Origin of the sequence: Mycolicibacterium mageritense, from assembly GCF_010727475.1 — a bacterium.
Classification (GTDB): Bacteria; Actinomycetota; Actinomycetes; order Mycobacteriales; family Mycobacteriaceae; genus Mycobacterium; species Mycobacterium mageritense.
The window spans coordinates 2,453,144-2,510,814 of sequence record NZ_AP022567.1; the positions used below are offsets into that span (position 1 = coordinate 2,453,144).

Consider the following 57,671-nt stretch of genomic DNA (forward strand, 5'->3'; position numbering starts at 1 on the left):
ACTGCGACCCGATCCAGTCGAGCAGCGAGCGCAGTCCGTCGTCGAGGTTCCACTTCGGTCGCCAGTCGAGTTCACGCTGGGCCAAGCCGATGTCGCAGCTCGCCGCGCGCACGTCACCGTCGCGGAATTTCCCGACGACCACCGGCTCAGGTGCATCGAACACGGCGGCGATCTTCTGCGCCAACTCATGCACCGTGATGCCGTGACCCGAGCCGATATCCACGCACCGCGACTCGGCCGCAGGCTTGACCACGGCCGCGAACAACGCGTCGATCACATCGTCGATGTAGACCAGATCGCGGACGATCCGCCCGTCCTCGTAGACTTCGGACGCCCGCAGCTCGCGGGACAACCGCGCGAAGAACGGGACCACACCCGTGTACGGGTTGCTCAACGACTGGCCCGGCCCGTAGGCGTTCTGCAGCCGCAGGATGCTCAGGCCCGTGTCGTGCGCGGAGGTCCACGCTGTCAACAGGTTCTCCTGCGCAAGCTTCGTGGCCCCGTACACGTTTGTGGGCCGCGCCTCCGTCTGGTCCGCGCGGCTCGGTAGCGGCACCGCTGGGTCACCCGTCGGCCCCTGTGGATCCCAGATCCCGGCCACCAGCTGCGCGTGGCTGCGCGGCCGTGGATAGAACGTCTGGGAACCGCTCTGCCAGGCCCCTTCGCCGTAGACGGCCCTCGACGACGCCACCACGATCTGTTCGGGAACCAGGCCCGCTCGGCTGAGCGCATCGAGCAGCTGCGTCGTGCCGACCACGTTGACCGCGCCGTGGCGCGTCGCCTGGGACAACGACTGGGCGGTACCTGTCTCGGCGGCCAGATGGATGACCTGGTCAGGGCGGAACAGCCCGAGTACCGCGTCCCAGTCGGGTGCGTGCGTCACGTCTCCGGTGAACAACCGCACTGCCGGTGAAAGCTTGAACATCTGCCCGCCCGCGTGCACCTGCGGGAGGAAGACGTCCATGACCGCGACGTCGTAGCCGGCCTCCACCAGGCGGCGTGAGAGCGCGGCACCGATGAATCCCGCTCCACCGGAGATGAGTACGGATCTGGACAAGAGCTGACGCCTTCCGTTCGGCAGTGATTGGTCTCGAGGATGTACCGGAATTACCTGGCCCGCATGACGAACCCGGCCTGGTCGCCGCGCCCCTGCCGGTTGAGCGCCACCGAGCGCCGTTCCCAGCTCAACATCTTCCGCAATCCGAAGTTCTTGAAAATGGCGCCCAGCCCGGCCAGTTCAGGAAGGGGTATCCCCCGTCGATAGGCTTCGCTGCCGAAGAACTGCGACGAGTTGGAGTCGTCGATCGTCTTCTCCACCCGCAGCCCGACCGCTTCGGCTGCGAGCTCCATACCGCGCCGGGACGGGATGACGGTGTGCCGCGGTGCGTCGATCAGGCACCAGTCCTTGCCGTAGGTAGTCCAGGCCTCCGACGACGTCGTCGGTAGCCGCGCCAGGATGACCCCACCGGGCGCGAGCCGCTCCTGTGCGGCCTTGAGGGTCTCCACCGGATCGGGTACATGCTCGAGAGAATGGTTGAACATGATGACGTCGTATTCGCCGCTGACCTCGTTCATGAACCGCTTCACCAGCGGGACGCCCAGCGGCGTCACACCGTCCTCCTCGATGAACGGATCAGCACCGGCGAGTTGTGTGAATCCGGCCCGCGCCAACCGATCCAGCAGCATCCCACCACCGCAGCCGACGTCGAGTATGCGTGCATCGCGTCGGAGATTGAGGTCACCGAGCATCTTGACGACATCTCCGCTGGCATCTGGCGTGCCGATCAACGAACGAACACCCGGCGGCAGTGCCGAGATGAGTGCACCGATGAACTGGCGACCCTCGTGAAGCTCGAATCGGTCTCGCTGCGTCGTCATCCATTGGAAGAAGCCGGGCTGCGCCGCGACGGTGTACGAGTAGTACTTGCGCGGGTAGTGCCGCGCAAGTTCCTCCCCCTCAAGAACATTCACGATCTGCAACGTCCCGCATTCTGCGCAGACGTAGTAATCGAACAGCTCACGGGTGCCGTAATACATCTCGCGAACCGTGATGGTCTCGTGAGGACCAGTCGAGCCGCACACGCGGCACTCTTTGGTGACCTCGCTCATCTTCCCCTCCTGGTGAAGCTTTCGTTTTGAACAGCGCCGATCAAGCCATGCTCCGCAACCGGGCGAAGTCCTCGACGACATCCGCTGCGCGGTGGTTGCTTTCGGCGGGCCTGGTCATCTTGGTAGCCAGGCTACGTGCCCGCGCGACATAGTCCGGCGCGAGAATCTGCCGCAGATCGGCCACCAGCGAGTCTTGCGTGGTTGCCGAAAAGCGGCGTGTGGTACCGATTTTCAACCGTTTGAGCTGTGCGCCCCACAGCGTCTGGTTGGCGTCCATGGACAGGATCAGAGTCGGCACCCCGGCACGCATACTCGCCGCGGTCGTACCCGATCCGCCGTGGTGCACGACTGCGCGGCAGGCCGGGAAGATCGCCGCGTAGTTGACTGCGCCGACCACCTTGACGTGATCGAACCGGGGCACGTCGCTGAAGTCGCTGTAGCCGGCACAGACCAGTGCCCGTTCGCCCAGTGCGGCGCTGGCCGCGGCGATCATCCTGATGGTGTCGGCGGGGGACTCCACCGGCATGCTGCCGAAGCCGAAGCAGATCGGCGGTGTGCCCGCGGCAATCCACGACGCGACCTCGTCATCGACGTTGGTCGGAAGCTCCATCGTGAGCGTGCCCACGAACGGCCGCTGCCCGTCCCACTTCGCCCATTCCGCGGCCAGCCCGGGGAAGCACACGTCGTCGTAGGCCTGAACCTCCAGTGATCCGCGGCGAGCGATCCGCTGCGCTGCGGGGCTGGTGGCCTTCGGCAACCCGAGTTCGCGACGTTGGGTGTCGTCGACCTTCTTGTTGAGCAGCCACGTGAACCAGTCGAAAAGGGTCATCGCCGCACGGCCCAGCGCCGGGGGCAGGATCGTCACGAGCCTGCCGTTGGGCCGGACCGGGACATGGTGCAACGTGATCAGCGGAATGCCGTAATACTCAGCGACATTGGCCGCAGGCTCTTGATAGGCCTGTCCGGCGATCAACACGTCGGCATCCTCGGCCGCCGACCGCAGCGTGGCGTTGATGTGGGCCCAGCACTGATCGCTCAGCGTCCACATCTCACGCCACAGCTGCCGCAGCTCCCGGATCCTCCAGAACGACCGGAACAACGTCGTCCAGAAGTTGCGATAGACGTCGAGCCAGGTGCGGGTGTCGAGCCCGAACGCAACCGCCGGAAGACCGGCGGCCTCGACGAAACCGACCGAATCGGGCGCGACGGCCAAGCACACGTCGTGCCCCCTGCGGGCCAGCTCACGTGCCACCACGAGGGATGGCTCGATGTCGCCGCGGGTTCCGTAACTCGCCAACACAAATTTCATCGCAGTTCGAAGCCTCTCAATAATCCCCGTGACGGCCCGTCGCAGCCGGGCCCGCCGGAGCGGGCGCGGCACGGACGGACAGTGTGCGAGCGGCCGTCACTGCTTGCGCCAGAGCACCCCGGTGCCGTCGATCTCGACGATCTCCTCGGTGATCCCATGCTTCGTGCGGTAGTCCGTGACAGCCTTCCGGCAGCCCTCGATCGCGTGATAGTCGTCGATGATGCAGAAGCCGCCCGGCGACAGCCGCGAGTACAGGCCGTCCAGCGCTTGGATCGTGGATTCGTACAGGTCTCCGTCGAGCCTGAGCACCGCGATCTTCTCGATCGGCGCATCGGCCAGCGTGTCCTTGAACCACCCGGGCAGGAACCGCACCCTGTCGTCCAAGAGCCCGTAACGCTCGAAATTCGCCCTGACGTCCTTTTCCTTCACCGCCAGAATCGGGGCCGCGAGATGCAGTTTGTCCCCCTTGTCGGCCGCATAGTTCGCGGCGTCCGGCGGCGGCACGCCCGCGAAGGAGTCGGCGAGCCAGACCTGTCGGGTCTCGTCTCCGTACGCGCCGAGGACGGCACGCATGAGAATCGAAGCACCGCCACGCCACACCCCACACTCGACGAGATCGCCGGGAACGTCGTCCGTGAGCACGGTCTCGACGCATTCCTGCAAACTCGTGAGCCGCTTCATGCCGATCATCGTCAGTGCATCGGCAGGCCAGTCCAACCCCAGGTCGCGCTTGCGCCGATCGAACGGTCGCTTACGGACGAGCATGAGGTTGCCAATCTTGAGAATGGGTCGGTGCAGTAAGCCCCACCCCACGGGCACCAACTCATCGACCCCATACCTGGTGAGATCCTGCCGGAGCAGGTCCAGATAAGCGGATCGAGTGCCACGGTCGGTCACGGTCAAAAAAGTGCCCCTATCTCCTCAATCGGTGCTGCTGGTGATGAGCCTAACCTGGCGGACAGGCAGTCAGAACATTTCTGTGGCGACTGTAGATCCTTGCGCCCGAGAGGTTTTCGGGGAAATTCGGTGATCTTGACGCCGAGTTGCAAAACAGGCGAACGCCGTTGGCTTGCGCGGCGAATCGACGATGTGGGTCAATGCCAGATCTGCGCGGTCATGGCAAACAATCGCCGATCATTGCCAGACCATCGGTGGCTCACCGGAAAGCCGCGCGGGCCAGGCGCTTCGGCTCTTCGGCTTTGTGCACCACAACCACCGAGTCGAACACTTCGATGCGGTCGATGATGGTTGCCGCGAGCGGCACCTCCATCTCCCGTCGGCGCTTCGGATGGCCCTCCTGGAACTCGAACACCGAGGACATCTGCATGTAGGGCGCATGCATCGCATCCATCAGCCACTTGGTGAAATCGATGAACGACTCGGATCGATCCCGGTAGCCCGTCCAGTAGTTGGCGCAAACATCCTCGACCGCATACACCCCGCCGGGTGCCAGCCGCGGAAACAGATACTGGAACGATCCGATCATCTGGCTGGGTTGATGTCCGCCGTCGTCGAGGATGGTGTCGAACGGACCGAACTCGTCGAGGACGCGGCCGAGGAACGCGACGTCGGTCTGATCACCGATGCGCACATGGATGTCGTCGTCCGGCGCGTCATACTGGGCGGCCTTCGGATTGAAGTCGATCCCGACGATCTTCGCCTCGGGGAGGTACTTCCGCCACATCCGCAACGAGCCGCCTCGGTCCACGCCGATCTCGAGCATGCGCTCGGTGCCCTGCAATACGGACTCGTAGATCGGCAGATAGTGGCGGAGTTTGTGAATGTTGTCGGAGCCGTTAAATATTCGCCCCATCGGGGTGTCTGCGGGCGGGCGGTCGTCGGCGCCCATCACCACGGGCCGCGCCAGGTCCGGCCCAAGCGCGGCGAGCATGCGTCCACGCGCCTTGTACGGATAGCGACGAAAAATGAAAGGAGGCTTGGGCAGCAATGCCAGCCTGAACATGGCCATAGTCACGAGATCCTATGGACACTCGATACGGCAACGGCACATATCGCGAGAATGCTTGTAAAACACAGAGATAGCTTATCGTCGCAGCAGCACCACAAATCACCGTGAGCCGATGCCGGCGCGACCCGCGGCGTGCCCGGCAAACTCATTGCCGGTCCGCTTCGGGGCCCGGGACAGGCACACGCGGCCGGAACATCGGATGGAGCAACATGCGGTGACGGACAAACCAGTTGCGGTAGGAAAGATTTGAGGCGGGCAGTTCAGAAGCTGCCTATCCCCCTGAGAACGGCCGACACCCCGATCACCAGGAAGATGACGGCGACGATCTGCTGACGTCGTGCCAGGGCCCAGCCGCGCAGGCGGCGCAGCACGGCTTCGGTGCGCTCCGGAGCGACGATATGGCTGATGAGCACGATCTCGACGACGCCGAGCACCCCGACGATGTAGAGGACAGCCGTGGTCAGCTGCGTGGTGATCGCTGCCCCCGAGGTCAGGATCGTGGCGAGCACCAACAGCACGATCTCGGGCGCCGGGCCCATCGCGAGACCGATGACGAAAGCCACCCACAGCGATCCGTTGTCCCAGGCATTGCGGGCACGCGTGATGAGCCGCCGGACAGCGGATCCTAGCCTCGAGACGTCGTCACGAGAGGCGCCGTCCCCGGATGCATTCGGATCGAGGACCATGATCAACTTGCTTCCCGACGCGGGAACGTCCGCGTTCTGCCTCAGCCGTAACCGCGCAGTGAGTGCAGCCGCGATCACCAGGGCGAACACACCGATACCGATCTGAATCTGCGCTGAGTTGGAACCCGTTGTCGGAGTGGCCAAATCATCTGTCCACGGCCGAAGCGCCGGCGTGAAGTGCAGCACGATCAGGGGCGCCAGGATGGATACCGCGCTCGCCAGCAGGCAACCGGCCCAGAAGATGAGGATGTTCTGGGCAGGCCGCTGGCGAGATATCAGCAGCAGGGTCACACCAAGCCGCACCGGGTTGAGCGCACCCATGAGCGCCAGCCCCAGCACCGAGCTCCACACCGCCGTCACGCTACCGCGTCGGTTCGCCGCGTTGGCATTTTTCAATGCGCTCAGCAATGGACTCTCGCGAGCTGTCGCGCGCAGGTTACGCGAACTGTCGCGCGAATTTTATTGATGGCGCGCCGCTCGTTACATTCGTCGCCTATTCTGTCGATGCCGGTTTCGCCGGTGCACCAACGACATTCATGACGACAGGTGCATTTTTGGTGAAGTGCCCCTGTCGCCGAGTTCGAAGGGTTACCACCACTTTCCGCTTGAACCGTAATTGCTGGCAAATCGAGCCCCGATTGTCGGGGCCGTCATGGAATCGGGGAGACGATGATTCGCAGCGCGCGCTCGTCCAGGTGCCGCCTGGCCACCTGCCACGCTCATGTTCCGCACACCGCGACCGATGACAGGGGGATGCGCGCATGAGCACGCCTACCCCGCACGACCAGACGTCGAAGCGCCCGACCATCCTGTTCGTCCTCGGCATGGGGCGATCCGGAACATCTGCGCTCACCCGGGTGCTTTCCCTGTGCGGCGCAGCCCTGCCGACCGGGATGATGGGCGCCGACAACGGCAATCCGCGGGGCTATTGGGAGCCGCGTGCTGCGCTCTTCATCAACAGAGCGATCCTGGACCGCCATGACAGCGCCTGGTGGGATCCCTCGTTGCGACTGCTGGAGGACGGCGAGTTCACGCCCGAGGAGACTGCCGCGGGCATTGCCCAGATCGGCGCGTTCCTCAACCGGCTGCCCGCGGCACCCGTCGTCGTCATCAAGGAACTGACCATCGGTGTCCTCGCCGACATGTGGTTCGAAGCCGCGCGCCGCGCAGGTTACGACATCTCGGCAGTGATCGCCGTCCGGCACCCACAGGAAGTCGTGGCCTCGCTGGCAGCGGCCGTCAAGGCTTCCCCGGAACTCACCACCGCCCTGTGGCTCAAAGGCAATCTGCTGGCGGAGCGGCAGACTCGGGGGCTGCCCCGCGCCGTCGTCGAATACGCCAATCTGCTGGAAGACTGGCGACGCGAAATGGCCCGCATCTCCGCGGCGCTGTCGATCGAACTGACACCGACGGATGAAGGCGCGATCGACGAGTTCCTGGCACCGGAGCTGCACCGACAGCGCAACAACACCGCGGTCCCGGATCACTTCGGCTCCGACTGGGTTTCGAGTGTCTACCGCGTGATGCACGAGGCCGCACGCGCCGACACGGTCGACACCTCGGCCCTGGATCGCGTCTTCGACGCGTACCAGGCCAGTGAACACGACTTCCGCACGGCGTTCGAGAATTCCCGTACCTACCAGGACGGCGTCCTCAACAAGCTCATCCGGCCGTCGATCGCGAAGCCGTTCCTCGAACTTCGTGCGATAGCCCACCGGCGTAAGGGAACCTGGGTCTAGAGCGGCAGGTGGTGCGCATGAGCTGAAATCTGAAGATGTTTCACCGCAGCCTGATTCACCCTGGTCCAGGTTGTGCGCGACACCGCGCAGGATAGGGTGGCAGTATGTTGCGCCGCGATGGCCTCGAAATCGCGTTGGCCGGCGCCGAACTCGACATCAATAAGGGAAAACATGCGTGGCATCATTCTCGCCGGCGGCTCTGGCACCCGACTGCATCCGATCACGATGGGTATGAGCAAGCAGTTGCTGCCGGTGTACGACAAACCGCTCATCTACTACCCCTTGTCGACGCTGATCATGGCCGGCATCCGCGACATCCTGGTGATCACCACACCGCCCGACGCACCGGCATTCGAGCGGCTGCTCGGCGACGGCTCGGCATTCGGCGTCAACCTGCGTTACGCGGTACAGCCAGAGCCGGAAGGGCTCGCGCAGGCCTTCGTGATCGGCGCCGACCACATCGGGACCGACAGCGTCGCACTTGCGTTGGGTGACAACATCTTCTACGGCCCGGGCCTCGGCACGGGATTGCGCCGATTCGAAACAGTCAGCGGCGGGGCTATTTTCGCGTACTGGGTGGCCAACCCGTCGGCGTACGGCGTGGTGGAGTTCAGCGCCGACGGCACGGCGTTGTCGCTGGAGGAGAAACCGCAGACGCCGAAATCCCACTACGCGGTTCCCGGTTTGTACTTCTACGACAACAACGTCATCGAGATCGCCAAGTCGCTGCGGAAATCGGCTCGCGGCGAATACGAGATCACGGAGGTGAACCAGATCTACCTGAACCGCGGGCAGCTGTCGGTCGAAGTGCTCGCCCGCGGTACCGCGTGGCTCGACACCGGTACGTTCGACTCGCTGCTGGACGCGAGCGACTTCGTGCGCACCATCGAACGCCGTCAGGGGCTCAAAGTCAGCGTGCCCGAAGAGATCGCCTGGCGCGCGGGATTCATCGACGACGCCCAGCTCGCGGCCCGCGGCCGGGAGCTGCGCAAGTCGGGTTATGGCGACTACCTGCTGAGCCTGCTGGACCAGTAGCCACAGGCGCCCCGCTCGCGGCGCGGCAACCTTGGCAATGACTCGGCCCGGGCTGCGTTCGGCGGTAGTTCAGGAAAAAGCGCGTTATTGTGCCCGTTCAGCAAATTCGCATTAATTCAATTCAGCACACCCGTGAAGTTACCGAGTAACAGAATGAAACTGCGGGTAGATATAGCCGATAGTGATGTAGTCCGAGCCCAAGTTCCGCGATCGCCATTACAGTTGGAGCAGACAGAGCAAGGAGGGGATTCATGATCAAATTGTCGTTGGCAAAAATTTCTGTCGCACTCGGAGGTGCGGCCCTGTGCTTGACCGCCGGAGCCGGTCTGGCCTCGGCAGAGCCGGATATCGGTCCGATGGTGAACACGACCTGTACGTATGAGCAGGCCATGGCCGCGGTTCATGCCGAGAATCCGATGGCTGCGCAGTATCTCGACCAGTCGCCGCCCAACCTGCAATTCCTGCGCGTCTTCCTCAGTTCATCACCGGACCAACGCGTAAATCTGCTCAACCAGATCAAGAACAACCCCGGCGCCAATCAGGCGCTGCCGGTTTTCCAGCAGATGATGACGAGCTGCACCAAGTACTGAACAGCAAACTCGATCACATCACCAATATTGCGTACAGCGCACTGATCGCGCGCAGCGCCAGGTGTGAGTGAACACCGCGCGACATGCGAACGAAACGGGCTCCGGTTTTCCGGAGCCCGTTCTGTTTCGCTCGGCGAATGCCGGCGGGTCAGCCGGCCGGCGGCCGCGGTATCGGTGCCGTGGCCGCGTCGTCGGGGCCGCGTTGTACGTCGCCGTCCAGCAGCGCCCGCACGAGCGGGCGCGGGCCGTAGGGCCTGAGCAGGACACTCGCGGGGCGGGGCCGCACCCGCTGCGGCCACCAGAACCAGCGGCCGAGGAGTGCCGCGATCGCCGGTGTCAGGAACGCCCGCACGATCAAGGTGTCGAACATCAGACCCAGGCCGATGGTGGTGCCGATCTGGCCGATGATGCGCAGGTCGCTGACCACCATCGAGGCCATCGTCGCCGCGAACACCAGCCCCGCCGTCGTGACGACCTTGCCGGTGCCGCCCATGGCCCGGATGATGCCCGTGTTGATGCCTGCGCCTATCTCCTCTTTCATGCGCGATACGAGCAGCAGGTTGTAGTCGGATCCCACGGCCAGCAGGATGATCACCGACATCGCCAGCACCATCCAGTGCAACTGAATCCCCAGTACGTATTGCCAGAGCAATACCGACATCCCAAACGACGCCCCCAGTGACAGGGCGACCGTGCCCACGATCACCAGCGCCGCGATGAAGCTCCGCGTGATGATGAGCATGATGATGAAGATCAGGCACAGCGCCGCGATGCCCGCGATCAACAGGTCGTAGGTCGACCCGTCCTTCCAGTCCTTGGCCGTCGCCGCGGTACCGGCCAGGGAGATCTGGCTGTTGACCAGTGGGGTGCCCTTGAGGGATTCCTCGGCCGCCGTCTTGATCTGCTCGGTGCGGGCAATACCTTCCTCGGTCGCGGGATCTCCGTTGTGAGAAATGATGAACCGAACGGCTTTCCCGTCCGGGGACAGGAACGAATTCATCGCACGCTGGAAGTCCGGATTCTGAAAGACCTCGGGCGGGAGGAAGAAGGAGTCGTCGCTCTTGGCCGCATCGAAGGCCTGCCCCATGACGGCCGCGTCCTTGCTGGTCTCGTCCATCTGACCGAGCAGACCGGACATCGTGGTGTGCATCGTCAGGGACATGGTCCGCATGGTCTCCATGATGGAGATCATCTGGGGGAACTGCACGAGCATCTCGGGCATGATCGCGTCCAGGTGATCCAGGTTGTCTACCATGACCGCAAGCTTGTCGTCGATCTCGTCAACGGTGTCCAGAGCGTCGAACACCGACCGCAGCGACCAACAGATCGGGATGTCGAAACAGTGCGGCTCCCAGTAGAAGTAGCTGCGGATGGGCCGCAGGAAGTCGTCGAAGAGCGCGAGACTGCCTCGCAGTTCGAACGCGATGTCTTTCAGCTCATGCGTTTTGCCGACCATGCTGTGCGTCGTTTCCTGCATCTGCTTCATGAGCTCGTACATGCGCTTCATCACGGCGATCATGGTGGCCATGTCGTCGGCTTGCTTGAGCATGTCGTCGACGCGCTGCCGCTGAAAGTGCAGGGCCTGCGTCTGGCCGGCGTTCTGCAGGCTGAGCAGGAACGGTATCGACGTGTGCTCGATCGGGGTGCCCTCGGGTCGGGTGATGCCCTGGACCCGCGAGACACCGCGAACCTTGAAGACTGCCTTGGCCACCCGGTTCAGCACCAGGAAGTCCGCGGGATTGCGCAGATCGTGGTCGGACTCGATCAGCAGCACCTCGGGCTGCATCCGCGCCTGGGAGAAATGGCGCTCGGCGGCCGCGAAGCCCATGTTGGCGGGGATGTCACCGGAGATGTAGGCCCGGTCGTTGTAGCTGGTCTTGTAGCCCGGCAGCGCCAACAGGCCGACCAGCGCCGCGGCCAGGGAGGCCGCCAGCACCGGACCCGGCCAGCGCACGATCGCGGTACCGATCCCACGCCAACGACGTACGCGCATCTTGCGTTTCGGGTCCAGCAGCCCGAATCGGCTGGCCAACGCGATTCCCGCGGGCACCAACGTGACCGCAACCGCAACCGCGGCGAGCATGCCGATGGCACAGGGGATGCCCATGGTGTGGAAATAGGGCAGCCGCGTGAAACTCAGGCAGAAGATGGCGCCCGCGATCGTCATGCCGGATGCCAGGACCACGGGCGTCACGCCGCGATACATGCTGTAGTACGCGGTTTCCCGGTCCTCACCCGCCTGCCGCGCCTCTTGATAGCGGCCGAAGAAGAAGATGCCGTAGTCGGTTCCGGCCGCGATGCTGAGGAAGACCAGCATGTTGACGGCAAACGTCGATAGCACGAACACTTCGTGATGGCCAAGAAACGCGACAATGCCTCGGGCAGCTGCCAATTCGATGCCGACCATGGTCAGCAGCAGAATCACCGTCACGATCGAGCGGTACACCATGAGCAGCAGCGAAAAGATGATCACGACCGTCACCGCTGTGATCTTCAGGATCGACTTGTTGCCGCTGTGCTGCATGTCCGAAGCCAGCGGCGCCGCACCGGTCACGTAGACGTGCACGCCCTCGGGGGGCGCATTCTCATCCACGAGTTTGCGTACCGCCGCGACAGATTCGTCACCCAGAGGCGTGCCCTGGTTGCCCGCCAGGTTCAGCTGGACATAGGTCGCCTTGCCGTCGGGACTCTGCACGCTCGACGACGTGAGCCGGTCGCCCCACAGATCCTGCACGTGCTCAACGTGTTTCGGATCGGCCCGCAGATCGCTGATGAGTCTGGAGTAGTACTCACGCGTGTCGTCGCCGAGCGGTTCCTGGCCCTCGATCACGATCATCGCGGAGCTGTCCGAATCGGACTCCTGGAACACCTGGCCCATGCGCTTCATGGCCTGGGCCGACGGCGCATCCTTGGGCATCAGCGACACTGAGTTCTTCTCGCCGACCTTCTCCAGCGCGGGAATGGCCGACTTCCAGTCGCCGTCAACGGATCCCAGCGTCGTCACCAGGATCACCGCGATCCACGCCAAGATCACCAGGGGCGACAGGTTGCGGATCGCGCGTGCGACGAACGGCCGCCGCTTCTGCTCGGTTTGGTTACTGCTCATGCGGACTTCGCTAGTCCCTCAACAGCAGTGAACGCACCAGCGGACGGGGCCCGACCGGCCGGAGCATGGTGCTCGCCGGACGTGGCCGCACTCGCTGCGGCCACCAGAACCAGCGTCCCAGCAGCGCGGCGATGGACGGCGTCATGAAGGCGCGCACCACCAACGTGTCGAACAACAAACCGAGACCGATCGTGGTTCCCACCTGGCCGATGGTCAGCAGGTCGCTGACTATCATCGAGCCCATGGTCGCCGCGAACACCAAACCGGCGGCCGTCACGACCTTTCCGGTGCCGCCCATGGCCCTGATGAGGCCCGTGTTGAGGCCCGCGTGGATCTCTTCCTTCATCCGCGACACGAGCAGCAGGTTGTAGTCGGAGCCGACGGCCAGCAGGACGATGACCGACATCGCCAGCACGACCCAGTTGATCTGGATCCCGAGAATGTGTTGCCAGACAAGGACGGACAACCCGAACGAGGCGCCCAGCGACATCGCCACCGTTCCGACGATGACCAGAGCCGCGACCAGGCTCCGCGTCATGATCACCATGATGATGAAGATGAGGCACAGCGCGGCGACGCCTGCGATCAAGAGGTCGATCTTGGATCCGTCGACCAGATCTTTCACGCCGGCGGCCGTACCCGCCAGATAGATCCGGGAGTTCTCCAGCGGTGTGCCCTTGAGTGCCTCCTCGGCCGCGGTCTGGATCGGCTCCACCCGCGAGATGCCTTCGGGTGTCGCGGGATCACTGCGCTGGTTGATGAGCAGGCGCGCGGCCTTCCCGTCCGGGGACAGGAAGATGTCCATGACCCGCTTGAAGTCCTCGTTCTCCAGCACCTCGGGAGGCAGATAGAACGAGTCGTCGTTGTTCGCGGCGTCGAAGGCCTTGCCCATGGCCGTCGCATTCTCGGCCGAATCGTCCATCTGATCGAAAATGCCCGACATCGTGCTGTGCATCGTCAGCATCATCGTGCGGGTGCTTTCCATGGTGGCGATCATCTGCGGGAACTGCAGGAGCAGCTGCGGCATGAGCGCATCCATCTGGTCGAGATCTTTGACCAGCCCCTGCATCTTGTCCGTCATCCGATCGACGCCGTCAAGCGCATCGAATATGGATCTGACCGACCAGCAGAGCGGAATGTCGAAACAGTGCGGTTCCCAGTAGAGATAGTTTCGGATGGGCCGCCAGAAGTCGTCGAAATCCGCGACGTGGTCGCGCAATTCTTTCAGGCTGTCTTCCAATTCGTGTGTGGTGCCGACCGTACGGTGCATCGTGGCCACGAGATCTTGCATGATCTCGTACATGCGCTGCATGAGATTGATCGTGGTCGTCATCTCGTCTGCCTGCTTCAGCAGGTCTTCCATGCGCGCTTTCTGAAATGGCAGACTCAATTGTTGGCTGGCATTGGACATGCTCAGCATGAATGGGATCGACGTATGGTCGATCTGAGTTCCCTCGGGCCGGGTAACCGACTGCACGCTCGCAATTCCGGGAACTGCGAACACCGCCTTGGCCAGCTTGTTGAGCACCAGCAGATCAGCCGGATTTCGCATGTCATGATCCGCCTCGACCAACAACAGGTCAGGCGTCGTCATCTTCGACTCAGGGAAATGCCGTGCCGCAGCCGCGAAACCCTGATTGGCGGGGATGTCCTGCGGAATGTATTTCTGATCGCTGTAGCTGGGGCTGTAGCCGGGCAATGTCAGAAGACCGATGAGGGCGATGGCGATCGTCGCCACCAGGATCGGCGCGGGCCATCTGACGATCGCGGTACCGACCCGCCGCCACCGGCGCGTGATGACCATGCGCTTGGGATCGAAGATCCCGAACCGACTGCCTGCCGCGATGGCCGCGGGCACCAGCGTGAGCGCGACCGCGACCGCAACCAGGATGCCCACCGCGCCGGGGATGCCCAGCGGCTGGAAGTAGGGCAACCGGGTGAAGCTCAGACACGCGATCGCACCGGCGATCGTGACGCCTGACGCCAGAACCACCTTGGCGACGCTGCGGTAAGCCGTGTAGTACGCCGATTCGCGGTCCTCGCCGGACTGCCGGGCCTCCTGATATCGCCCGGTGAAGAAGATTCCGTAGTCGGTTCCGGCCGCGATACCGACAGAGACCAGCAAGTTGACGACGAAGGTCGTGAGGCCGACGAGCCCGTGCATGCCGAGGAATGCCACCAGCCCACGCGCCACCTGCAATTCGATGGCGACGGTGAACAACAGGATGATCACGACGAGCAGCGAGCGGTACAGCAGGAGCAGCATCACGAAGATCACCCCTACGGTGACCAGCGTGATCAACAGGATGGTCCGGTTGCCGCTCTCCCCCATGTCGGCGACGATGGCCGCCGGGCCGGTGACATAGACCTGGACCCCCGGAGGCGCCGGCGTGCCGTTGACCACATCCTGGACGGCCTTGACCGACTCGTTCGACAGTGCCTGGCCGAATTTGCCGACGAGATTCAACTGGACGTAAGCGGCTTTACCGTCGCCGCTTTGTGCGGCGCCGGCCGTGAGCGGATCGCCCCAGAAATCCTGGACGTGCTGCACGTGCGCCGGATCGTTCTTGAGTTGGCTGACGATTGTGTCGTAATACCGGTGGGCGTCGTCACCGAGAGGCTCTTGGCCCTCGAGAACGATGACCGCGACGCTCTCGGAGTTGGATTCCTGGAATAGCTCGCCCATGCGGGTCATGGCTTTGACAGACGGCGCATCGGGCGGGCTCAGCGAAACCGAATGGTCTCTTTCGACGACCTCGAGCGGTGGCACGGCGACCGTCAAGAGAACGGTGATGGCCACCCACACCAAGATGATCGGCACCGAGAACTTGCGGATCACCCACGCCACGCGCGACCGGTGCGGTTGGGCTTCGGCGGTGGTCTTGTTGTCGGTCATGCGGCCTTCAGAAGGCAGGAGGCGAAGGCGTTCACCTGATTGGAGACCTTTTCGGCCTTGACTTCGTTGTCCACTGTGATTCGGCAGCCGATATTGTCGCTGTCACCCTGCGCCATGATGCTTCCCACTGCGGTGGCCTTGCTGATCTCGAATTGCAATGTCCACGGCAGGCTGACTTTCTGAATGAATTGCGGTTCGGCGTCGACGTCGAAATAGCTGATATCCGCTACCGTGCCGGCCGGACCAAAAACTTCATAAGTCAATTTCTTGGGGTCGAATGGCTTGCTTTCATTTACCTTGGTGTCGGCATAGGTAGGGCGCTTTTCGGAGCCGAATATGGTGTGCAGACGCGACACGGTAAATCCCCCGGCACCGACCACTGCCAGCACAAGTAGCGGAATCCATAGCCGCCGCAAAAGCCCGAAAATGGTAGGTCTCCTCCCTTATCTCCACACCGGCACCATGCTGCGATATCCCCGACACGATCGCAAACGCACGGAGCCTCGGAGGGGCCCAACTTGGTCGATGAAGAGTAAACCATGGCGCCTCGCGCCAGATACGCCCGTTCCCAACGCGATACGCGATCGGAACGCCCGCTCCATGCATTTGTTCCGGCGACCGGATTCCGCTCCAGAATTCAGCAAATTCCAGCTTTCGCGCAGAAATAGCCCTGTCCCTGCAACAAATCACGCGAGCATGCGATGGTGGCGAAAGTCCACGCGATAGCTCGGCGGGCGCCTGTGGAAGCGCTGAGGAAATCGTTTCGAGACCCGGTTCTGCCCAGGTGCGCAACAGGTTTGGAGGTACGCGGCTCCTGCTGTCAGCAACGTCAATTTGATAGCTGGTGCTCCCCCGCCGGCGAACAGGATCCGCTGAGCGGGAGGCATCCATCGCAACACATGTCCGCAGCGGCGGCAGCGAGGCGCGCTGGGAGAGAATTCGTGGAAAGCCGGGATACGACACAGGGCCCCGGAAGACCGGGGCCCTGTGATCACCATGGTGGGCGAAGGGGGACTTGAACCCCCACGTCCCGAAGGACACTGGCACCTGAAGCCAGCGCGTCTGCCATTCCGCCACTCGCCCGAATGACCGAGGCAGCGTATCACTGCGCGCGCGTGGTTCCCAAACCGCGCCGTTCAGCGCCGTGAACGGCCTCAAGCCATGCTTAACGTCATCAAGATCAGGTCACTGACCAGCAGCGTTCTGATTCTCAGAGTTCTGTTGCTCCCGCAGGACCAGTCTCGGCCGATACCATCCATGTGAGCAGTGTGGCCAGAGCGACACGCGGGAGCTTCAACTGCCGGTGCACGACCACGGACAACTACGAGACAAGGCGGGCGGTGACATGGGTCTGGCAGACCGCATCGAACGCAAGCTCGAGTCGACCGTGGGCGACGCGTTCGCGCGAGTGTTCGGCGGCTCGATCGTTCCGCAGGAGGTCGAGGCCATGCTGCGGCGCGAGGCCGAAGCCGGTGCCCGCACTGTCGGCGGCGGCCAAGTTTTGGCACCGAACGACTACGTAATTACCCTCAGTGGGACCGACTACCAGAAGGTAAGCGCCGACACAGACCTGACCTCGACCGCCTTCGCCAAGCATCTGGGGGGATTTATCCATGATCAGGGGTGGCAAACGTATGGTGATGTGGTCGTCAGATTCGAGCATTCACCGAACTTGCACACCGGGCAGTTCCGTGCGCACGGCGCGGTCAACCCAGATTCCATCGCTGGCGAATCCGCGCGAGCCCATAGCGACCATGCGTTCACCGCAGGAGGAGAACCACCTATGACCGATAATCCGAATTACCGCGGCGGCCAGGGACAAGGTCGACCGGGCGACGACTATTACGACGACCGCTACGGCCGTCAGCAGGACGATCAGCGCGGCGGCCAGTACCCGCCGGACCAGGGCGGCTACCCGCCCCAGGATCAGGGCGGTTACCCGCCGCGCGGCGGCGGTTACCCCGACCAGGGTGGCTATCCCGATCAAGGCGGCTACCCGGACCAGGGTGGCTATCCCGACCAGGGTGGCTACGGCGGCGGCCAGCAATACGACCAGCGCCAGCCGCCCGGCTACGGGCAGCAGGGCGGCGGTTACGACCGGGGCTACGGCCAGCAGCAAGGCGGTTACGGCCCTCCGCCGGGGGGCCCGGGCGGCTATGGCGGTCCCGGCGGCCCTGGCGGGCCTGGCGGTGACTACGACTACGGCCGTCAGCAGCCCGGCGGGCCGGCCCGGCACGACGACTACGGCCGGCCGGACCAGCGCCAGGGCGGCGGCTACCCCGAGCAGGGTGGCTACGGCGGCGGCCAGCAGTACGGACGCCAGGACTACGGCCAGCAGGATTACGGCCAGCCGCAGGACTATGGCCGCGGCTACGCCGAACCGCAACAGGCCGGTGGTGGCTATCCCGACGCGGGCTACGGCGACCAGGGCGGCCGTGATTTCGATTACGGCGGTCAGGGTGGCTACGGCGGCGGCGGTTACGGCGGCGGCGATTACCAGGCCGGCGGCGCGACCGTCACGCTGCAGCTCGACGACGGCAGCGGCCGCACGTACCAACTGCGGGAAGGCGCCAATGTGGTCGGCCGCGGCCAGGACGCGCAGTTCCGACTGCCCGACACCGGGGTGTCCCGCCGCCACCTGGAGATCCGGTGGGACGGCCAGGTCGCGCTGCTGTCGGACCTGAATTCGACCAATGGCACCACAGTCAACAACGCGCCGGTGCAGGAGTGGCAGCTGGCCGACGGGGATGTGATCCGGCTGGGTCACTCCGAGATCATCGTGCGCGTGCACTGAGCGTCTCGGAGCGGACACACCGGGGTGACAAGCAACCCGCTTCACCCTCACGCCAATCGCCGTCCAAGTATCGTGACGTTGCCGACGGTCGCTGACCGGCACCGACGGAACGAGCACGGAGAGGACGCCAGATGCAGGGGTTAGTGCTGCAACTGACGCGTGTCGGGTTCCTTTTACTGCTGTGGCTCTTCATCTGGTCCGTGCTGCGGATTCTGCGCACCGACATCTACGCACCGACGGGTGCCGTGATGGTGCGCCGGGGGCTCGCGCTGCGTGGATCGCTGCTGCCCAATCGGCAGCGGCGGCATATCGCAAGACAGCTGGTGGTCACCGACGGTGCCTTGGCGGGCACGCGCATCACGCTGGGCGCCCAACCGGTGCTGATCGGCCGGGCCGACGACTCGACACTGGTGCTCACGGACGATTACGCGTCGACTCGCCACGCCCGGCTCTCCCCACGAGGTTCGGAGTGGTACGTCGAAGACCTAGGATCGACCAACGGCACATACCTTGACAGGGCGAAGGTGACTACAGCGGTAAGGGTTCCTATTGGCACGCCGGTGCGAATCGGCAAGACGGTGATCGAGTTGCGACCGTGACGCCGCGCACGCGAGGAGCGAAATGACGCCGCGCACGCGAGGAGCAAAATGACCCTCGTTCTCCGATATGCCGCCCGAAGCGATCGCGGACTGGTCCGCGCCAACAACGAGGACTCGGTGTACGCCGGTGCCCGGTTACTGGCCCTCGCCGACGGCATGGGCGGGCATGCGGCCGGTGAGGTGGCGTCCCAACTGGTCATCGCCGCGCTCGCCCACCTGGACGACGACGAACCTGGCGGGGATCTGCTCGGCAAGCTCAATGCCGCGGTCGCCGAGGGTAACTCGGCGATCGCCGCGCACGTCGAGGCCGACCCCGAACTCGACGGCATGGGAACGACGCTGACCGCGATCCTGTTCGCAGGCAGCAGGCTCGGCCTCGTGCACATCGGCGATTCGCGCGGCTACCTGCTGCGCGACGGCGAACTCACCCAGATCACCAAGGACGACACGTTCGTCCAGACCCTGGTCGACGAAGGCCGCATCACGGCCGAGGAGGCGCACAGCCACCCGCAACGTTCGCTCATCATGCGGGCCCTGACCGGCCACGAGGTCGAGCCGACGCTCACGATGCGCGAGGCCAGGGCCGGCGACCGCTATCTGCTGTGCTCGGACGGACTGTCCGACCCGGTCAGCCAGGAGACCATCCACGAGGCGCTGCAGATCGAGGACGTGACCGAAAGCGCCGACCGACTCATCGAATTGGCCTTGCGCGGGGGCGGCCCCGACAACGTCACCGTCGTCGTCGCCGATGTCGTCGACTACGACTACGGCCAGACGCAGCCGATCCTGGCGGGCGCGGTGTCCGGCGACGACGACCAGAGCGCCCCGCCCAACACCGCCGCGGGACGGGCGTCGGCGTTCAACCCGCGCCGCAACGAACCCAAGCGCGTGGTGCCGCAGCCCGCCGAGCCGCCACGCAAACCGCGCTCGCGGCGCCGCATCATCATCGCCGCGGTCCTCGTCGTGCTGGTGGTGCTGGCCGGTCTGGCGATCGGCCGCGAGATCATCCGCAACAACTATTATGTCGGCGAGCACAACGGCACTGTCTCGATCATGCGTGGCGTGCAGGGGTCTTTTCTCGGCCTGTCGTTGACCGAGCCCTACCGGTTGGGCTGCCTGAACGCGCGTAACGAACTCTCGCTCATCAGCGCCGACGAAGAGCGCGCGGATCTGGGTTGCCGGTTGATGGCCGTCAACGACATGCGTCCCTCCGAGCGGGCCCAGGTGGTCGCCGGGCTGCCGGGCGGAAGCCTCGACGACGCGTTCCGCCAGATCGGCGAACTGGCGCGCAGCTCGGTCCTGCCGGTGTGTGCGGCACCGCGCCCGGCCACGAGCACGTCGTCCACACCGCCACCACCGGCCACCACGACGGCGCCGTCGCCGACACCGTCCGGTGAGGCCGCACCCGAGCCGAGCGCGCGGTCCACGGCTGCCTCGCCCCCGGCGTCCGAGGCGCCACCGACAAGCGGTGCCGCTCCTCCGCCCGCCTCGTCGCCGTCGCCGTCGCCCACCGTGACAGCCACCGCGCTGCCGCCCCCGCCACAGGAACCGGGTACGAACTGCAGGGCGGTGTCATGACCACCCAACCCCAGTCGCCGGTTACCGTCATGCCGCCGCTACCGAATCGGCGCAATGCGGAACTGCTTCTGCTGGGGTTCGCGGCGTTCATCACCGCCGTGGCGCTACTCATCGTCGAGGCCAACCAGGAACAGGGCCTGACCTGGGATCTGGCCCGCTACATCGTCGGCTACCTGGCGTTGTTCGCCGCGGCCCACCTCGCGGTGCGGCGGTTCGCGCCGTACGCCGACCCGCTGCTGCTGCCCGTGGTGGCCCTGCTCAACGGGCTCGGCCTGGTGATGATCCACCGCCTCGATCTCGCCGAGGCCGGCCCGACTGCCGAGGGGCTCGGCGGCAGCGCCAACCAGCAGATGCTGTGGACACTGGTGGGTGTAGTGGCCTTCTCGTTGGTCGTGATCTTCCTGCGCGATCACCGCATGCTGGCCCGCTACGGCTACATCTGCGGGCTGACCGGCCTTGTGCTGCTTGTGATTCCGGCGCTGCTACCGACCCGGTACTCCGAGCAGTACGGCGCCAAGATCTGGATTCAGTTCCCGGGCTTTTCGATTCAGCCCGCGGAGTTCTCCAAGATTCTGCTGCTGATCTTCTTCGCCGCGGTCCTGGTGGCCAAGCGCGACTTGTTCACCAGTGCGGGAAAGCATTTCCTCGGCATGGATCTGCCCCGCCCGCGCGACCTCGCTCCCCTGCTGTTGGCGTGGATCGCCTCGGTGGGCGTGATGATCTTCGAAAAAGACCTCGGCACTTCGCTTTTGCTGTACGCGTCGTTCTTGGTGTTGCTCTACATCGCCACCGAACGACTCAGCTGGGTGATCATCGGCCTGGCCCTGTTCGCCGTGGGAAGCCTTGTGGCGTACCAGATCTTCGGCCACGTCCGGGTGCGGGTGCAGAACTGGCTGGATCCGTTCGCCGATCCGGACGGCGCGGGTTACCAGATGGTCCAGTCCTTGTTCAGCTTCGCCACCGGCGGCATCTTCGGCACCGGGCTGGGCAACGGACAACCCGGCACCGTGCCTGCCGCGTCCACCGACTTCATCATCGCCGCGATCGGTGAGGAACTCGGATTGGTCGGCCTGGCAGGCGTTCTCATGCTGTACACCATCGTGATCATCCGGGGCCTGCGCACGGCTATCGCGGTGCGCGACAGCTTCGGGAAGCTGTTGGCGGCCGGGCTGGCCTCCACGCTGGCGATCCAGTTGTTCATCGTCGTCGGCGGTGTCACCAAGCTGATCCCGCTGACCGGCCTGACCACGCCGTGGATGTCCTACGGCGGCTCGTCGCTGTTGGCCAACTATGTGCTGCTGGCCATCCTGGTCCGCATCTCGCATGCCGCGCGCCGACCCATCACCCCCGCGCGACCGCAGAACCCGACGCCGATCGCGACGGCCAGCACCGAGGTGATCGAGAAGGTATGAACACTTCTCTACGCCGAGTCGCCGTCACGATCATGGTCTTGATCGTGCTGCTGTTGGCCAACGCGACCCTGACCCAGGTGTTCACGGCCGACGGTCTGCGCGCCGACCCGCGCAATCAGCGCGTGCTGCTCGACGAGTACTCACGCCAGCGCGGCCAGATCACCGCGGGCGGCCAACTGCTCGCGTACTCGGTGCCCACCGACGGCCGGTTCCGCTTCCTGCGCGTGTATCCCGATCCACCGGCCTTCGCACCGGTCACGGGGTTCTACTCGCTGGGGTACTCCAGCACCGGGCTGGAGCGCGCCGAAGACACGGTCCTCAACGGTTCCGACGAACGGCTGTTCGGCCGCAGGCTGGCCGACTTCTTCACAGGCCGCGACCCGCGTGGCGGCAATGTCGACACCACGATCAAGCCGCAGGTGCAGCAGGCCGCGTGGCAGGCGATGCAAGAGGGCTGCGACGGGCCGTGCAAGGGTTCGGTCGTCGCCCTCGAGCCGTCCACCGGCAAGATCCTGGCCATGGTCTCGGCACCGTCCTACGACCCCAACCTACTGGCGACCCACGACCTGAACGCGCAGGCACAGGCGTGGCAGCAGCTACGGGACTCCGCCGGCTCGCCGCTGCTGAACCGTGCCATCGCCGAGACCTATCCCCCAGGCTCGACGTTCAAGGTGATCACCACCGCGGCCGCGTTGCAGGCCGGCGCCACCCCGGACACCCAGCTCACCGCGGCACCCAACATCGCGCTGCCGGACAGCACCGCGACGTTGGAGAACTTCGGCGGCGCGGCGTGCGGGCCCGGGCCAACGGCGTCGCTGCGGGAGGCGTTCGCGAAGTCGTGCAACACAGCGTTCGTACAGCTCGGCATCGACACCGGCGTGGACAAGCTCAAGAGCACGGCCCAGGCCTTCGGGCTGGACTCCGCGCCGCCTGCGATCCCGCTGCAGGTTGCCGAGTCGACCACCGGCCCGATCGACGACGGCGCAGCGCTGGGCATGTCGAGCATCGGGCAACGCGATGTCGCGCTGACCCCGTTGCAGAATGCCGTCGTGGCGGCGACGATCGCCAACGACGGCGTCGCGATGCGTCCCTACCTGGTCGACACCCTCAAGGGCCCCGACCTGGCCACCATCAGCACCACTACGCCCGTCCAAGAGCGCAGGGCGGTGTCACCCCAGGTCGCGGCTACACTAACGGACTTGATGGTCGCCGCCGAGCAGGTGACGCAGCAGAAGGGAGCCATCGCCGGCGTGCAGATCGCTTCGAAGACCGGTACGGCAGAGCACGGGACGGACCCCCGTAACACTCCGCCGCACGCCTGGTACATCGCCTTTGCACCGGCCCAGCACCCCAAGGTTGCGGTCGCGGTGCTGGTCGAGGATGGCGGCGACCGGTTGTCGGCAACCGGCGGCGCACTCGCCGCCCCAATCGGACGCGCCACGATTGCGGCGGCGCTGCGGGAGGGTTCATGAGTCCCCGGGTCGGAGTGACGCTATCCGGTCGGTACCGGCTGCAGCGGCTCATCGCCACCGGCGGTATGGGCCAGGTGTGGGAGGCCGTCGACTCGCGGCTGGGCCGCCGCGTCGCGGTGAAGGTGCTCAAGGCCGAGTTCTCGACCGACGCCGAGTTCGTCGAACGGTTCCGCGCCGAGGCGCGTACGGTCGCGATGCTCAACCACCCCGGCATCGCCAGCGTGTACGACTATGGCGAGACCGAACTGGACGGCGAGGGCCGCACCGCGTATCTGGTCATGGAACTCATCAACGGGGAGCCGCTGAACTCGGTGCTCAAACGCACCGGCCGGCTGTCGCTGCGCCATGCCCTGGACATGCTCGAGCAGACCGGGCGCGCCCTGCAGGTGGCCCACACCGCGGGCCTGGTGCACCGTGATGTCAAACCCGGCAACATCCTCATCACGCCGACGGGCCAGGTGAAGCTCACCGACTTCGGCATCGCCAAAGCGGTCGACGCGGCTCCTGTGACCCAGACCGGCATGGTCATGGGCACCGCGCAGTACATCGCCCCCGAGCAGGCCCTTGGTCACGACGCCACCGCGGCCAGCGATGTCTACTCGCTGGGAGTCGTTGGCTACGAATCGGTTTCGGGCAAGCGCCCGTTCACCGGAGACGGCGCGCTGACCGTCGCCATGAAGCACATCAAGGAGACCCCGCCGCCGCTGCCCGCCGATCTGCCGCCCAACGTCCGCGAACTGATCGAGATCACCCTCGTGAAGAACCCGGGCATGCGCTACAAGTCGGGCGGACCGTTCGCCGACGCGGTCGCTGCCGTGCGGTCCGGCCGTAGGCCCCCGCGCCCCAACCAGGCGCCCACCCTGGGCCGGGCCGCCCCGGCCGCGGTGCCGTCCGCGGCCCAGGCCCGCGCCGCCGCCGACCTCGGTGGCCGCACCCCGGTGACCGCTGCGCGGGCCAGGCCGACCACCACCGGCCACCGTCCGCCGCCACCGCCGCGGCGCACGTTCTCGTCGGGCCAGCGCGCACTGTTGTGGGCGGCCGGCGTGCTAGGGGCGCTGGCCATCGTCATCGCGATCTTGATCGTGCTGAACGCTCAGGACCGCAAGGAGAACAACCCCGCGCCGCCGACCGTTACGGATACGGTGACGGAGACGACGCCCTACGAGTCGCCTGCCGCGCACGCGAGGAGCGAAACTGGCCCAGCGCTGCCCGCGCTCGGTTTCCACGAGATCGTGCCGCGGAGCCCCGCCGCACCGGAACAGATACTGCGATGACGACCCCTCAGCACCTCTCCGACCGATACGAACTCGGTGAAATTCTCGGCTTCGGCGGCATGTCCGAAGTCCATCTGGCACGCGATCAGCGGCTGCATCGTGATGTCGCGGTGAAGGTGCTGCGCGCCGACCTGGCGCGCGACCCCAGCTTTTATCTCCGGTTTCGCCGCGAGGCGCAGAACGCTGCGGCGCTGAACCACCCGGCGATCGTCGCGGTGTACGACACCGGGGAAGCCGAGACGCCCAACGGTCCGCTGCCCTACATCGTCATGGAGTACGTCGACGGCGTGACGCTGCGCGACATCGTGCACAACGACGGCCCGATCCCGCCGCGGCGAGCCATCGAGATCATCGCCGACGCGTGCCAGGCGCTGAACTTCAGCCACCAGCACGGCATCATCCACCGTGACGTCAAACCGGCCAACATCATGATCAGCAAAAACAACGCTGTGAAGGTGATGGACTTCGGGATCGCCCGCGCGCTGGCCGACGTCAACAGTGTCACCCAGACGGCCGCCGTGATCGGCACAGCGCAGTATCTGTCACCCGAGCAGGCGCGCGGGGAGTCCGTCGACGCCCGCTCCGATGTGTACTCGCTGGGCTGCGTGCTCTACGAAATCCTCACGGGGGAGCCACCTTTCATCGGTGATTCGCCCGTCGCGGTGGCGTATCAGCATGTCCGTGAGGATCCGGTGCCGCCGTCGAAGCGCCACGAGGGCATCTCGCCCGAACTCGACGCGGTGGTGCTCAAGGCGCTGGCCAAGAATCCCGACAACCGGTACCAGTCCGCGGCCGAGATGCGTGCCGACCTGGTGCGGGTGCACAGCGGTCAGTCGCCGGACGCGCCGAAGATCATGACCGACGCCGACCGGACGTCGATGCTGACGGCGCCGCAACCGTTCGACCGCGGCATGCCCACCGAACACATGCCGACCCAGCCGCCGGCGATCGTGCCGCGCGAGCGCAGCGCCTCGGTGGGGAAGTGGCTCATCGCCGTCGCGGCGCTCGCGGTGCTGACAGTCGTCGTGACGGTCGCGATCAACATGATCGGCAGCAGCCCGCGCGACGTGCAGGTGCCCGACGTCAAGGGCCAGACATCCGACGACGCGATCGCCGCGCTGCAGAACCGTGGCTTCAAGACCACCATCGACCGCCAACCGAACAACTCCGTCGCGCCGGAGTTTGTGATCGGCACCGACCCGGCCGCCAACTCCGAGGTCAGCGCGGGCGCCGAGATCACGATCAACGTCTCCACCGGTCCAGAGCAGAAGCCCATACCCGACGTGGCGGGGCTGACGCCGGCGCAGGCCAGGCAGAAGCTCAAAGATGCCGGGTTCCAGAAGACCAAGGAGACCAAGGCGTCCTCGACTCCCGAGTTCAAGGATCGCGTGGTCGCCACCGTCCCGCCGGCCAACCAGCTCTCGGCCATCACCAACGAGATCACGATCGCGGTGGGCTCGGGCCCGGAGAGTCTGCCGATACCCGACTGTGTCGGCCAGAGCGCCGACGTCTGCAAGCAGATCCTGACCGCGTCGGGTTTCCTGACCACCGTCGTCGTCGAGGTCGACAACACCGCGCCTGCGGGTCAGGTGGTCGGTACCGAGCCGCCAGCGGGTCAGTCGGTGCCGAAGGACACGCTGATCCAGATCAAGGTGTCGCGCGGCAACCAGTTCGTGATGCCCGACTTGCGCGGTCAGTTCTGGGACGACGCATACCCGCGGCTGACCGCACTCGGGTGGACCGGAGTCCTCGACAAGGGCCCGAACGTCGACAACAGCGGCCAGCGGACCAATGCCGTCGTCACGCAGAGCCCTCAGGCAGGCACCCCGGTGAACCGGGATGCCCGGATCACGCTGAGTTTCGCGTCGTAGCGGCGGCTACGGCGCGGGCCACCTCGTCCTCGAGCTGCTTGACGAGCTTCTCGTCGGGCGCCTGCCCGCAGAATCCGAGCCAGTTCGCGAGCATGCGGTGCCCACCCTCGGTCAGGATCGACTCCGGGTGGAACTGCACGCCGTGGATCGGCAACTCGGAGTGACGCACGGCCATGATGACGCCGCCGTCGGTCCTCGCGATCACCTCGAGCTCGGCAGGCACGGTGTCCGGCAGGATGGTCAGCGAGTGATAGCGCGTCGCGGTGAACGGGTCCGGAAGGCCTTGCAGCACACCGGCATCGGCGTGATGAACCACGCTGGTCTTGCCGTGCAACAGCTCGGGCGCCCGGTCCACCGTGCCGCCGAAGGCGACACCGATCGCCTGATGGCCGAGGCACACGCCGAGTAGGGGAGTGGCGTTCGCGGCGCAGGCCCGGACCAGTGGAATGGACGCACCGGCGCGTTCCGGCGTGCCGGGGCCGGGGCTGAGCAGCACACCGTCGAACTCGGCGACAGCATGTGCGATGTCGGCCTCGGAGCCGAGGCGGGCGTCGTCGTTACGCCAGACCTGTGCGTCCACCCCGAGCTGGCCCAGATACTGCACCAGGTTGAACACGAAGCTGTCGTAATTGTCGACCACCAGAACCTGCATCGGCCCAGGTTACCGGGTTAGTAGCCGATCGGTCCTGCGGGTTTCGCGTACCGCATCCGCACGGGTTCGGTGTGCCCGACCAGATCCACCTGCGCGCGGGGCTCTTCGAGATAGCCCAGCCCGAACCGCACCACATACTGCTTGTAGAGGGTCACCAGCGGCGCGGCGGCCAGCGCGGCCTGCATGGCGGCCGGGTCACCGATGGCCGTGATGACGTAGGGCGGGCTGTACGTGCGGCCGTTGAGCAGCAGGGTGTTGCCGACACAGCGCGGCGCCGACGTGGCGATGATGCGCTGATCCTGCATCTGGATGCCTTCCGCGCCTGCGCTCCAGAGCGCGTTGAGCACGGCCTGGATGTCCTGCTGATGCACTACGAGGTCGTCGGGTGCGGCGTCACGCGGGAACCGGCCCTGGGCGTCGCGCTGAGCGTCGTTGAGGGTGACGACTAGGCCCGGACCGCGAATGGGCTCGAGATTCGCGTCGGCCGCCAGTTGGGCGGTGCGTTCGACGATCGCGTTCAGCGCGGCGTGCGAGCTGGGGGAGCCGCCGTGGTGGCTGTCTATCTCGGTGGCCAAAGTGTCCCGTTGCGTGGTGAGCCGGTCGACCGACTGCTGGGCCTCGCGCACCAGATCGACCAGGCGCGGCGCGTCACTGCGGCGAATCTCGCCCCCGCCGGACACCCCGTGCGTCGCGGCCAGCAGGAGACCCGCGAGCAGGCACACGACGGGCACGCCGAACCGCCATCGCGAACGATCCGGTCGGTCCATCGGTTTCTCTCCTGAACGTGCAGCTACGTTAGGCTCGTGAAGCCCATTCCATATCGTCCGCTTCATCGTCGCACCATGTGACGCCGACTGTCCGAAGGTACCCATGCCCAAGTCCAAAGTCCGCAAAAAGAATGACTTCACCATCAAGCCGGTGAGCCGGACACCGGTCAAGGTCAAGGCCGGGCCGTCCAGCGTCTGGTTCGTCGCGCTGTTCATCGGTCTGATGCTGTTCGGCCTGGCCTGGCTGCTGGTGTTCCAGCTCGCCGCCACCAATCCGATCGACACGCCTTCGTTCCTTCAGTGGATGTCCGATCTCGGTCCGTGGAACTACGCGGTCGCCTTTGCTTTCATGATCACCGGTCTGTTGCTCACGATGCGCTGGCGCTGACCCCAGCGGGGACGATAATAAATTCATCTTACGTTCCGAGCTTTACCTGTTTAGCAACGTCGGCCCCGCCCAATCACACCGTTGTGATTCATCCCCATTGTGGATAGCACCTGTGGATAACTTCATTAGCAGCGGTAAGAGGGTGTGAATACTCCGTGCAGCAAACACAATGGAGTCCCCCGACCTTCGGAATCGCAGCTTGCGGCATAGCCGGACTTATGATGGCTATCGCGGCTGTGACCGTGATCACAGACCCTCCGGGACGTGTTCTTGCCAGCATTGCCGCGGTGGGATTGCTCACGTTTGCAAGCTTCTCGTGGCGCGCACGGCCAAAGCTGGCAATCACCGGAGACGGTCTCACCATCGGCGGCTGGGTGCGGCCTCGGGTGATTCGTCGCAATGACATCCGAGGGATCCGCATCACCGAGTTCCGCAGACTCGCGCGGAAGGTGCGCCTTTTGGAGATCGAAACCGTGGATGACCGGCTCACGGTGTTCAGTCGGTGGGATCTGGGCACCGACCCGCTGACGGTGCTCGACGCGCTCACCGCGGCCGGGTACTGAGAAGGCCCCCACACAGACGCGACGCCCCCGTGACCGGGGGCGTCGCCTCGTGTTGAAGGACCGGGTGGACGGGTTACGCCACGGTGACCGACTCGATCACGACGGGCTCGGTCGGGCGGTCAGAGCGATCCGTCGCGGTGGACGCGATCGCGTCGACGACCTTCTGCGACTCCGGATCCACGACCTCACCGAAGATGGTGTGCCGCCGGTTCAGGTGCGGGGTCTTGCCGACCGTGATGAAGAACTGCGACCCATTGGTGCCCGGGCCGGCATTCGCCATCGCCAGCAGGTAGGGCTTGTCGAACTGCAACTCGGGGTGGAACTCGTCGGCGAACTGGTAGCCCGGGCCACCGCGGCCGGTGCCCGTGGGATCGCCACCCTGGATCATGAAGCCGTCGATCACGCGGTGGAAGACCGCGCCGTCGTAGAACGGGCCGGACGTGCCCCCAGAGGCGTTCTCGGTGCTGTAGTCCTTGGTGCCTTGCGCCAGACCAACGAAGTTGGCCACCGTCTTCGGAGCGTGGTTTCCGAACAGTGCGATCTTGATGTCGCCGCGGTTGGTGTGCAGGGTCGCGGTCGCGGTCTGAATGGGGCTCGTCACGGAATGTCAGTGTGCCATCCCGGTCGCACCGCGCGACCGGCACCCGCCACTTTGCCCCTCAACTCGCCCGGAGATGGCAGGCTGGGTTGAGCGCTTTCCATGACGTGCGACCCGCAGGCCCAGAAAGGTACGAGATGACCGCGAACACCGATGCCCGGTTGGCCCCCAGTCAACGACTGTCCCGCGGATTGAAGTACACCGCGGTCGGGCCCGTGGACATCACCCGCGGCGTCATCGGGATCGGCGCAGGGACCGTTCAGGCCACGGCGTCAGAGCTGCACAGGCGCTATGAGTCGGGCAAGCTGCGCCGCCAGCTCGCCGCGGCAGCCCAAGCCGTCGCAGCCCTGCCCGAAATCGTCCAGGCCGAGATCGCCCAGGAAACCGCACCCGCCAAGCGGCGTCGTCGTCCGCTGCTCATCGCAGCCGTCGCCGCGGCCGTGCTGGCCGGGGGAGCGGTGGCGTTCTCGATCGTCCGGCGGTCGATGCGCCCCGAGCCGTCACCGCTACCGCCGAGTGTCGAGGTCACACCCAAGCCGTAGCCCGCCGGCGCGACGGATCGCCCAGTTCGACGGAACTGTCGTCACCCGACGGGATTCACGACATTTTCGTCGAATCGAGGTCGTCATCCCCGCTCGACGACCGCCTTGATGGCCGCGAGGGTCACGGGGATTCCGGACAGCGCGGCGGCACTGCGCGCCGCGATCTGGGCATCGGCCTCTTCGCCGTACCGTTCGCGGAAGCCCGCGAGTCCCGCGTCGAGGAAGTGCCACGACTCAGTGAGTCGCGTGCCCTCGCCCTCGGGGGCCAGCGTGAAACCCCAGCGCACCCAGCCGCTGTTGACCTCCCACGCGAATTCGCGCCCCGGCTCCGCGGCGACCACCTGACTGCGGGTCTGCCACTCGCGCTCAGGGTGACGTTGCGGCCCGTGAACCAGGCACCGACTTCTGGGCCGCCGCCCTCGTCCCACCAGCATTCCTTGCACACCGGACTCCACTCGCCCGTGCGGGTCACGTCGGAAACGGTGGCGTAGACGGTCTCGGGCGACGCTGCTACGTGGATTGAATCGGTGAACTCCAAAGGCGGCACGCCCTGATTATCCGTTGCCGTCATCACCCGCGCCGTGATTGGGGTTGGTGCAGATCGTGCCCTCGCACGGCACGTCCGATCCGTCCCCGTTCGGGTTCGGCATCACCGCGCCGCCGTTCTCCTCCGGATTGTCACCGGCACCATGATTCGGGTTGGTGCAGATCGTGCCCTCACACGGCACGTCCGATCCGTCCCCGTTCGGGTTCGGCATCACCGCGCCGCCGTTCTCCTCCGGATTGTCACCGGCACCATGATTCGGATTGGTGCAGATCGTGCCCTCACACGGCACCATCGACCCGTCGCCGTTCGGATTGGGCATCATCGGCACCGATGACGTCGCCGGGGCGCCCGGTGTCGCGGGTGCGGCCGGAGCGTGCGTCGCCGAGCTGGTCGGCGTCGGCGCGCCCGAGGTGGTCGGGGCTTTTTCGCTGGTGTCGGTACCGCAGGCAGCGCTACACAGGACGAGTGCCGCCGCGACAGGAATTATCTTGTGCAAACACTTCATGTGGTCCGACGCTATCAAGCAATCGCGAGAAGGGGTGGGCGTTGGAGTCGCTATTTCGAGCGAATTTCGAAAGTCTGCAACGGAATTCGATAGCGACGGAACGCCGGCGGCCGGGCCCGCCGCTAATTCGATTGAAGTGAACGATACCGTTTCGTACACTTTGACTCGTGGTACGAGGGCAACAACGCGTCGACGCGATCCTGGCCGCCACCCTGGACCTGGTGGCCGAACACGGCTATCCCGCGCTGACCATGGACGCCGTGGCCGCGCGCGCGAACGCGAGCAAGGCGACCATCTATCGTCGTTGGCGCAACAAGGCCGAACTGGTCAAGGCCGCGCTCGACGCGTACGACGCCCGGCAGAACTCCGTGATCCCCGATACCGGGAGCCTGCGCGGCGATCTGATGGCGGTTCTGGATATGTTGCGGGACAAGTCATCTGAACACTTCACCGCGATCATCGGCTCACTCGTCGCGGCGAGCAGACATGACCGGGAACTGGCCGCGGCACTGCGCGAGCACGTCGACAACGAGGAGTTGTCCCCGTTTCACGATGCCCTGCACCGCGCGATCGGTCGCGGCGATCTGCCACCCGACACCGACGCCGTCCTGATCCACGACGTCGCCGAAGCAATGATCCTGCGCCAGTTGCAGATTGGCGCAGCCCTCGATGATGCGTTCGCAGCCCGCCTCGTCGACGACATTCTGCTGCGCCTGCTGCACCGGGAAGGAAATTCATGACCGTGCTGATCGTCGGGGCCGGACCGACCGGCCTCACACTCGCGTGCGATCTGGCCCGTAACGGCGTGCCGTTCCGGATCGTCGACAAAGCGGGCGGTGTGTTCAACGGATCGCGCGCCAAAGGCCTGCAACCGCGCACGCTCGAGGTTTTCGACGATCTCGGTGTGATCGACGCGGTGCTCGCGGGTGGGGAGCCTTTCCCGCAGTTCCGCCTGTACCGTGGCCAGGACGTGGTGTGGGAACGCTCGGTGTCGGAAATGCTCGGCGCACCGGCCCTCACGGCGTCGGACGCGGTGCCGTATCCGGATCCGTGGCTCATTCCCCAGTGGCGCACCGAAGAGATCCTCTGCGCCCGGCTCGCCGAGCTCGGCGGCCGGGTCGAATGGGACACCGAAATCCGCACGCTCACACAGGATCTCACCGGAGTGTCGGCACACACCGACGACGGTGTGATCCGGGCCGACTACGTCATCGCCTGCGACGGCGGGCGCAGCACCGTCCGCAAGACACTCGGCGTCGGGTTCGAGGGCAACACGTTGCAGACTGAAAGCACCCTGATCGGTGACGTCCGCGCGGCGGGCCTCGACGGTCGTTTCTGCCACATGCTGACCGGCGGAGGTGATGTGGGCCAACGGTTCTCGCTATGGAACCTGCCGGACAGCGACCATTACCAGTTCGTCGTGTCGATGGCGCCCGACGAACTGCCCGCCCTGACCCTCGAGGCGGTACAGCAACTTTGCGTGCAGCGTTCGGGACGCACCGACATCCGGCTGCACGATCTGCGCTGGATCTCCCTGTACCGCGTGAACACCCGCATGGTGGACCGTTATCAGGTGGGCCGGGTCATCCTGGCGGGCGACGCAGCACACGTGCACTCGTCGGCGGGCGGCCAGGGCCTCAACACCGGCGTCCAAGACGCCTACAACCTCGGCTGGAAGCTCGCCGCGGTGTACGCGGGCGCGGACCCGAGCCTGCTGGAAACCTTTGCCTCCGAACGGATGCCCGTCGCCGCCCAGGTGCTCGGCCTGAGCACGCTGCTGCATGAACAGAACTTTCGCGGCGGGAACGGCACGCCGGCCATCCATCAGCTCGACATCACCTACCGCGACGGCCCGTTGGCGCAGGACGACCGCCGTCAGCGGGGCCGGTTACGCGCGGGTGACCGAGCGCCGGACGGTTTCTCGGCGGCCGGCGACCGGCTGTTCGACGTCTTCCGGGGCACGCACCACACTCTGCTTGCCTTTGACGCGCCCGTGCCGCAACTCGACATCCCCGCGGTCACGGTGTCGCCCGGTGCCGGCTACGACGTGGCTCCCGGCACCTACGTCCTGGTGCGGCCCGACGGTTACATCGGTGCGATCAGCGAGTCCGCCGACACCGTGGTCAGGTACTTGGGAGGCGCCCGGCATGCAGCGGTGTGAGGAGTGCGGGTACACCTACGACCTGGAGGCCGCGCCGCAGGCCCCTGAAGCCATCCGGGCGGGCACAGCGCAGCTCGCCGGGCTGCTGACCACGACCGAACACTACGCGTTGGTACGCAGGCCGGCGCCCGGCGTGTGGGCGCCGCTTGAGTACGCGTGCCATCTACGCGACATGCTGCTGACCCAACGTGAGCGCGTGCTGCTGGCGCGTCGCGTGGACACCCCGCAGTGCGTCCCGATGGGCCGCGACGAGCGCGTGGGGCACGAGGGATACGTCGAGCAGGATCCCGTCGAGGTGGCCGCCGAACTCACGATGGCCGCGCGGCTGCTGGGCAATGTGTTCGCCCGGCTCGACACCACGGACTGGGAGCTGCGGCTCGTCTACAACTGGCCCGAGCGGCACGTCCGGACGCTGCGCTGGGTGGCCGCGCACACGCTGCACGAGGTGCAGCACCATCTGCTGGACGTGCGCCGTCAGCTCGAAGCGGAGTGATGACGGCGTGCGACGAAAAGAATTGTGGAGCCTAGGAGATTCGAACTCCTGACATCTGCCTTGCAAAGGCAGCGCTCTACCAACTGAGCTAAGGCCCCGTATTCGGCTGCGACGGTGGGGTTTCCGCCTCGTGCCAAACTTCTGCACCGTGTCGTGACCGCCACACGATCACCGCGACGGCTGCGATGACAGCCAGAACCACGAACCGCATGGCGGACCCTCTCGGTGATCACCGGCGATGCCGGTTGTCGTGGGCCTAGGAGGACTCGAACCTCCGACCTCTTCGTTATCAGCGAAGCGCTCTAACCGCCTGAGCTATAGGCCCGGATAAGGGGACGACCGAGCGACGAGATTACCTCACGAGGCCCGTTCTGCCCAAACCGGTTCAGTCCCGATCGGCCAACGTCACTTCCACACCGCCGACGAGGTCGGTCGTGAGGTTGTAGATGAAGGCCCCGATGGTCGCCAACGCCGTCAACACCACGATGTTGACGAGGCCGATCAGTGCGGCGCCCCCGAAGATGGTGCCGCTCGAGACCAGCTCGCCGCCGCTGCTTCCACTGGCGCTCGTCAGCAGGTCGCCGACGTTGCTGTTGAGCTTGCTCCAGACGCCCATGCCGCCCAGTACGAGGTACAGGAACGCCACGGCGATCATCCACACGAAAAACAGTGCCACCGACAGCACGAGGGACACCTTGAGCACCGTCCACGGATCCACCCGCCGGATCTGCATGCTGGCCCGGACGGGACCGTTCTGCGTCTGCGGCCGGCTCGCCACCTGGACCCGCGCCGCGGGCCCCGACCGTGGCGCCGGGCCGTCCGAGGTGGGCTTCCGCTGCGTGGAACGCGGGACCGGCCCGGACAGGTCCGGGAGCTCGCTCGCGTACGCCTCGGGCCGCACCGGCTCGTTGCGGGGCGCGGGCTCGTTGCGGGGCGCGGTCCGGGGCTGTTCCGCCTCGGCCGTCTCACCACCGCTGATGAACCGTTGCACCCTGGCGTCGACCCCGGAGGAGGACCGCGATCCGTCGCCCCGTGCGTCGGCGGGCGGCTGCTGCGCGGTACGTGACGACCCGCGCTGCCACGGCGGCACCTCACCGGTCTCGGTGATCTGTCCGCGGGGCACAGCCGCGCCTTCGCCCCCGGCTGCCGAACCGTTGGTGCTGCCGGGCCGGTCGCCCGTGCGCGGGTATCCCGGCTCGTTCGGTGAACTCACCTAACAGCTCCTTAGTTCAGGCCGAGGGCCAGGCAGCGCCTCGGCGGACGCGTCACGCCTCGTCGGGCTCGGCAGCTTCGGCTTCCGGGCCCTCCTCGGCGTTGCGCGCAATCGCAATCAGTGTGTCGCCCTCGCCCAGGTTCATCAAGCGGACCCCCTTGGTTTGCCGCCCGGCCTTGCGAACCTGACGGGCAGCGGTCCGAATGACACCCCCACCGGAGGTGATCGCGTACAACTCGGTCTCGTCGTCCACGATCAGTGCTCCGACCAGACTGCCACGTTTGCGGTCGTACTGGATCGTCAGGATCCCCTTGCCGCCGCGGCCCTGGACCGAGTACTCGTCGATCGCGGTCCGCTTTGCATAGCCGCCGGCGGTCGCCACCAGCAGATATGTGTCCGGCCGCACGACGTTGAGCGACAGCAGCCGGTCGTCCTCGTTGAACCGCATGCCCTGCACACCCGACGTGGCCCGGCCCATCGGACGCAGTGCCTCGTCGGTTGCCGAGAAGCGGATCGACTGGCCGTTGGCGCTCACCAGCAGCAGGTCGTCCTCGGCCGAGCACAGCACCGCGCCGACCAGTTCGTCGCCGTCACGCAGGTTCACCGCGACGATGCCGCCCGAGCGGTTCGAGTCGAAGTCCGTCAGCTTGGACTTCTTCACCAGACCGTTGCGGGTAGCCAGCACCAGGTACGGCGCGTCCTCGTAGCTCTTGAGCTGGATGACCTGCGCGATGCGCTCCTCCGGCTGGAACGCGAGCAGGTTGGCGACATGCTGGCCGCGCGCGGTGCGGGAGGCCTCCGGCAGCTCGTAGGCCTTGGCCCGGTACACCCGGCCCTGCGTGGTGAAGAACAGGATCCAGTCGTGCGTCGAGCACACGAAGAAGTGGTTGACGATGTCGTCCTGCTTGAGCCCGGCACCCTGCACGCCCTTGCCGCCGCGCTTCTGGCTGCGGTACAGGTCGGTCTTGGTGCGCTTGGCGTAGCCGGTCTCGGTGATCGTCACGACCACGTCCTCGCGGGCGATCAGATCTTCGTCGCTCACCTCGCCGTCGGCGGGGACGATCCGGGTCCGACGGTCGTCGCCGTGCTTCTCGACGATCTCGGCGAGCTCGTCACGCACGATGGCCCGCTGGCGCTCCGGCTTGGCCAGGATGTCCTCGAGGTCGGCAATCTCGGCCTCGATCTTGGCCAGGTCGTCGACGATCTTCTGCCGCTCGAGGGCAGCCAGCCTGCGCAGCTGCATGTCGAGGATGGCCTGGGCCTGGATCTCGTCGATGTCGAGCAACTCGATCAGGCCGGCCCGGGCGATGTCGACGGTCTGCGACGCCCGGATCAACGCGATCACCTCGTCGAGGGCGTCGAGCGCCTTGACCAGACCGCGCAGGATGTGGGCCCGCTCGTTGGCCTTGCGCAACCGGTAGCGCGTGCGGCGGACGATGACATCGAGTTGGTGGTCGACGTAAAGCCGGATCAGCTGGTCCAGGCGCAGGGTGCGCGGCACGCCGTCGACGATCGACAGCATGTTGGCCCCGAAGCTGGTCTGCAGCTGGGTGTGCTTGTAGAGGTTGTTCAGCACGACCTTCGCGACGGCATCACGCTTGAGCTCCACCACGATTCGCAAGCCCACGCGGTCGCTGGACTGGTCTTCGATGTTGGAGATGCCGGCCAGCTTGCCGTCGCGGACCTGCTCGGCGATCGAGGTGATGAAGTTGTCGTGGTTGACCTGGTAGGGCAGCTCGGTGATGACGATGCCCGTGCGGCCACGGCTGTCCTCTTCGATCTCGACGACGCCACGCATCTTGATCGAGCCACGACCGGTCTTGTACGTGTCCTCGATGCCCTGGCTGCCCACGATCAGGCCGTGGGTGGGGAAGTCGGGCCCCTTGACCCGCTCACACACCGCAGCCAACGTGGCTTCCTCGTCGGCGTCGTAGTTCTCCAGGCACCAGTACACGGCCTCGGCCAGCTCCCGCAGATTGTGCGGCGGGATGTTGGTGGCCATGCCGACGGCGATGCCGCCCGAACCGTTGGCCAGCAGGTTGGGGAACCGGCTGGGCAGCACGGTCGGCTCTTGCACCCGGCCGTCGTAGTTCGGAATGAAATCGACTGTCTCCTCGTCGATTTCACGCAGCATCTCCATGGCCAGCGGTGTCAGCCGGGCTTCTGTGTTGTGGCTGACGAAGCCGTTGGTGATGAATGCGTGATCGTCGGTGTCAACCCGCAGGCTGTACACGGGCTGCACACCAGCTTCGGTCACCGATGAGACACGTGCGTAGTAGAACCGTCCATCGGTCAGCTCGCTGGCGATCGCTCGCACGTCCGGGTCCGCGATGTGGCTCAGGATCTCCGCACCGTTGCGACGCCAGCGGTCGAGACGGTCGATGTTGTGCTTGCGCAGCCACTCCTTGTCCGCCCATCGGCCACCACCGTGGGCGCGGATGAACTCGGCGAGGCCGGGCACGTGATCGCCGTCGAGACCCGCGGCCTTCTCCGGTAGCGCGGCGACGATCGCGTCGAGCTTGGCGCGCTTGGCACCGCCGAATCCCACCTGGGAGACAAACAGCTCGGCCTGCGCCCGGTTCGTGATGACGACCTTGTGTTCACCCGTCGCATGACGGTACCGACGCGAGACAACACCGAATTCCAGCAGCATCTGCTGGACGTCCTTGGCGAGCCGCTCGCTGCGCGTCGAGTACGACACCTGAATCGTGTTGCGCGGCAACGCCGAGCACGATCCATCGCCTTCGAACAGGGCTTGCAGGAACACGCGTTTGACGGCCGCCGGCGCGTGCCAAAGCCATTCCGGCACGGCCTTGTCCGCCGACCGCTGCCCGATCATGTCGGCGAGACGCGACTTCCGCAATGCCTCGAGGTTGTGGATGTCCAACTCGAACAGCTCGGAACCCGAGGCGATCGTCCGCGCTGACGTGTACCGGGGCCCACCGACCACTGCGTCGTAGGCGGCGACCACCATCGTGAAGAAGTCGCGGTCCAGGTTGTTGAATCCGGCCCGCTTCTCCGAGACAAAACCCTCGCTGACAAACGCACCCACGAGCAGGGCTTCGAGTGCGTCGTGCCAGTCCGCGGGCCCGAATTCCATCGGCGGGGTCCGTTGGATCGCCACCCGGTCGTCCGGGCGGATCTCCTCGATCAGCTTCCACAGCAGCGTCGGCACGCCGGCCACATCCACCAGGCACAGCACCGGGTGGTTGGCGGTTCCCGTGACCTCGTATCCCTCGTCGGTGCGCACCGTGTAGGTCTGGTGCTCGCCGGAGTGGAACAAGCGGTCCGCCGACACCGGGTTGCCGTGACGGTCGACAACTTTGAGATCGATCACGTTGTCGGTGTTGGGCCGTGCGCCGGGGACGACGTCCGCGATGCGCACCGACTGTCCCATCGGCAGACGCACCAACGCATCGCCGGTGATGCAGTACCTCATCGCCGCCGGCGGGTCGTTACCCGGCGAACCGAAGTTGCCCTGCCCGTCGACGAGGGGGTAGCGCAGCGACCACGGCTGCGCCATCCGGACCAGGGTGTCGTAGATCGAGGCGTCACCGTGCGGGTGGTAGTTACCCATGGTCTCGGCGACCGAACGTGCGGATTTCGCGTGGCTGCGATCAGGACGGAACCCCGAGTCGTACATCGCGTAGAGCACCCGGCGGTGCACGGGCTTCAGACCGTCGCGCACCTCCGGCAGCGCACGGCCGACGATCACGCTCATGGCGTAGTCGATGTAGCTGCGCTGCATCTCCTGCTGGATGTCGACCGGTTCGATCCGGTCGCCCGCTTCGCCTCCCGGTGGGAGGGTGGTGTCAGTCATCTAGTCCTCGTTCGTCAGGTTCGCCCGGGCGTACAGCAACCACGGGCAACCCTGAAAGTCTAGTTGGTCTGCGGCGCGGCGCCCTGCGGCGTGTCGTCGGGTGTCGGGGGAACGTCCCGCGTCGGGCGCGGCACCGAGCGAACCCGTAATTGTCGACGGCGTCATCGCCGCCGCCCCGGTCAGGCGTCAACGCAGCCGTGGCACGCGGCGATTGCGGTTGAACCCCTCGGCCACCGACGCGGTGAGATCCAGAAAGGCTTGCCGCGTCTTGCGATTCAGCAGATCCATCGATATCTCGGCGCCTTCGGCGAGGTGATCGTCGAACGGGATCACCACCACGTCGCGCACGCGGGCCTTGAAGTGCATGGTCAGCTGATCGATGTCGACGGGCACGGCGCCGGGCCGCGCCGAGCTGAGCACCACCGTGGCGTCGGGCACGAGATGGGCGTGGCCGTGATGCTGCAGCCAGTCCAGTGTCGCCAGGGCGCTGCGGGCCGAATCGATCGCCGGCGAGGCCACCAGGACCAGGGCATCGGCCGCGTCGAGCACGCCGTTCATGGCCGAGTGGGTCAAGCCGGTGCCGCAGTCGGTGAGGATGATGTTGTAGAAGCGATCCAGGATGTCGTGCACGGCCCGGTAGTCGGCCTCGGAGAACGCTTCCGACACTGCGGGATCGCGCTCAGAGGCCAGGATCTCCAGCCGGCTCGGGCTCTGTGAGGTGTGCCTGCGCACGTCGGAGTAACGGAAGATCTCCTGGTCGGCCAGCAGGTCGCGGACCGTGGAGCGAGTCTCGCTCGGGCCGCGCTGGGCCAGCGTCCCGAAGTCCGGGTTGGCGTCCACCGCGATCACGCGGTCGCCCCGGTTCGCGGCGAACGTCGAGCCGAGGCACACCGTCGTCGTTGTCTTCCCGACGCCGCCCTTGAGGGACAGCACGGCGATGCTGTACGCGCCGCGGACCGGCTGGTTCACCCGGTCCAGAGCGCTCTGCAGACGCGGATCTGCTTGCGGCTCAGGGAGATTCATCGTCCCGCCGGTCATGCGGTTCATGACCTTGCGCCAGCCGTTCTGGTGCGCCTGCTTGCGCGGGCGCAGCCCGAGCTCCTCGGCCGTCGTCCGCCGCGTGTAGATGACGGTCGGCTCATCCGGCACCGCGGCCGTGAAGTTCGTCGAAATCGGCGTCAGGCCGTGCGGCTGCGGCCGAGGATCCTGCGGGGGCGGTGGCGGTGGGGGCAGATATGGCTGCGGCTGGGGCGGAGGTGGCGGCGGGACAGCTTGGCCGTTCGAAGGCGGAGCCGGCTGACCGGAGGGCGCGCCGGGCACACGGATCGGCGTGGTCGCCTCATCCGGCTGCTGGTGGCCGTCAGGATCGGTCGGGGTCAAGAGTCCAGATTCAGGGTTTGCAGGATGTTGCTGATCGCGGCCTTCATGTCGACGGCCTCGATCCGCATGAGGGCATCCTCGTCGAGGGATTCCAGTTCGGCGCCATGGCTTTCGCTGAGTCGGTACTCGCGCTCCTCCTCGGCCGACTCGATGACGTTTCGGATGAAACGGCCGTTGCCGGCGAGGTCGATATTGCGCCGGACCTTACCGTCGTGATCGGTCGACTCCTGGGCGCACAACCGGGTGCACACCGCGACGAGCTCGTCGTGGGCCTCCGAACTCAGCTCGGAGTCACGCGCCTTCGCGGTGATCCGGCCGATGTCACCGAGCTCGGCCGGGGTGTACGACGCGAACCGGATCCGCTTGGTGAAACGCGAGGACAGGCCTTCGTTCGAGGCCAGGAACCGGTCGATCTCGGCGTCATACCCGGCGATGATGACCACGAGCCGGTCGCGATCGTTCTCCATGCGCGCCAGCAGCGTGTCGACGGCTTCGCGGCCGAACGCGTCGCCACCGGACAGGCCGGTCTGAATCAGGGTGTAGGCCTCGTCGATGAACAGCACACCGTCCATCGCACTGTCGATCAGCGCCGACGTCTTGATCGCGGTGCTGCCCAGGTGCTGCCCCACGAAATCCTGGCGCTTGGCCTCGATCACCGCCGGTGTCTTCAAAAGCCCCAGGCCGCAATAGGTTTGAGCGACGACGCGGGCGATGGTGGTCTTGCCGGTTCCGGGCGGGCCGGTGAAGGCCAGGTGCAGGCTGCGGGCCGCGGTGGTCAGCCCCTTGTCCTCGCGCACCTTCGCCAGGCGGGCCGCCGAACGCAGCTTGGCCACCTGCAGTTTCACGTCGCTCAGGCCGACCTGCCGGTCCAGCTCGTCCTGGGCCGCCCGCAGATACTCGTTGCCTCGCTCGGTCAGGCTCTCGGCGTCGAACTCCGCCGCGCTGCGTGCGGACGCCGGATCCCACTTGTCGCTGCGGGAGTCGATGATCTCCTTGGTCGTGACGATCAGCCGGTACTTCGGATCGTTGAGTGCGGCGGAGTTCGCCTCGAAACCGGGTTCCTCGCTGTAGATCCGCTCGAAGATCTTCCTGGCTTCCGGCTCGTTGCCCATCTCGCGCAGGGTGAGGCCTTTGCAGAATTCGGCGGCGCGGCTTGCTGCGGGGATCGGCCCTTCGATCGCCTGGTCGAGCCTGCGCAGGCCCTCGCCGAACAATCCCATCTGCGCGCACGCCGAACCGACCATGAGGTGTGAGCCCGCGGAGATGTATTCGTCGGTGAACTGTGCGGACGCCGCCAACGCCGTGAGCACGTCGGGCCACCGTTGCGTGGTGAAGTGCAGGACGCCGCGGATGTACGCGCAGATTTCGTCGGACCCCGAGTCGTCGGGCATGGTCGCCCGCAGCTTCGCGAGCTCGTCGAGGGCCATCTCGGCCTCGTCGTAATCCTTGCCCTGAATCATGCTGGCGGCGTATGCCAGGTGCACCTCGGTGAGAGAGCTCAGCGTGTAGTCCAGGTAGAGCCCCGTCTGGAACCGTCCGCCGAGAGTGCGCGGCGGCAGACCGAGCCGCCGCTGTTCACGACCCAGGTTCTTGCTCGAGCGATGAAGATGGTGGATCACCTCGGGCGTCGACTCGCCGGCCGCCGCCCGGCCCAGCCAGGCATCGCACATGTCGGGGTCGTACTCGGTGGCGCGTTTGAAAGCCAAGGCGGCGTACTGCACGTCGGGCTCGGTCTCCAAGCCGTCGATGGGTATCCCGAGGGACAGCACGCCCGCATCGAACACCCGCTGCGCGTCCCTGGTGCCACCACTCATCCGTGGATCCCTATCTTTCGTCCGAACAACGTGGGGTTTCGCGGATTCGTCGACGCAGGCAACGCAGCCCCCAGCGGACAAATTACTGCAGCCCGGCCTCCTGCGATTGTACTAAGTTGACACCTAGACGGCGTCCGAGTGTTTGGGGAGGTGCCGATGGAGGTCCGGCCGGTGCGGTCGTCGGGTGGCGACATCCAGGTACTGACGACCGAACGGGGTCTGCCGATCCGGCTCAAACTCAGCCAGCGCGCGCTTGCGCAGGCTCCGCAGGATCTGGCGCAGGAGCTCCTGACGCTGTGCCAGCTCTCGGCCAAGCGGGCCCAGGTGGCACACCGGCGGGAATTGGCGCAGCGGGGGTTCAGCTCTGAGCTGGTTCGCAATTTCAACCTCGCGACCGAGGACGAGCTCGCGGCGGCCGAGGCCGCGTTCCGCGGCGACGACGACGAGGACGGTCCGCCCGATACGTGGATGAGGTCGGTATGAACGGCGGCCTGGCGGATTCGTTGATCGCGCGAATCATCAAGCAGCGCGATCTGATGCAGGCGATGGACGAGCACCTCAAGTCCATCTCCGCGCGGGTCACCAGCCGGGATCAGTCGGTCAGCGTCGAGGTCGACGGCATCGGGACTCTCAAGGGCATCTGGCTCGGCGAGAACGCGTACCGACATGGGCCGGACGGGCTGGCCCGGTTGATCATCGAGACCGGGCAGGCCGCTGCCAAGACCGCGCTGGACCGGCAGAACTACCTGATGAAGGAGTTCAACAGCCGGCTCGCGGCACTTCAGCAAACCCCGCTGACGAAGTGGGACGGAACGACGGTGACACCGTCGTGATGGAACCGGTTATCTGTTTGCCGGCAGGTCAACCAGCGTTTGCTTGGCCTTGATGCGACTACAAGTGGGACAAAAATATGTGTTAGCTGCCCCTTGTGGCGCGGGTTATAGTTCCGAAAGGGACTAAAACCACAGCTACTTGGCAGTAACCGGGGAGGGGTAACGATGTCCGACACCATGAAGGTTGTTCCTGGTGTGCTGGAGGCGTTCAACGCGGCCAACAGTGCAGCTGGTGCGACGATCTCGGCGGCGGGCTCCGCAGATGCCGCTGCCATGAGCAGCGCGGTGGCCACCGCCATCGGGCCGATCGGGTTGATCTACCTGAACGGATTCCTTCCGGCGATGTTCACCAACCTCACGCAGACCGTTGACGTCGGCCTGAACCACACCTTGATCGGTGCCGCGACCGAAGTTACGAAGGTGTCCACGGTCGCCACGGACGCTTCGTTCACCTGACCCATGCCGGCCACTCCAGCGCCGCCGGGCAATCCGACGCCGGTAGCCCCGTCGGTTCCGATCAGCCCAAGCCACCCCGGGAGCAGTGCACCTGCCCCGGTGTTCGATCCCACGCCGTACATCAACGCGCAGGAACAGAACCTCGCGGATTATCTGAATCAACCGGTCCAGGACATCCTCGCCAAGCTCGGGCTCCCGCCGCTGCCCAACGGTGCACCGCCGCCAGGTGAACCGCCGCCGGAGGGACAGCCGGGGCCCGCGAATCCCATGGATCCCAGCGCGATGATCCAGCCTGTGCTCGACGCACTCGGCACGTTGGGAACCGGGATCTTCGACAGCGTCGACCCGACCAAGATGTTCGAGGGCATCTCGAAGGCATTCGAGTCCGCATCCAGCTCGGTGCAAGAAGCACTCGGCTCGATGGAGGGCATGTGGTCGGGGGCTTCGGGCACCTCGGCCGCCGCCAAGACCGGCGAGACGCTGGCCAACGGTGCCCAGGTGGCATCCCAGTCCGCGGGGTTGGGTGCCAACCTGTCGACGTCGGTGGCCGATGTTCAGCAGGCCCAGATTCGGTTGTTGCAGATCATCGACGAGTACAACGCCAAGATCGCGGCCATCGGGCCCAACATCATCTTCCCGTGGGGCCAGGCCCAGGCCGTCGAGGCGGCGACCCAAGCCATCACCATGACCACCGAGGTCATCACCGAGCTGCAGACCACGCTGGCCGCGCAGGGCGGCGAAGCCGCCGCGATCGGTGCGCCGACGGCACTGGCACAGGCGCCGACGGCCGCTTCTTCCATGATCAGCCCGATGATCCAGATGGCGACGGGCCTGGCGTCACCGCTGATGCAGGTTGCGACCGAAGGGCTGTCGACCGGCATGCAGACCATCACCGGTGCGGTGCAGAGCGGCGTGGAAACCGCGACGGGGCTTGCCTCGAGCCTCAGCGGCGCCGCGGGGAAGGGTGCCGACACCGCCGCGTCCACGGCCAGTGGCACCGGTGGCGCCGGGATGGCTCCGCTGAGCAAGGCCGGCGGAGGCGGCGGAGGAGGAGTACACGGTGGCGGAGGTGGCGGCGGCTCGTCGTCGGTGGCCCCGTCACGCATGATGACGCCGATGTCGATGCCCACCACCGAATCGACCAACGCCGTCCAGGGTGCCGTCAAACCCGCGTCCGTGTCCGGCGCGAGCATGGGCGGCGGCGGCATGGGCGGCGCCGGGATGATGGGCGCCGGCCACGGCGCGGGCAAGGCCGGAGTCGACGGCAGCGGACACAATGCCGCGGCGTTCCTGCACACCTCCGATCAGGGCGACGAGATCGTCGGGGATCTCGGCAATGTGGCCCCGCCGGTGATCGGTGAGATCGACCCCAACGACAGTCCAGACATCGAACTGAGAATCTGAGTCAGGAGTTTTGACATGGCCAACACCAACGACTTTGCGATGCAGCCCACCGAGGTCGCCGATGCGACCAAGCAGCTCGACGATCTCGCGAGCCGCGTCGAGAAGGTCATGCAGACCGAGGCGCCCAACCTGACCGTGACCGCGTCCGGCCGTGACGAGGTGTCGCAGCGGGTCGCGTCGACCCTCAATGAGGTGCATGCCGCCTTCACGCGCTCGTCCGACCAGGGCATCAACGAGGTTCGCGAGGTTGCTGCGACGCTGCGCAAGCACACCGGCGACGTCGTCGCGATCGATCAGGACTTTGCTGTCTAGTTAGCTGGCAATCGAATCCGCGGGTTGTTTCGACCGGAGGGGGGTTAGACCATGGGTTTCACCAATGTCGCGTGGGAGTCGCGCAGCACGGAGCAGCTCGCCCGTGACCTGACCGACGGTCCGGGGCCCACGTCCGTCGGGCAGGCGGGTGCCGCATGGGTGCGCGTCGCCAATGAATTGGCAAGTGTGTCGGCCGATTTCGACAAGATCGTGGAGCGCATCAAGGCCTCGTTCGCCAGCCAGGGATCCGAAGCCGCCACCCGCAAGCTCGAAGAGTTCGGCAAGTGGCTGCAGGCCATCAGCCTGAGCGCCGCGGCCAACGGCCAACGCGCCGAGGAAGCCGCCGTCGCGAACACCGTCGCGATCATGGCCATGCCGAGTGTTTCCGAGGCCATCGAGGCCAAGGCGTCGCAGGACATGATGGCCTCGCTGGCGGCATACAACGGCGCCATCCTCACCGGTCGGTTCGCCGAGTTCGACGAAGCCGCCACCGCTGATCAGGCCAACGCTGCCGCCGTCATGCAGCAGTACGAAGAAGCGTGCAACGCCCTGGCCCAGCCATGGGACCAGCCGCTGCCGCCCGATGTCGCCAAGGGCGACGCGCTGAAGGCCGAGCAGGACGCCAAGGCCGGCGAAGGCTCGGGTGGCGGCGCAGGCGGCGGCGGGGCCGGGGGCGCCGGTGTGGCGCCTGCCCCGTTAGCTCCGTTCCGGGCCAACACCACCGCTTCGACCGGCGAGGCCAAGCCATTGCAGAAAGTCGCGGCCACGGGCGCTGGTGGTGGCAGCGGCATGGGCGGCGGCTATGGCCCGATGGCCGGTGCCCACGGCCGCGGCGACAACAACCGGGAGCACGAATCCTCGCTTCCCGCAGCCACATTGGCCGGTGGCGGCGAACCCGGTGCGGGCTTGTCGGACACCGGAGGCTCGTGGCTGCCCGCAGCGCAACAGAGCGATGCGCCGTTCACCGTGTCCAACGTCAGCTGGGGCCCCAACACGTCGGTGTTCGATGAGTTGGTGGTACCGGAGGGGCCTGAGGCTCCCGGGTTCGCCGACGAGCCGGAGCGCACTCTCGAGCAGGTGTCAGATCGCTGGGTGGCACCGCCTGTGATCGGCGTGGACAAGGGGCTGTCGATATGACGGCGTCTCTGCAGCCCCAGTTCGTGCTCACCGACGATGAGTTGCAGGTGGCAGCCGCTCGCGTCGGGGTGCAGAGCTTCCCGACGGTGCTCGCGGTACGGCCACGGCATGCCACCCTCGACAAGCTTCACGCGGCATTCGACAACGCGACCCGGGCTCTGACTTCGCGCGAGGTGATCATCGACGGGGTCGTGGAGCCCGACCTCGTGCCGATCCTGCAGGCGCTGCAACGGCCCGACCGTGAACTGGCGCTGCGATTGGTGACGCCGGAAGGCACGGCGCGCATCTGCGCGGTGCGCCGCGGCGGGCTGGGCGTCCTCGCCCGGCGTATCGGTCACGAGATCACACTGCGCGTCATCGGTCACGGCACCGAATTACGCGACGTGGTGTCCGCGTTGTTGGCCGAGCTGCCACGTGCCGCCGCCGCGGACGTGACCCCGGTCGGCGCGCCGCTCGATGTGGTGGCCGAAAAGCTCTCCGGCACACACGATCCCGCCGTGCTGGCCGACCGCATCCGGGCGCTGGGAACCGAGCCTCGGGCCGCGATGCTGCTCGGCTCGGCGCTGGCGTCGCGTCAGGCATTCGGCGAGATCGTCTACTACGCGCTCAACACCGAAGAAGACCGGATCGTCCGCAGCCCGGCCGCCGTCGGCATCTTCTACACGAAGCGCGGTCGAATTGTGGGCGCGCCCAGCGCATCTCCCGCCGGGCAACTGTGGACCACACTGAAAGCCGGCTCCGATCACGCCATCACGCAGGCGATCGCGCAGCTGGTAGAGCTTTCCGACGAGGGATGGGGGGTTCCTTAGGGGGAATGGCACTTGGCCCAAAGGCAGAAATCATGAGCAACAACAGATCACGACCAGAAAGTGAGAAGTAGCGAAATGACAGTTTCCCTCACACCGGCCGAGGCCGAGGCGAAGATCGATCAGATCAACTCCGCCCGCGACCAGGCCGTGCAGAAGCTCAACCAGATCGAGGACGCACAGCAGCAGATGCTCTCGGCGTCCTGGCAGGGCACGTCCGCGGGCAACTACGGGCGCGTCTCGCAGGCGCAGCGCGAGGAGTTCGACCAGCTGATCTCCACGCTGAACAACATCGTCGACAAGGGCTCCGAGCACATCCGCGCGGTGGCCAACCTGGACCAGGGCTAAGGGAGGTAGGAAACAATGGCTGCAGACGGCATTCTTTACAACTTCGGCGCCAACGCCGGGCACCTCGAGGACATCACCGGAATGGCCAACGCCATTCAGGAAGTCCGCGGCGACATCCAGAGCATCTTCCAGGCTCTGTCCACGGTGTACGAAGGTGACGGCGCCACGGCGCTGAACCAGGCGCACCAGGAAGTCAACAACATGCTCGACGAAGCGCTCAACACGGTGGTCAACACCCAGAAGCAGGCGCAGGATCAGCAGGACGCCATGCAGGCGATGGACAAGGCGAACGCAGCTGCGTTCTGACCGGTAGCCGTGAGGCCCGGGCTTGCATGACCGCAAGCCCGGGCTTCGCGGCTTGAATCAGGATCTAGCTTCAGGAAGGCAGTTTCGTGGGTAAGGACAAACCCCAACTCGAAACACTGACAGATCAAATGAAGGGTTGGCAGGCAAAAGATGCCGACCTGAAAATCTCCGAAGCAGGCAAGACCAAGTACACAAACGCCATCAAGGCGCTCCGCGCCGAGCTGGTATCCGCACAAACCAAGCTCGCCGAGTTGAAGCAGATCGGGGATTCCGGTGCGTACCCCTCGGCAACAGCCACCAAAGCCGGGCTCGAGCAGAATGCCAAGACCCTGGACGAAACCCTTACGGCGTACATCGCATACCTGGACGCGTACAACCAGACCGTGATCGACGCGTGTAACCGCATGGTGCAGTCCGGGTAGTTTTGAAAATCGCCACAGTTGTGTCAGAACGGAGCAGTCATGTGCTTTGACGACATCGGAGACGCCATCGAGTCCGGCGCCGAATGGCTGGACAACTGGGGCGAGGAGAATCTGGGTCTGCCCGGGATGTTCACGGACTGGACCACGTACGACGGCGAGTACAAGGACGGCAGCGGCAAGGTCGACCTCAGCGAAGTACCCGGCGGCTACCCGGTGGACGCCCTCAATGTCGCGCCCGGCTCATACACCACGGTCGCATTCACCGATGTGTACGACAACATGAAGAACGCCGGCGAGAACGTCACGAACGGGCACGCTGCGATATGGGAACAGATCTCGAACACCATGTCGCAAGCCGTCATGACGTACAAGACCTTCCTGGAAGGCATCCGGGACTCCGACGATAACTGGGTAGGTAAGGCGGCGGATTCCGCCAACCAGAACATCACCACGTCGTTCGCTCAATTGGATGGCGCATCCAAATCGTCCACCGCGATGGTCCATCTGGCGCCAGCCTTCGCCACGACCATCGGCAATGTGGTCAAGGAAGTCGTCCACCGCAAGAGTGACTACGACGACGACATGAGTTCCTGGCCCGATCACCGGGACCAGATCAAGCGGGAGTACGACACGCTCGCGCAGTCCGTCATGTCGGACTACGCCTCGAACATCGGCCAGATCGCGACGAAGAATCCAGACTTGACGGGTGGCAAGGAGAATCCCGAGAAGCCGGGACCGGCCGCCCCCACCAACACTCCGACGAACTACGGTGGGCCGTCCAACAGCGGTGGCGGATCACCCAGTAAGGGTTCGGGCGCGGGCAAGCCGGACCTCTCCGGACTCAAGAAGACCACGGCCAAACCGAATTTCGATCCCACGAAGCTGCAGCAGCAGACCACGCCGCAAAAGACCACGCCGCAGACGAGCACACCCAGCTTGCCGACCCAAGGGTTGACCGATGCGGCCAAGGCCGCACAGGATGCTGCCAGTCAGGGGCTCGACGCGGCGAAACAAGCCATGGATCAGGCGCTCGGCAACAATCAGAATCCGTCTGGTCTGCCTGAAGGCGTTCTTGGGCTCGGCCCGAAGGGGCTGAGCGGTGCGGGCAAGGGCACCGGAGGTGGCGGCGGCCGTGCAGGCGGTGGCAGCGGCAGCGGTTCGGGGGCACGCACGTCGCCGCTGGCCCGCAACGCCGGTACCGCAACGGCGGCTACCACGAAAAGCACCGGCGCGACGACCACGGCCGCGCGATCCGGTATCAGTGCCGGTTCGGGTGCACCGGGCGCAGGGGCACCGGCTGCCGGGCATCGCGGCAACGGGGCCGACGGTTCGGTTCACAAGGCGAACAAGGCGTTGCGCCGCAAGAAGAACGGCGAGAACGTGATGGGCGACGCCGAGGCAGTGGTGGCGGTTGTCGGCGATGACACACAAGAACCGCGGATGGTTGTTCCGGCAGCTGCTGAGAAGTGACGTTTCTGTCGTCGGCGGCCCTGCTCTTGCCACCTGCCACGCCCCTTACGGATCCAACCCTGGATATCAGCGGTAGATGGCGCGGAGTGTCCGCATCCCCCGGCCGCTCCCCGGTGGACATGGCGGTACAAGCCGGGCGGGCGGCAATCTCCGCCTCCGCGGTGTCGTCCACCGACGTCCGGTGGACCCTGCATGCGGGTTCGGGATATCAAGGCCCGATGGGTTGGCCCATCCACCACGGGATCCAACACGGCATCGTCGGCAACGTAGGCAATGCGCTCGAGGTCAAGCAATACTGTGCCGCGGGCCTCACCACGTGGATCATGGCGTCCAGCATGCTCTCTGGCGATGACGGCGCAGTCGTGTGCACAGGTGCCGACAACTGGTCGTGGGGCGACCGTTACGCGACCTCCCGCTCCGCGGGCGGGGAGCCGTTTTCAGATGTGGCGCACGCAGTCGTGCTCACCGGCGGCGACGGGTTCGCGGATATCCTCGGATACGGGACCGCAAGCTGTCCCGGTCAGGCCCGAGTGTGGCAGACCCGAGAGAGTTTCTGGGAGAACGCGTCACTCGACGATTACCGCGCTGCCTATGAGCGTGCCGTTGCTGCGCACCGCCCAGAGGACGCCCGTGATTCCCTGCGGATGCTGGTTCGAGCGGTGAGGTCGGCACTTTCCGCGGCGGCGTTGAGTCCGCAGTACATCACTCATTTCATTCCGCATGGAACAGGCAGTGGCGAACCGTACCGAACCTTGGCCGACAAGATCGGGCTGCCGTGGTCGGAGGCCCTGTACGACTACCAGGTCGCCCAGGGATACCTCGCCGTCAGCACTCAGGTCGCCGGGCTGATTCATTGTGCCGAAACGGGTTTGAAGGCGGATTCCATCGTGCTTCTGGTGGCCGCGGAGTACCAGCTGAGCGCCACGGCCGTGGTCCTCAGAATCCTGCGGACCCCGCAAGTATCAGGAGACGGCGACGTTAGGGTGATGGCGTGAGCAGGATCCCGATGAATCACGTCGGCTCGATCGACGTGGTCGATCTCACCGTCGTGAGCCGCGATCATGGTCGGGATTTCATCCCGTTCCCATTCATGCAGACGCGTGCGTCCACAGTCGATCCCGAGGCTTTCGAGATGCACGCCCGCAAGGTGATCGAGAGGTTCTACAACGGTGACCTGAGTGTTCTCCAGAACTGGGCAGGCACCTACGTGCGGGCGGACATCCGCGTCGAAGCCCACGTCCAGTTCATCCCAGCGGACAAGACCAGCGTTCGTGTCGTCGCCCACCGAATGGGTGAGAAAGGCTACTTCGCGAGGCAGACAGACGCTGACGTGATCGAGATCTTCTCGTTGTCGCCTTACGATCTCGGTGAAGCAGTTGCGGAATCGATGGGCACGGTCACTCCCGGCAACCGCCCCGCGATCGTTGTCCCCGAGTACCAGGCACCCCCGTCGCCCGTCGAGGAAAGCGATGGGATTTCCGTCCGATCTCATCGCGACTCCGACGAGATCGCCAAGATCGCTCGTGGCGAGATCAGTGCACTGGCGACTGTGCAAAGCCATTGGCGGCCCACCCGCAGGTGGGGAGTCGACCGCGGGAAGAATGCGGTCGTGTGGGTGCGGGTACAAGATGACGGCGATTACCTGTATGCACCGGATTACACTGTGGCACAACCGATGTCAAAACCGCAGCTGGCTGCTCGGATCAACCGGCTGATTGCCGATGACGTCGCCGTGCTGCGCAGGTTCCGCGACGGCGCATAACAGGGTCTCACCCGGCCCGCAGTTCGGTGAGTTCGTAGCGCGTACGCTGCACGAGGCCGGTTCCAACTTTCCACAAGCGCAACCATTCTCCGGTTTCCTGCTCCGTGAGTTCCCAGGCGATCGCGCAGGTCGAGGGATCCACGGCGCGCACAGTGTTCGACTCCAACCCGCCGCCGACGATCACGATCGAACCGTCGGATCCGACGTAATCGTGGCTCAGCCCAAGTTGACAGACAGGTCCGGATTCGCCGGTCGACAGATCCCATTGCTGCCAACGGTCGTCGGTTCCGCCCTGGTCCAGGTAGATCTTGTCGCCGATCACCCTGAAGTAGATGCCCGGTGTGGGCGCCGGGATCGAGGTGACCAGATCACCGGCCGCCGAGAATACTTGCCATTTGGCGGGTTTGGACCGCAGCCGAGCCATCGGCATCACCTGGTTCTCCACCGGAGTCAAATCGTAGTTCTCGTCCAGATAGCGTGTTGACCGTCTCTCGGGATGACGACCACGAGGTACTCATCCGTCATTGAGCTTGCCGATGTGACCGTTGGCGTGGTCGCCAGGTTGATCTTGGTCGTGTGCACCATCAGTGTGACGAGGAACTGATGGGTCGCGCGGCACCCCGCTGAAGTCTTGGTGGGCTCGCAGGGTGCCGCGCTGTAGTGCACGGAGGCACCGATGGTGACGGTAGAGGCTGATCTGGTCTGCGTCGAGTCCCGGCTGGCGGCCGGCCAGATCCGCTGCCCGGCGTGCCCGCAGGGCGTGCTGGCTGGATGGGGATTCGCCCGCACTCGCCGCGTGGTGGGCCTGGGTCTGGCCGGTGCGGTTCGGCCACGGCGGGCGCGATGCCGATCGTGTCTGGTGACCCATGTGTTGTTGCCGGTCACGGTGCTGCTGCGCAGAGCGTATGCAGCCGAACAGATTTGGATGGCATTGGCTGCTCGCGCACAGGGGGTGGGGCACCGCCGGATCGCCGCTGGACTCAACGTTCCGGCGACCACGGTGCGGGCTGGCTGCGCCGGGCCAGCGGCCGACTGGAGGCGATCCGGGCGCGGTTCATTCAGATGGCGGTGCTCATCGGGATCGACGTGACGATCCCCGACGAACAGAGCTATCCCTGGGGTGACGTGGTGGCCGCGGTCGATGCCGCGGCGGCGGCGATCGGGCAGCGGTTCGGGCCGGCCGGGTTGGTGGGCGCGGTGACGCCGGCGCAGGTGATGGTCGCGGTCAGCGGCGGCCGACTGCTGGCATCGGACTGGCCGGTGGCGTTACCGGCGCCGTTCACAACACCAGTTGCCCCTGATGCGCCACGTGGGAATCGGTGATCCTCGCGAAGGCACCTGCCCGACAAACAGTTTCGGGCCGGGCCATTGACTGTGTGAGGAGAGACGGTGTCGTTGGAAGAGCACAAGCGTCGGGAGCGGGCCCAGGCGATCGGCTTGTTCCGCTATCAGCTGATCTGCCCCGCCCTGGAGGCGGGGTTGTCGACCAAACAGCGGGGCCGGCTGGTCCGCGAGATCGCGCAGCGCACCCATGTGGACCCGTTCGGCACCCGGGTGCAGATCGCACGACCGACCCTGGACCGCTGGATCCGCCGCTACCGGGCCGGCGGGTTCGAAGCGCTGGTGCCCGAACCGCGGCGACTGGCCACCCGCACCGACGTCCAGGTGCTGGAGTTGGCCGCGTCGTTGAAGCGGGAGAACCCCTCGCGCACCGCGGCGCAGGTGGCCCGTATCCTGCGCACCGCCACTGGCTGGGCGCCCTCGGAATCCACGTTGTTGCGCCATTTCCACCGCTGCGAACTGATGGGCCCAGCCGCCGGGACCAGCGGTGAGGTGTTCGGCCGGTTCGAAGCCACCGACCCCAACGAGCTGTGGGTCGGCGACGCCCTGCACGGCCCGCGGGTCGGAGACCGCAAAACCTACCTCTTCGCCTTCCTGGATGATCACAGTCGACTGGTGGTCGGGCACCGGTTCGGGTTCGCCGAGGACACCGTGCGCCTGGCCGCCGCGTTGAAACCCGCGCTGGCCGCCCGCGGCGTGCCCGCCTCGGTCTACGTCGACAACGGCTCGGCCTTTGTTGATGCGTGGCTGCTGCGGGCGTGCGCGAAACTCGGAATCCGGCTGGTGCATTCGGCACCCGGCCGGCCGCAAGGACGCGGGAAAATCGAACGGTTCTTCCGGACGGTGCGCGAACAGTTCCTCGTCGAGGTCACCGACACCACCGTCGAGGACCTTGCCGCCGCCGGGGTCGACCATGCTGGCGCCCTGTTGGAGCTCAACCGGCTGTTCATGGCGTGGGTGGAAACCGAATACCACCGCCGGGTGCACTCGGAGACCGGGCAATCCCCGCTGGCCCGGTGGGAGACCGGCTGGGAACGCGTCGGGCGCACCCCGGCATTACCGACGGCAGCGGATCTGACCGAGGCGTTCCTGTGGTCGGAATTCCGGGTGGTGACCAAGACCGCCACCGTCTCCCTGCACGCCAACACCTACCGGGTTGACCCCGCCCTGGCCGGCCGCCGCGTCGAGCTGGTGTTCTCCCCGTTCGACCTCGAGATGATCGAGGTCCGCCACGGCGGCCAGAGTTTCGGTGCCGCGGTGCCTCACACCATCACCCGCCACGCCCACCCGAAAGCCCGACCCGAGACCGTCGAGACCCCGCCGGCAACGACGGGGATCGACTACCTGGCGTTGACCGCCGCCGCCCATCACGAGCAGCTACGCGACGATGAACGTATCGGCTATCACGCCCTCTACGGTGATCATCATCTGCCCGGTCAGCTCTCGCTCACCGACATTGACAACATCGATGGCGAGTTCGAGGACGGGGTGTCGGCGTGAGTATTCAACGGCTGCAATCACATTGGGGATTCACCCGGATGCCGTTCGGCCGGGATCTGGCCCCGTCGATGCTGCACCGCCACCCCGGCCACAGCGAAGCGATCGCCCGGATCGGCTGGTGTGTGGACCAATGCGCCATCGGGGTCATCACCGGCGAAGTCGGCGCCGGCAAAACCGTCGCGATCCGCGCGGCGGCCACCTCCTTGGATCCGGCGCGGCACGTCATCATCTACCTCGCCAACCCCACCATCGGAGTCCGCGGCATGCTTACCCACATCGTGGCCACCCTCGGGCACACCCCGGCGTTTCACACCGCCCGGCTGGCTCCCCAGGCCGCCGACGCCTTGGCCGCCGAGCACGCCGAACGGGGCCGCAACCCCGTCCTCGTCGTCGATGAAGCCCACCTGCTCGACAATCATCAACTCGAAGCGATCCGGCTGCTCACCAACCACGACATGGACAGTGGTTCCCCGTTCGCCGTCGTCCTGGTCGGGCAACCCACCCTGCGGCACCGACTGCGCCTGGGGGTGCTGGCCGCGTTAGATCAGCGCGTCGCCGTGCGCTACACCCTGCCCGGCATGACCGCGGCCGACACCGCCGACTACATCGGGCATCACACCAAGATCGCCGGCCGCTCCGATGCGCTGTTCGCCGATGACGCGATGACGCTGATCCACAACGCCTCCCGTGGACATCCGCGCGCGGTCAACAACCTCGCCCTACACGCGCTCACGGCCGCGTTCGCCGCCGGGCATTCCATCGTCGGGGAGAAAGCCGCCCGCATCGCCATCAGCGAAACAGCAACCGACTGAACCTAATCCGCGTCACCACGGCGACGACCACGTCACCGCGACGAGGATCCCGTCACCGAGATCACCAACGCCCCGCTCGCCACAAGCGAGCGGGGCGTTCTCATCACTACATCGTCATCAACACCGATGACGCCGACATCGTCATCTTCAGCGACGGCCAACAATAGCGTGCGACGAGTTGGCCGGCGGTGTCATAGAAGAGTAGCCCGTCGCCCTTGCCCGACTCCTGGAAGGAGTAGGCGAATCCGCCGTTGTACACCAACGCTTTGCGGATGATTGTGCCCTCGGGTGGCGTGGGCGTAAGGTCCGCTCCATCGAGGGCCGAGAACATCCGGTAAGGCGCCTCGGGATCGCTGGGCAGCGGGTTCTGCATCGCGACAGTCTGTGCCGGAATGTCGGACACTTGCAGATAGCCGGGGTTGAAGATGCTGCCCCCACCGGGGACAAACCAAGTTCGTTCGCCGTTCGGCCCCAGGCCGTAGACGCCTTCGCCCTCGCGTCTGGCGACCAGGCGCGTCTCACCCAGGTAATTGCCGATCGCTGCGACCACGTACTTGTCGCTTGCACTCTCGCCTTGTGGGAAGAGGTCGGTGGGGCCGGTGAACGTCACCTTGCCCTGTTCGAGATCGATGATCCAGATCAACTGCGCCAGACCTACTTCAGGGTCGCCCTCGGCGAGGCATACGGCAGTCCCCGGGCCGTTGCCGTAGCAGTCGCCGAGCGGATTGCCGCGAAACCCGGTCAATTCGATCGGCTGGAACAACAATTTGCCCGAATGGATGTCGACACCGTAGACCCAGCCCGCCGGTGACAGGCCCTGCGAATCCGTTCTGTCGGTGATGAAGTACGCCTTGTCTTTGGTGCTGGCGAAAAGTGACCCCACCCCGACTTCAGGTGGGAGGCCGATGTCCGCGGCACTGACCTTCCAACCAGGCACCGGCTTCTTTTCCAGCGAGAACGCGATAAGCAGATCTTTGGGGGTGCCGATTGTGGCGTCGATGTGCGCGTTGGTTCCACGGACGGAGCGCCACACCACCACACCGCCGACGATAAGTCCGACCACTACTGCGATCACCAGCACTGGCATCCACCAACGACGTCGCGGCTTGGCGGTGCGGGTTGACGCGGCGACTGGCGGGCCCCCACTGGGGGAGTCCACCCAGCGGAATCCCTCTTGTGGCCAGTTGGATCCCGAATCCGTCACCGCTACCCCTTATCTCGTCAATCGGTCGGAACCGGCACAGGGCCCATGGCACAGACCCGCAACCGGCCGTCATCGATCTTCAGCGTGAACATGCCCCCGTGATCGCGACCCAGACCATTGAGGGTCCATGTCGATCCCGCCCTGGCGAATCCCGTCAGGGCGACGATGTCCCATTCCGGCGGCGTGCCGCCCTCTTGGATACCGATCAGTTGCCGACTAACCCAGCTGTCCGGTGGGTCGGGACAGGTCATCTCCCTCAGGTTCACCGGGTTTCCGGCATTCCGTTCGCGCGCCCACACCAGCAGCGTCTTCTCGGCCACCTCACGTGCCTGGTCATCGGTCATCGACTGGTCCGCCGGGATCGCGCGTATTGAAGGGCCGTCGTACCGGCCGACCACGGCCACCACCAGCAGAACGATTGCGACAACTGCCAGTGTCCACAGCCACAAGGGAATTCGCGTACGGTCACTCACTGCCGCAGACCTTCATCTCGCCGCCGTCATCAACCAACACGATCCAGCGGTGGGTCAGGCCCTCGCCTTCACGTTGATGTTGTTCGACGATCTCCTTCTCCCGCTCGGTAAGAGGCTTGGTGCGCAGCAGCACCTTGGCCGCCACTTGTGCACCGTCGTCCCGGAAATCGACGATGGCCTCCGCGTGGTCGATGCCGCCAAGGTAGTCGCCGTGCAACGCTTCGATGTCGTTCAGGATGGTCCCTGATGGATTGGCGCAGCTCAGCGCTTGAGCTCGCGCTGTGTCGTGTACGGCCAACACGCGAAACCACTCGCTGATGACGTCAAAGGCCTGTTGTTGACGGGGCGGCGGTGGAGCCAGACGTTCGATGTCGGCCTCCGGCGGCGGTGACCAGCGCCAGCCGATCGTGAACACCACGGCGGCGGCGATCAAGCAGATCGCCGTAACTGCGATCAGCAGACGCTTCGGCCAAGCTGCCGGCTGGGCACCGGCCACCTTCTGCGTGGCGCCGGCTGACGATGCCGGTACCGGCTCGGTCCGAGCCGACAGGCGCCCGTCGGGGAAGCAGTCCACCACGAGCCGCTGCGCGCCGGGACTTCCTGTCGTGGACCTGACCAGGTACTGAACCAAAGCGTTCGCGGCCTCAGGTGGCACCGTCAGCCAGTGGCTGGTCGTTCCCACAAGGCCCACGTACGCGCTCGCAGCGCCCGACGGCAGGCACTCGACGTGCAGCTGCGACCAGCCTTGTGGCACCGAACCCAGCAGGATCTTGATTGCATCTTCGACTAGTGTCCTGCGCCGGGAATTCGTTGAAGATATGAACCGAGTCGTTCGAAGATCTCGTCGGCGGTCTTGGTCCAGTTGAACGGGCGGGGGTTGTCGTTCCAGTCTGCGATCCACTCGCGAATGTCCTTCTCGAGGGCCTGAATTGAGCGGTGAACGCCGCGGCGCAGTTTCTGGTCGGTGAGTAACCCGAACCACCGCTCGACCTGGTTGAGCCACGACGAGTAGGTCGGGGTGAAGTGCATGTGGAATCGGGGATGGGCGGCAAGCCATTTGGTTACTGTCGGCGATTTGTGCGTCGAGTAGTTGTCGCAGATCAGATGGACGTCCAGGTCAGCGGGCACGGTGTTGTCCAACTTGGTCAAGAACTTCTTGAACTCGATCGCGCGGTGCCGGCGGTGAATCGAGCCGTAGACCTC

51 protein-coding genes, 3 tRNA genes and 4 pseudogenes (2 of these 58 running past the window's edge) are annotated in these 57,671 nt (G+C 65.7%); 32 read left to right on the forward strand and 26 right to left on the reverse strand.

The annotated features are described in order from the left end of the window. The 6 genes from G6N67_RS11580 to G6N67_RS11605 form a co-directional block, all read right to left on the reverse strand. A protein-coding gene (locus G6N67_RS11580; protein ID WP_036430385.1) for an NAD-dependent epimerase/dehydratase family protein crosses the window boundary here: on the reverse strand, positions 1-1,057 show its 5' portion. 65 nt of this gene lie to the left of the window's left edge; the window shows 1,057 of its 1,122 coding nt (coding positions 1-1,057); it begins with the start codon at positions 1,055-1,057; its stop codon lies beyond the left edge, outside the window. Between the two features lie 50 nt (positions 1,058-1,107). After that, positions 1,108-2,109 carry a class I SAM-dependent methyltransferase gene (locus G6N67_RS11585; protein ID WP_036430387.1) on the reverse strand — a complete coding sequence of 334 codons (1,002 nt, stop codon included), beginning with the start codon at positions 2,107-2,109 and terminating at the stop codon, positions 1,108-1,110. Positions 2,110-2,149: 40 nt separating this feature from the next. After that, the gene (locus G6N67_RS11590) at positions 2,150-3,418 is read right to left on the reverse strand and encodes a glycosyltransferase (RefSeq protein ID WP_036430389.1); all 1,269 of its coding nucleotides are present in this window, start codon (positions 3,416-3,418) and stop codon (positions 2,150-2,152) included. Positions 3,419-3,514: 96 nt separating this feature from the next. Then, positions 3,515-4,315 carry a TylF/MycF family methyltransferase gene (locus G6N67_RS11595; protein WP_036430391.1) on the reverse strand — a complete coding sequence of 267 codons (801 nt, stop codon included), beginning with the start codon at positions 4,313-4,315 and terminating at the stop codon, positions 3,515-3,517. 259 nt (positions 4,316-4,574) lie between these two features. After that, positions 4,575-5,309, reverse strand: a complete 735-nt coding sequence (locus G6N67_RS11600) for a class I SAM-dependent methyltransferase (protein WP_036434846.1) — start codon at positions 5,307-5,309, stop codon at positions 4,575-4,577. A 338-nt stretch (positions 5,310-5,647) separates the two neighbouring features. Continuing rightward, complete coding sequence (locus tag G6N67_RS11605) at positions 5,648-6,424, reverse strand: GAP family protein (protein WP_036434848.1); 777 nt, start codon at positions 6,422-6,424, stop codon at positions 5,648-5,650. Positions 6,425-6,834: 410 nt separating this feature from the next. Between G6N67_RS11605 and G6N67_RS11610 the strand changes: the two genes are divergently transcribed. The 3 genes from G6N67_RS11610 to G6N67_RS11620 all read left to right on the forward strand — a co-directional run bounded on the left by G6N67_RS11610 (position 6,835) and on the right by G6N67_RS11620 (position 9,437). Next, positions 6,835-7,812, forward strand: coding sequence for a sulfotransferase family protein (locus G6N67_RS11610; protein ID WP_081812453.1), 978 nt, complete (start codon positions 6,835-6,837; stop codon positions 7,810-7,812). 171 nt (positions 7,813-7,983) lie between these two features. Then, complete coding sequence (gene rfbA, locus G6N67_RS11615) at positions 7,984-8,847, forward strand: glucose-1-phosphate thymidylyltransferase RfbA (protein ID WP_036430393.1); 864 nt, start codon at positions 7,984-7,986, stop codon at positions 8,845-8,847. 251 nt (positions 8,848-9,098) lie between these two features. Next, positions 9,099-9,437, forward strand: coding sequence for a hemophore-related protein (locus tag G6N67_RS11620; protein WP_036430396.1), 339 nt, complete (start codon positions 9,099-9,101; stop codon positions 9,435-9,437). A gap of 148 nt (positions 9,438-9,585) precedes the next feature. Here G6N67_RS11620 and G6N67_RS11625 read toward each other — a convergent pair whose 3' ends face one another. The 4 genes from G6N67_RS11625 to G6N67_RS11640 form a co-directional block, all read right to left on the reverse strand. Further along, the gene (locus G6N67_RS11625; RefSeq protein WP_036430398.1) at positions 9,586-12,543 is read right to left on the reverse strand and encodes an MMPL/RND family transporter; all 2,958 of its coding nucleotides are present in this window, start codon (positions 12,541-12,543) and stop codon (positions 9,586-9,588) included. Between the two features lie 10 nt (positions 12,544-12,553). Beyond that, the gene (locus G6N67_RS11630) at positions 12,554-15,439 is read right to left on the reverse strand and encodes an MMPL/RND family transporter (protein ID WP_036430400.1); all 2,886 of its coding nucleotides are present in this window, start codon (positions 15,437-15,439) and stop codon (positions 12,554-12,556) included. Further along, the gene (locus G6N67_RS11635; protein ID WP_036430402.1) at positions 15,436-15,855 is read right to left on the reverse strand and encodes an MmpS family transport accessory protein; all 420 of its coding nucleotides are present in this window, start codon (positions 15,853-15,855) and stop codon (positions 15,436-15,438) included. The genes G6N67_RS11630 and G6N67_RS11635 overlap by 4 nt, the downstream gene beginning before the upstream one ends. Before the next feature lie 581 nt (positions 15,856-16,436). After that, positions 16,437-16,522, reverse strand: a tRNA-Leu gene (locus G6N67_RS11640). Positions 16,523-16,784: 262 nt separating this feature from the next. Between G6N67_RS11640 and G6N67_RS11645 the strand changes: the two genes are divergently transcribed. The 7 genes from G6N67_RS11645 to pknB all read left to right on the forward strand — a co-directional run bounded on the left by G6N67_RS11645 (position 16,785) and on the right by pknB (position 26,439). After that, positions 16,785-18,233, forward strand: a complete 1,449-nt coding sequence (locus G6N67_RS11645) for an FHA domain-containing protein (RefSeq protein ID WP_036430405.1) — start codon at positions 16,785-16,787, stop codon at positions 18,231-18,233. 131 nt (positions 18,234-18,364) lie between these two features. Continuing rightward, a complete protein-coding gene (locus G6N67_RS11650; protein ID WP_036430407.1) occupies positions 18,365-18,832 on the forward strand; it encodes an FHA domain-containing protein FhaB/FipA in 468 nt (155 codons plus the stop codon). Positions 18,833-18,880: 48 nt separating this feature from the next. Continuing rightward, positions 18,881-20,410, forward strand: a complete 1,530-nt coding sequence (locus tag G6N67_RS11655) for a PP2C family protein-serine/threonine phosphatase (protein ID WP_036430409.1) — start codon at positions 18,881-18,883, stop codon at positions 20,408-20,410. Next, positions 20,407-21,822 carry a peptidoglycan glycosyltransferase RodA gene (locus G6N67_RS11660; protein ID WP_036430411.1) on the forward strand — a complete coding sequence of 472 codons (1,416 nt, stop codon included), beginning with the start codon at positions 20,407-20,409 and terminating at the stop codon, positions 21,820-21,822. Before G6N67_RS11655 ends, G6N67_RS11660 begins: the two co-directional genes overlap by 4 nt. Then, positions 21,819-23,294, forward strand: coding sequence for a D,D-transpeptidase PbpA (gene pbpA / locus G6N67_RS11665; protein ID WP_036430413.1), 1,476 nt, complete (start codon positions 21,819-21,821; stop codon positions 23,292-23,294). Before G6N67_RS11660 ends, pbpA begins: the two co-directional genes overlap by 4 nt. Beyond that, positions 23,291-24,568 carry a serine/threonine-protein kinase gene (locus G6N67_RS11670; RefSeq protein ID WP_036430415.1) on the forward strand — a complete coding sequence of 426 codons (1,278 nt, stop codon included), beginning with the start codon at positions 23,291-23,293 and terminating at the stop codon, positions 24,566-24,568. The genes pbpA and G6N67_RS11670 overlap by 4 nt, the downstream gene beginning before the upstream one ends. Continuing rightward, a complete protein-coding gene (pknB, locus tag G6N67_RS11675) occupies positions 24,565-26,439 on the forward strand; it encodes a Stk1 family PASTA domain-containing Ser/Thr kinase (protein WP_036430417.1) in 1,875 nt (624 codons plus the stop codon). Before G6N67_RS11670 ends, pknB begins: the two co-directional genes overlap by 4 nt. Here pknB and G6N67_RS11680 read toward each other — a convergent pair. Both G6N67_RS11680 and G6N67_RS11685 read right to left on the reverse strand, forming a co-directional pair. Next, positions 26,417-27,091 (reverse strand): aminodeoxychorismate/anthranilate synthase component II, encoded by a 675-nt coding sequence (locus tag G6N67_RS11680; protein WP_036430419.1) that lies wholly within the window; start codon positions 27,089-27,091, stop codon positions 26,417-26,419. The genes pknB and G6N67_RS11680 overlap by 23 nt on opposite strands. Positions 27,092-27,108: 17 nt before the next feature. Next, positions 27,109-27,858 carry a DUF881 domain-containing protein gene (locus G6N67_RS11685; RefSeq protein WP_051578562.1) on the reverse strand — a complete coding sequence of 250 codons (750 nt, stop codon included), beginning with the start codon at positions 27,856-27,858 and terminating at the stop codon, positions 27,109-27,111. 103 nt (positions 27,859-27,961) lie between these two features. Here G6N67_RS11685 and crgA point away from each other — a divergent pair, with 103 nt between their 5' ends. Continuing rightward, positions 27,962-28,246 (forward strand): cell division protein CrgA, encoded by a 285-nt coding sequence (gene crgA / locus G6N67_RS11690; protein WP_036430421.1) that lies wholly within the window; start codon positions 27,962-27,964, stop codon positions 28,244-28,246. A 155-nt stretch (positions 28,247-28,401) separates the two neighbouring features. Further along, positions 28,402-28,809, forward strand: a complete 408-nt coding sequence (locus G6N67_RS11695) for a PH domain-containing protein (protein WP_036430423.1) — start codon at positions 28,402-28,404, stop codon at positions 28,807-28,809. A gap of 73 nt (positions 28,810-28,882) precedes the next feature. Here the strand turns inward: G6N67_RS11695 and G6N67_RS11700 are convergent, their stop codons facing one another. Continuing rightward, entirely contained in the window at positions 28,883-29,410 is a 528-nt protein-coding gene (locus tag G6N67_RS11700; protein ID WP_036430425.1) for a peptidylprolyl isomerase, read from the reverse strand. Between the two features lie 134 nt (positions 29,411-29,544). Between G6N67_RS11700 and cwsA the strand changes: the two genes are divergently transcribed. Beyond that, positions 29,545-29,949, forward strand: a complete 405-nt coding sequence (cwsA, locus tag G6N67_RS11705) for a cell wall synthesis protein CwsA (protein ID WP_036430427.1) — start codon at positions 29,545-29,547, stop codon at positions 29,947-29,949. 83 nt (positions 29,950-30,032) lie between these two features. Here cwsA and G6N67_RS11710 read toward each other — a convergent pair. Both G6N67_RS11710 and G6N67_RS39165 read right to left on the reverse strand, forming a co-directional pair. Continuing rightward, positions 30,033-30,520: pseudogene (locus G6N67_RS11710) on the reverse strand (SRPBCC family protein). Beyond that, on the reverse strand, positions 30,504-31,001 hold the full coding sequence (locus G6N67_RS39165; protein ID WP_229480387.1) for a hypothetical protein: 498 nt from the start codon (positions 30,999-31,001) through the stop codon (positions 30,504-30,506). Before G6N67_RS39165 ends, G6N67_RS11710 begins: the two are co-directional and overlap by 17 nt. A gap of 167 nt (positions 31,002-31,168) precedes the next feature. On the opposite strand from G6N67_RS39165, the gene G6N67_RS11720 reads away from it, so the two are divergent. The 3 genes from G6N67_RS11720 to G6N67_RS11730 are packed head-to-tail and all read left to right on the forward strand — an operon-like array spanning position 31,169 to position 33,655. After that, positions 31,169-31,741, forward strand: coding sequence for a TetR/AcrR family transcriptional regulator (locus tag G6N67_RS11720; RefSeq protein ID WP_036430428.1), 573 nt, complete (start codon positions 31,169-31,171; stop codon positions 31,739-31,741). Further along, complete coding sequence (locus G6N67_RS11725) at positions 31,738-33,162, forward strand: FAD-dependent monooxygenase (protein WP_036430429.1); 1,425 nt, start codon at positions 31,738-31,740, stop codon at positions 33,160-33,162. Before G6N67_RS11720 ends, G6N67_RS11725 begins: the two co-directional genes overlap by 4 nt. Further along, the gene (locus G6N67_RS11730; protein ID WP_081812454.1) at positions 33,149-33,655 is read left to right on the forward strand and encodes a DinB family protein; all 507 of its coding nucleotides are present in this window, start codon (positions 33,149-33,151) and stop codon (positions 33,653-33,655) included. Before G6N67_RS11725 ends, G6N67_RS11730 begins: the two co-directional genes overlap by 14 nt. Before the next feature lie 25 nt (positions 33,656-33,680). Here the strand turns inward: G6N67_RS11730 and G6N67_RS11735 are convergent. The 6 genes and pseudogenes from G6N67_RS11735 to eccA all read right to left on the reverse strand — a co-directional run bounded on the left by G6N67_RS11735 (position 33,681) and on the right by eccA (position 41,882). Continuing rightward, a tRNA-Ala gene (locus G6N67_RS11735) sits at positions 33,681-33,753 on the reverse strand. Between the two features lie 153 nt (positions 33,754-33,906). Then, a tRNA-Ile gene (locus G6N67_RS11740) sits at positions 33,907-33,980 on the reverse strand. Between the two features lie 60 nt (positions 33,981-34,040). After that, the gene (locus G6N67_RS11745; protein WP_036430431.1) at positions 34,041-34,868 is read right to left on the reverse strand and encodes a DUF3566 domain-containing protein; all 828 of its coding nucleotides are present in this window, start codon (positions 34,866-34,868) and stop codon (positions 34,041-34,043) included. A gap of 52 nt (positions 34,869-34,920) precedes the next feature. Then, positions 34,921-38,688 carry an intein-containing DNA gyrase subunit A gene (gyrA, locus tag G6N67_RS11750; protein WP_036430433.1) on the reverse strand — a complete coding sequence of 1,256 codons (3,768 nt, stop codon included), beginning with the start codon at positions 38,686-38,688 and terminating at the stop codon, positions 34,921-34,923. A gap of 186 nt (positions 38,689-38,874) precedes the next feature. Then, positions 38,875-40,068: pseudogene (locus tag G6N67_RS11755) on the reverse strand (AAA family ATPase); the annotation flags it as partial. Continuing rightward, complete coding sequence (gene eccA, locus G6N67_RS11760; RefSeq protein ID WP_036430436.1) at positions 40,065-41,882, reverse strand: type VII secretion AAA-ATPase EccA; 1,818 nt, start codon at positions 41,880-41,882, stop codon at positions 40,065-40,067. The gene eccA and the pseudogene G6N67_RS11755, both read right to left, overlap by 4 nt. A 156-nt stretch (positions 41,883-42,038) precedes the next feature. Between eccA and G6N67_RS11765 the strand changes: the two genes are divergently transcribed. The 13 genes from G6N67_RS11765 (at position 42,039) to G6N67_RS11825 (ending at position 51,138) form a co-directional block, all read left to right on the forward strand. Continuing rightward, positions 42,039-42,365: a hypothetical protein gene (locus G6N67_RS11765; RefSeq protein WP_051578889.1), complete on the forward strand. Its 327-nt coding sequence runs from the start codon at positions 42,039-42,041 to the stop codon at positions 42,363-42,365. Further along, entirely contained in the window at positions 42,362-42,715 is a 354-nt protein-coding gene (locus tag G6N67_RS11770) for a YbaB/EbfC family nucleoid-associated protein (RefSeq protein WP_036430438.1), read from the forward strand. Before G6N67_RS11765 ends, G6N67_RS11770 begins: the two co-directional genes overlap by 4 nt. A 165-nt stretch (positions 42,716-42,880) precedes the next feature. Further along, positions 42,881-43,171, forward strand: coding sequence for a hypothetical protein (locus G6N67_RS11775; protein WP_036430440.1), 291 nt, complete (start codon positions 42,881-42,883; stop codon positions 43,169-43,171). Between the two features lie 3 nt (positions 43,172-43,174). Continuing rightward, a complete protein-coding gene (locus G6N67_RS11780) occupies positions 43,175-44,575 on the forward strand; it encodes a hypothetical protein (protein ID WP_063835102.1) in 1,401 nt (466 codons plus the stop codon). Between the two features lie 15 nt (positions 44,576-44,590). Continuing rightward, positions 44,591-44,887 carry a PE family protein gene (locus tag G6N67_RS11785; protein ID WP_036430442.1) on the forward strand — a complete coding sequence of 99 codons (297 nt, stop codon included), beginning with the start codon at positions 44,591-44,593 and terminating at the stop codon, positions 44,885-44,887. A 51-nt stretch (positions 44,888-44,938) separates the two neighbouring features. Then, positions 44,939-46,024, forward strand: coding sequence for a PPE domain-containing protein (locus G6N67_RS11790; RefSeq protein WP_036430444.1), 1,086 nt, complete (start codon positions 44,939-44,941; stop codon positions 46,022-46,024). Further along, positions 46,021-46,833, forward strand: a complete 813-nt coding sequence (locus tag G6N67_RS11795; protein ID WP_036430457.1) for an ESX secretion-associated protein EspG — start codon at positions 46,021-46,023, stop codon at positions 46,831-46,833. Before G6N67_RS11790 ends, G6N67_RS11795 begins: the two co-directional genes overlap by 4 nt. A gap of 75 nt (positions 46,834-46,908) precedes the next feature. Further along, positions 46,909-47,178 carry a WXG100 family type VII secretion target gene (locus G6N67_RS11800; protein ID WP_036430459.1) on the forward strand — a complete coding sequence of 90 codons (270 nt, stop codon included), beginning with the start codon at positions 46,909-46,911 and terminating at the stop codon, positions 47,176-47,178. A gap of 15 nt (positions 47,179-47,193) precedes the next feature. Further along, positions 47,194-47,484, forward strand: coding sequence for a hypothetical protein (locus G6N67_RS11805; protein WP_036430461.1), 291 nt, complete (start codon positions 47,194-47,196; stop codon positions 47,482-47,484). An 86-nt stretch (positions 47,485-47,570) separates the two neighbouring features. After that, positions 47,571-47,906, forward strand: a complete 336-nt coding sequence (locus tag G6N67_RS11810; protein ID WP_131524604.1) for a hypothetical protein — start codon at positions 47,571-47,573, stop codon at positions 47,904-47,906. 39 nt (positions 47,907-47,945) lie between these two features. After that, complete coding sequence (locus G6N67_RS11815; RefSeq protein ID WP_036430465.1) at positions 47,946-49,376, forward strand: hypothetical protein; 1,431 nt, start codon at positions 47,946-47,948, stop codon at positions 49,374-49,376. A gap of 86 nt (positions 49,377-49,462) precedes the next feature. Then, positions 49,463-50,371, forward strand: a complete 909-nt coding sequence (locus G6N67_RS11820) for a beta-ketoacyl-[acyl-carrier-protein] synthase family protein (RefSeq protein WP_131524606.1) — start codon at positions 49,463-49,465, stop codon at positions 50,369-50,371. Further along, positions 50,368-51,138, forward strand: coding sequence for an ESX secretion-associated protein EspG (locus G6N67_RS11825; protein WP_131524608.1), 771 nt, complete (start codon positions 50,368-50,370; stop codon positions 51,136-51,138). The genes G6N67_RS11820 and G6N67_RS11825 overlap by 4 nt, the downstream gene beginning before the upstream one ends. A gap of 7 nt (positions 51,139-51,145) precedes the next feature. Here the strand turns inward: G6N67_RS11825 and G6N67_RS11830 are convergent, their stop codons facing one another. Beyond that, a complete protein-coding gene (locus G6N67_RS11830) occupies positions 51,146-51,583 on the reverse strand; it encodes a 9-bladed beta-propeller domain-containing protein (RefSeq protein WP_036430469.1) in 438 nt (145 codons plus the stop codon). 231 nt (positions 51,584-51,814) lie between these two features. On the opposite strand from G6N67_RS11830, the pseudogene G6N67_RS11835 reads away from it, so the two are divergent. From G6N67_RS11835 to G6N67_RS11845, 3 genes and pseudogenes are all read left to right on the forward strand, one after another. Continuing rightward, a pseudogene (locus tag G6N67_RS11835) lies at positions 51,815-52,461 on the forward strand (helix-turn-helix domain-containing protein). A 66-nt stretch (positions 52,462-52,527) separates the two neighbouring features. Next, positions 52,528-53,979, forward strand: a complete 1,452-nt coding sequence (locus G6N67_RS11840) for a DDE-type integrase/transposase/recombinase (RefSeq protein ID WP_036430473.1) — start codon at positions 52,528-52,530, stop codon at positions 53,977-53,979. Between the two features lie 38 nt (positions 53,980-54,017). Further along, entirely contained in the window at positions 54,018-54,791 is a 774-nt protein-coding gene (locus G6N67_RS11845; protein ID WP_235684132.1) for an ExeA family protein, read from the forward strand. A gap of 106 nt (positions 54,792-54,897) precedes the next feature. Here the strand turns inward: G6N67_RS11845 and G6N67_RS11850 are convergent, their stop codons facing one another. The 4 genes and pseudogenes from G6N67_RS11850 to G6N67_RS11865 all read right to left on the reverse strand — a co-directional run. Beyond that, positions 54,898-55,872 carry a 9-bladed beta-propeller domain-containing protein gene (locus G6N67_RS11850; RefSeq protein ID WP_131524612.1) on the reverse strand — a complete coding sequence of 325 codons (975 nt, stop codon included), beginning with the start codon at positions 55,870-55,872 and terminating at the stop codon, positions 54,898-54,900. A 140-nt stretch (positions 55,873-56,012) separates the two neighbouring features. Further along, positions 56,013-56,468, reverse strand: coding sequence for a hypothetical protein (locus G6N67_RS11855; RefSeq protein ID WP_131524614.1), 456 nt, complete (start codon positions 56,466-56,468; stop codon positions 56,013-56,015). Beyond that, positions 56,461-56,964, reverse strand: a complete 504-nt coding sequence (locus G6N67_RS11860; protein WP_131524616.1) for a hypothetical protein — start codon at positions 56,962-56,964, stop codon at positions 56,461-56,463. The genes G6N67_RS11855 and G6N67_RS11860 overlap by 8 nt, the downstream gene beginning before the upstream one ends. A gap of 290 nt (positions 56,965-57,254) precedes the next feature. Further along, positions 57,255-57,671: pseudogene (locus G6N67_RS11865) on the reverse strand (IS630 family transposase); it runs 674 nt beyond the window's last position.

Excerpts from the sequence above, each read along its gene's own strand:
- G6N67_RS11585 (WP_036430387.1), bottom strand. The coding sequence starts at position 2,109 with ATGAGCGAGGTCACCAAAGAGTGCCGCGTGTGCGGCTCGACTGGTCCT.
- G6N67_RS11590 (WP_036430389.1), bottom strand. The coding sequence starts at position 3,418 with ATGAAATTTGTGTTGGCGAGTTACGGAACCCGCGGCGACATCGAGCCA.
- G6N67_RS11600 (WP_036434846.1), bottom strand. The coding sequence starts at position 5,309 with ATGCTCGCCGCGCTTGGGCCGGACCTGGCGCGGCCCGTGGTGATGGGC.
- G6N67_RS11610 (WP_081812453.1), top strand. The coding sequence starts at position 6,835 with ATGAGCACGCCTACCCCGCACGACCAGACGTCGAAGCGCCCGACCATC.
- rfbA (WP_036430393.1), top strand. The coding sequence starts at position 7,984 with ATGCGTGGCATCATTCTCGCCGGCGGCTCTGGCACCCGACTGCATCCG.
- G6N67_RS11620 (WP_036430396.1), top strand. The coding sequence starts at position 9,099 with ATGATCAAATTGTCGTTGGCAAAAATTTCTGTCGCACTCGGAGGTGCG.
- G6N67_RS11625 (WP_036430398.1), bottom strand. The coding sequence starts at position 12,543 with ATGAGCAGTAACCAAACCGAGCAGAAGCGGCGGCCGTTCGTCGCACGC.
- G6N67_RS11630 (WP_036430400.1), bottom strand. The coding sequence starts at position 15,439 with ATGACCGACAACAAGACCACCGCCGAAGCCCAACCGCACCGGTCGCGC.
- G6N67_RS11645 (WP_036430405.1), top strand. The coding sequence starts at position 16,785 with ATGGGTCTGGCAGACCGCATCGAACGCAAGCTCGAGTCGACCGTGGGC.
- G6N67_RS11650 (WP_036430407.1), top strand. The coding sequence starts at position 18,365 with ATGCAGGGGTTAGTGCTGCAACTGACGCGTGTCGGGTTCCTTTTACTG.
- G6N67_RS11655 (WP_036430409.1), top strand. The coding sequence starts at position 18,881 with ATGACCCTCGTTCTCCGATATGCCGCCCGAAGCGATCGCGGACTGGTC.
- G6N67_RS11660 (WP_036430411.1), top strand. The coding sequence starts at position 20,407 with ATGACCACCCAACCCCAGTCGCCGGTTACCGTCATGCCGCCGCTACCG.
- pbpA (WP_036430413.1), top strand. The coding sequence starts at position 21,819 with ATGAACACTTCTCTACGCCGAGTCGCCGTCACGATCATGGTCTTGATC.
- G6N67_RS11670 (WP_036430415.1), top strand. The coding sequence starts at position 23,291 with ATGAGTCCCCGGGTCGGAGTGACGCTATCCGGTCGGTACCGGCTGCAG.
- pknB (WP_036430417.1), top strand. The coding sequence starts at position 24,565 with ATGACGACCCCTCAGCACCTCTCCGACCGATACGAACTCGGTGAAATT.
- G6N67_RS11680 (WP_036430419.1), bottom strand. The coding sequence starts at position 27,091 with ATGCAGGTTCTGGTGGTCGACAATTACGACAGCTTCGTGTTCAACCTG.
- G6N67_RS11685 (WP_051578562.1), bottom strand. The coding sequence starts at position 27,858 with ATGGACCGACCGGATCGTTCGCGATGGCGGTTCGGCGTGCCCGTCGTG.
- crgA (WP_036430421.1), top strand. The coding sequence starts at position 27,962 with ATGCCCAAGTCCAAAGTCCGCAAAAAGAATGACTTCACCATCAAGCCG.
- cwsA (WP_036430427.1), top strand. The coding sequence starts at position 29,545 with ATGACCGCGAACACCGATGCCCGGTTGGCCCCCAGTCAACGACTGTCC.
- G6N67_RS39165 (WP_229480387.1), bottom strand. The coding sequence starts at position 31,001 with ATGAAGTGTTTGCACAAGATAATTCCTGTCGCGGCGGCACTCGTCCTG.
- G6N67_RS11725 (WP_036430429.1), top strand. The coding sequence starts at position 31,738 with ATGACCGTGCTGATCGTCGGGGCCGGACCGACCGGCCTCACACTCGCG.
- G6N67_RS11730 (WP_081812454.1), top strand. The coding sequence starts at position 33,149 with ATGCAGCGGTGTGAGGAGTGCGGGTACACCTACGACCTGGAGGCCGCG.
- gyrA (WP_036430433.1), bottom strand. The coding sequence starts at position 38,688 with ATGACTGACACCACCCTCCCACCGGGAGGCGAAGCGGGCGACCGGATC.
- eccA (WP_036430436.1), bottom strand. The coding sequence starts at position 41,882 with ATGAGTGGTGGCACCAGGGACGCGCAGCGGGTGTTCGATGCGGGCGTG.
- G6N67_RS11765 (WP_051578889.1), top strand. The coding sequence starts at position 42,039 with ATGGAGGTCCGGCCGGTGCGGTCGTCGGGTGGCGACATCCAGGTACTG.
- G6N67_RS11770 (WP_036430438.1), top strand. The coding sequence starts at position 42,362 with ATGAACGGCGGCCTGGCGGATTCGTTGATCGCGCGAATCATCAAGCAG.
- G6N67_RS11775 (WP_036430440.1), top strand. The coding sequence starts at position 42,881 with ATGTCCGACACCATGAAGGTTGTTCCTGGTGTGCTGGAGGCGTTCAAC.
- G6N67_RS11780 (WP_063835102.1), top strand. The coding sequence starts at position 43,175 with ATGCCGGCCACTCCAGCGCCGCCGGGCAATCCGACGCCGGTAGCCCCG.
- G6N67_RS11785 (WP_036430442.1), top strand. The coding sequence starts at position 44,591 with ATGGCCAACACCAACGACTTTGCGATGCAGCCCACCGAGGTCGCCGAT.
- G6N67_RS11790 (WP_036430444.1), top strand. The coding sequence starts at position 44,939 with ATGGGTTTCACCAATGTCGCGTGGGAGTCGCGCAGCACGGAGCAGCTC.
- G6N67_RS11795 (WP_036430457.1), top strand. The coding sequence starts at position 46,021 with ATGACGGCGTCTCTGCAGCCCCAGTTCGTGCTCACCGACGATGAGTTG.
- G6N67_RS11800 (WP_036430459.1), top strand. The coding sequence starts at position 46,909 with ATGACAGTTTCCCTCACACCGGCCGAGGCCGAGGCGAAGATCGATCAG.
- G6N67_RS11805 (WP_036430461.1), top strand. The coding sequence starts at position 47,194 with ATGGCTGCAGACGGCATTCTTTACAACTTCGGCGCCAACGCCGGGCAC.
- G6N67_RS11815 (WP_036430465.1), top strand. The coding sequence starts at position 47,946 with ATGTGCTTTGACGACATCGGAGACGCCATCGAGTCCGGCGCCGAATGG.
- G6N67_RS11845 (WP_235684132.1), top strand. The coding sequence starts at position 54,018 with ATGCCGTTCGGCCGGGATCTGGCCCCGTCGATGCTGCACCGCCACCCC.